The sequence below is a fragment of the Streptomyces roseus genome, from assembly GCF_001044425.1.
Lineage (GTDB): Bacteria > Actinomycetota > Actinomycetes > Streptomycetales > Streptomycetaceae > Streptomyces > Streptomyces roseus.
The window spans coordinates 1-55,598 of the sequence record NZ_LFML01000022.1; the positions used below are offsets into that span (position 1 = coordinate 1).

Annotated in this window: 53 protein-coding genes and 1 riboswitch (1 of these 54 running past the window's edge); of the genes, 30 read left to right on the top strand and 23 right to left on the bottom strand. The window is 73.1% G+C overall.

All coding sequences use genetic code 11. The features are described 5' to 3' along the window. The 3 genes from ACS04_RS06085 to ACS04_RS06095 form a co-directional block, all read right to left on the bottom strand. Positions 1-403: LytR/AlgR family response regulator transcription factor (locus ACS04_RS06085; protein ID WP_048475483.1), on the bottom strand; the 403-nt coding region annotated here is incomplete at its 3' end. 154 nt (positions 404-557) lie between these two features. After that, on the bottom strand, positions 558-1,502 hold the full coding sequence (locus tag ACS04_RS06090) for an SCO0930 family lipoprotein (RefSeq protein WP_048475539.1): 945 nt from the start codon (positions 1,500-1,502) through the stop codon (positions 558-560). A 124-nt stretch (positions 1,503-1,626) separates the two neighbouring features. Beyond that, positions 1,627-2,742 (bottom strand): GDSL-type esterase/lipase family protein, encoded by a 1,116-nt coding sequence (locus ACS04_RS06095; protein WP_245236297.1) that lies wholly within the window; start codon positions 2,740-2,742, stop codon positions 1,627-1,629. Positions 2,743-3,075: 333 nt separating this feature from the next. Between ACS04_RS06095 and ACS04_RS06100 the strand changes: the two genes are divergently transcribed. Then, entirely contained in the window at positions 3,076-4,548 is a 1,473-nt protein-coding gene (locus ACS04_RS06100) for an amino acid transporter (protein WP_048475484.1), read from the top strand. A 10-nt stretch (positions 4,549-4,558) separates the two neighbouring features. Then, a complete protein-coding gene (locus ACS04_RS06105) occupies positions 4,559-5,014 on the top strand; it encodes an Lrp/AsnC family transcriptional regulator (RefSeq protein WP_007262967.1) in 456 nt (151 codons plus the stop codon). 47 nt (positions 5,015-5,061) lie between these two features. On the opposite strand, the gene ACS04_RS06110 is transcribed toward ACS04_RS06105, so the two are convergent. Further along, entirely contained in the window at positions 5,062-5,364 is a 303-nt protein-coding gene (locus ACS04_RS06110; RefSeq protein WP_048475485.1) for a WhiB family transcriptional regulator, read from the bottom strand. Positions 5,365-5,468: 104 nt separating this feature from the next. Next, positions 5,469-6,185: a GNAT family N-acetyltransferase gene (locus ACS04_RS06115; protein WP_048475486.1), complete on the bottom strand. Its 717-nt coding sequence runs from the start codon at positions 6,183-6,185 to the stop codon at positions 5,469-5,471. A 445-nt stretch (positions 6,186-6,630) separates the two neighbouring features. On the opposite strand from ACS04_RS06115, the gene ACS04_RS06120 reads away from it, so the two are divergent. The 3 genes from ACS04_RS06120 to ACS04_RS06130 all read left to right on the top strand — a co-directional run bounded on the left by ACS04_RS06120 (position 6,631) and on the right by ACS04_RS06130 (position 9,764). Beyond that, positions 6,631-7,002, top strand: coding sequence for a hypothetical protein (locus tag ACS04_RS06120; RefSeq protein ID WP_053080712.1), 372 nt, complete (start codon positions 6,631-6,633; stop codon positions 7,000-7,002). A gap of 180 nt (positions 7,003-7,182) precedes the next feature. After that, a complete protein-coding gene (locus ACS04_RS06125; protein ID WP_048475487.1) occupies positions 7,183-7,983 on the top strand; it encodes a carbon-nitrogen hydrolase family protein in 801 nt (266 codons plus the stop codon). A gap of 83 nt (positions 7,984-8,066) precedes the next feature. Next, positions 8,067-9,764: a flavin monoamine oxidase family protein gene (locus ACS04_RS06130; protein ID WP_048475488.1), complete on the top strand. Its 1,698-nt coding sequence runs from the start codon at positions 8,067-8,069 to the stop codon at positions 9,762-9,764. Positions 9,765-9,832: 68 nt separating this feature from the next. Here the strand turns inward: ACS04_RS06130 and ACS04_RS06135 are convergent, their stop codons facing one another. The 3 genes from ACS04_RS06135 to ACS04_RS06145 all read right to left on the bottom strand — a co-directional run bounded on the left by ACS04_RS06135 (position 9,833) and on the right by ACS04_RS06145 (position 13,288). Further along, positions 9,833-10,474, bottom strand: coding sequence for a DUF5995 family protein (locus tag ACS04_RS06135; protein ID WP_048475489.1), 642 nt, complete (start codon positions 10,472-10,474; stop codon positions 9,833-9,835). 163 nt (positions 10,475-10,637) lie between these two features. Then, the gene (locus tag ACS04_RS06140; protein ID WP_048475490.1) at positions 10,638-12,008 is read right to left on the bottom strand and encodes a uracil-xanthine permease family protein; all 1,371 of its coding nucleotides are present in this window, start codon (positions 12,006-12,008) and stop codon (positions 10,638-10,640) included. Positions 12,009-12,073: 65 nt separating this feature from the next. Further along, positions 12,074-13,288 (bottom strand): MFS transporter, encoded by a 1,215-nt coding sequence (locus ACS04_RS06145; protein ID WP_048475491.1) that lies wholly within the window; start codon positions 13,286-13,288, stop codon positions 12,074-12,076. A 55-nt stretch (positions 13,289-13,343) separates the two neighbouring features. Here ACS04_RS06145 and ACS04_RS06150 point away from each other — a divergent pair, with 55 nt between their 5' ends. Beyond that, positions 13,344-14,501 carry an ROK family transcriptional regulator gene (locus tag ACS04_RS06150; RefSeq protein ID WP_048475492.1) on the top strand — a complete coding sequence of 386 codons (1,158 nt, stop codon included), beginning with the start codon at positions 13,344-13,346 and terminating at the stop codon, positions 14,499-14,501. Positions 14,502-14,553: 52 nt separating this feature from the next. On the opposite strand, the gene ACS04_RS06155 is transcribed toward ACS04_RS06150, so the two are convergent. The 3 genes from ACS04_RS06155 to ACS04_RS06160 all read right to left on the bottom strand — a co-directional run bounded on the left by ACS04_RS06155 (position 14,554) and on the right by ACS04_RS06160 (position 18,240). Further along, entirely contained in the window at positions 14,554-15,519 is a 966-nt protein-coding gene (locus tag ACS04_RS06155) for a magnesium transporter CorA family protein (protein WP_048475542.1), read from the bottom strand. Positions 15,520-15,536: 17 nt separating this feature from the next. After that, the gene (locus ACS04_RS38100) at positions 15,537-15,677 is read right to left on the bottom strand and encodes a hypothetical protein (RefSeq protein ID WP_158977192.1); all 141 of its coding nucleotides are present in this window, start codon (positions 15,675-15,677) and stop codon (positions 15,537-15,539) included. 199 nt (positions 15,678-15,876) lie between these two features. After that, positions 15,877-18,240, bottom strand: a complete 2,364-nt coding sequence (locus tag ACS04_RS06160) for a chitinase C-terminal domain-containing protein (RefSeq protein ID WP_048475493.1) — start codon at positions 18,238-18,240, stop codon at positions 15,877-15,879. Positions 18,241-18,518: 278 nt separating this feature from the next. Then, positions 18,519-18,648: riboswitch (FMN riboswitch) on the top strand. Between the two features lie 234 nt (positions 18,649-18,882). On the opposite strand from ACS04_RS06160, the gene ribD reads away from it, so the two are divergent. The 10 genes from ribD to ACS04_RS06210 all read left to right on the top strand — a co-directional run bounded on the left by ribD (position 18,883) and on the right by ACS04_RS06210 (position 27,781). After that, the gene (ribD, locus tag ACS04_RS06165) at positions 18,883-19,992 is read left to right on the top strand and encodes a bifunctional diaminohydroxyphosphoribosylaminopyrimidine deaminase/5-amino-6-(5-phosphoribosylamino)uracil reductase RibD (protein ID WP_048475543.1); all 1,110 of its coding nucleotides are present in this window, start codon (positions 18,883-18,885) and stop codon (positions 19,990-19,992) included. Next, entirely contained in the window at positions 19,993-20,616 is a 624-nt protein-coding gene (locus ACS04_RS06170) for a riboflavin synthase (RefSeq protein ID WP_048475494.1), read from the top strand. It abuts the gene before it with no gap. Continuing rightward, on the top strand, positions 20,613-21,266 hold the full coding sequence (locus ACS04_RS06175; protein ID WP_048475495.1) for a nicotinamide mononucleotide transporter family protein: 654 nt from the start codon (positions 20,613-20,615) through the stop codon (positions 21,264-21,266). The genes ACS04_RS06170 and ACS04_RS06175 overlap by 4 nt, the downstream gene beginning before the upstream one ends. Next, positions 21,263-22,561 (top strand): bifunctional 3,4-dihydroxy-2-butanone-4-phosphate synthase/GTP cyclohydrolase II, encoded by a 1,299-nt coding sequence (locus tag ACS04_RS06180; RefSeq protein WP_048475496.1) that lies wholly within the window; start codon positions 21,263-21,265, stop codon positions 22,559-22,561. The genes ACS04_RS06175 and ACS04_RS06180 overlap by 4 nt, the downstream gene beginning before the upstream one ends. Positions 22,562-22,651: 90 nt before the next feature. Continuing rightward, complete coding sequence (gene ribH, locus ACS04_RS06185) at positions 22,652-23,137, top strand: 6,7-dimethyl-8-ribityllumazine synthase (RefSeq protein WP_048475497.1); 486 nt, start codon at positions 22,652-22,654, stop codon at positions 23,135-23,137. A 35-nt stretch (positions 23,138-23,172) separates the two neighbouring features. Continuing rightward, on the top strand, positions 23,173-23,454 hold the full coding sequence (locus ACS04_RS06190) for a phosphoribosyl-ATP diphosphatase (RefSeq protein WP_048475498.1): 282 nt from the start codon (positions 23,173-23,175) through the stop codon (positions 23,452-23,454). 77 nt (positions 23,455-23,531) lie between these two features. Continuing rightward, positions 23,532-24,380, top strand: coding sequence for an ATP phosphoribosyltransferase (gene hisG, locus ACS04_RS06195; RefSeq protein ID WP_048475499.1), 849 nt, complete (start codon positions 23,532-23,534; stop codon positions 24,378-24,380). Between the two features lie 73 nt (positions 24,381-24,453). Beyond that, a complete protein-coding gene (locus ACS04_RS06200) occupies positions 24,454-24,918 on the top strand; it encodes a PH domain-containing protein (RefSeq protein WP_048475500.1) in 465 nt (154 codons plus the stop codon). Between the two features lie 314 nt (positions 24,919-25,232). Continuing rightward, a complete protein-coding gene (locus ACS04_RS06205) occupies positions 25,233-26,711 on the top strand; it encodes a hemolysin family protein (RefSeq protein WP_245236298.1) in 1,479 nt (492 codons plus the stop codon). Further along, positions 26,708-27,781 (top strand): hemolysin family protein, encoded by a 1,074-nt coding sequence (locus ACS04_RS06210; protein ID WP_048475501.1) that lies wholly within the window; start codon positions 26,708-26,710, stop codon positions 27,779-27,781. Before ACS04_RS06205 ends, ACS04_RS06210 begins: the two co-directional genes overlap by 4 nt. A 45-nt stretch (positions 27,782-27,826) precedes the next feature. Here the strand turns inward: ACS04_RS06210 and ACS04_RS06215 are convergent, their stop codons facing one another. Together ACS04_RS06215 and ACS04_RS06220 are read right to left on the bottom strand one after the other, a co-directional pair. Beyond that, entirely contained in the window at positions 27,827-29,767 is a 1,941-nt protein-coding gene (locus ACS04_RS06215; RefSeq protein ID WP_048475502.1) for an AAA family ATPase, read from the bottom strand. A gap of 378 nt (positions 29,768-30,145) precedes the next feature. Then, positions 30,146-30,799: a uridine kinase family protein gene (locus tag ACS04_RS06220; RefSeq protein WP_048475503.1), complete on the bottom strand. Its 654-nt coding sequence runs from the start codon at positions 30,797-30,799 to the stop codon at positions 30,146-30,148. A 134-nt stretch (positions 30,800-30,933) separates the two neighbouring features. On the opposite strand from ACS04_RS06220, the gene ACS04_RS06225 reads away from it, so the two are divergent. The 3 genes from ACS04_RS06225 to ACS04_RS37340 all read left to right on the top strand — a co-directional run bounded on the left by ACS04_RS06225 (position 30,934) and on the right by ACS04_RS37340 (position 33,182). Beyond that, positions 30,934-32,337 (top strand): peptidase C39 family protein, encoded by a 1,404-nt coding sequence (locus ACS04_RS06225; protein ID WP_048475504.1) that lies wholly within the window; start codon positions 30,934-30,936, stop codon positions 32,335-32,337. A 106-nt stretch (positions 32,338-32,443) separates the two neighbouring features. Next, positions 32,444-32,866, top strand: coding sequence for an SPW repeat protein (locus ACS04_RS06230; RefSeq protein WP_048475505.1), 423 nt, complete (start codon positions 32,444-32,446; stop codon positions 32,864-32,866). A 163-nt stretch (positions 32,867-33,029) separates the two neighbouring features. Beyond that, a complete protein-coding gene (locus ACS04_RS37340) occupies positions 33,030-33,182 on the top strand; it encodes an SCO1431 family membrane protein (RefSeq protein WP_107438546.1) in 153 nt (50 codons plus the stop codon). A 60-nt stretch (positions 33,183-33,242) separates the two neighbouring features. Here ACS04_RS37340 and ACS04_RS06235 read toward each other — a convergent pair whose 3' ends face one another. Continuing rightward, positions 33,243-34,181, bottom strand: coding sequence for a DUF6114 domain-containing protein (locus ACS04_RS06235; RefSeq protein WP_048475506.1), 939 nt, complete (start codon positions 34,179-34,181; stop codon positions 33,243-33,245). Continuing rightward, positions 34,172-34,822 carry a DUF6230 family protein gene (locus ACS04_RS06240; RefSeq protein ID WP_048475507.1) on the bottom strand — a complete coding sequence of 217 codons (651 nt, stop codon included), beginning with the start codon at positions 34,820-34,822 and terminating at the stop codon, positions 34,172-34,174. Before ACS04_RS06240 ends, ACS04_RS06235 begins: the two co-directional genes overlap by 10 nt. A gap of 99 nt (positions 34,823-34,921) precedes the next feature. On the opposite strand from ACS04_RS06240, the gene ACS04_RS06245 reads away from it, so the two are divergent. Both ACS04_RS06245 and ACS04_RS06250 read left to right on the top strand, forming a co-directional pair. Then, positions 34,922-35,656, top strand: a complete 735-nt coding sequence (locus tag ACS04_RS06245; protein WP_048475508.1) for a TetR/AcrR family transcriptional regulator — start codon at positions 34,922-34,924, stop codon at positions 35,654-35,656. A gap of 149 nt (positions 35,657-35,805) precedes the next feature. Then, entirely contained in the window at positions 35,806-36,978 is a 1,173-nt protein-coding gene (locus tag ACS04_RS06250) for an acyl-CoA dehydrogenase family protein (protein ID WP_048475509.1), read from the top strand. Between the two features lie 72 nt (positions 36,979-37,050). On the opposite strand, the gene ACS04_RS06255 is transcribed toward ACS04_RS06250, so the two are convergent. Continuing rightward, entirely contained in the window at positions 37,051-37,902 is an 852-nt protein-coding gene (locus ACS04_RS06255) for a phytanoyl-CoA dioxygenase family protein (RefSeq protein WP_048475510.1), read from the bottom strand. Positions 37,903-38,539: 637 nt separating this feature from the next. Here ACS04_RS06255 and ACS04_RS06260 point away from each other — a divergent pair. Continuing rightward, positions 38,540-39,673 carry an Rv3169 family protein gene (locus ACS04_RS06260; RefSeq protein ID WP_048475511.1) on the top strand — a complete coding sequence of 378 codons (1,134 nt, stop codon included), beginning with the start codon at positions 38,540-38,542 and terminating at the stop codon, positions 39,671-39,673. Between the two features lie 112 nt (positions 39,674-39,785). Next, on the top strand, positions 39,786-40,886 hold the full coding sequence (locus tag ACS04_RS06265; RefSeq protein WP_048475512.1) for a phosphotransferase family protein: 1,101 nt from the start codon (positions 39,786-39,788) through the stop codon (positions 40,884-40,886). A 27-nt stretch (positions 40,887-40,913) separates the two neighbouring features. Here the strand turns inward: ACS04_RS06265 and ACS04_RS06270 are convergent, their stop codons facing one another. Then, positions 40,914-41,360 carry a hypothetical protein gene (locus ACS04_RS06270; protein ID WP_048475513.1) on the bottom strand — a complete coding sequence of 149 codons (447 nt, stop codon included), beginning with the start codon at positions 41,358-41,360 and terminating at the stop codon, positions 40,914-40,916. 217 nt (positions 41,361-41,577) lie between these two features. On the opposite strand from ACS04_RS06270, the gene ACS04_RS06275 reads away from it, so the two are divergent. The 4 genes from ACS04_RS06275 (at position 41,578) to fxsA (ending at position 45,509) form a co-directional block, all read left to right on the top strand. Then, positions 41,578-42,018 carry an Lrp/AsnC family transcriptional regulator gene (locus ACS04_RS06275; RefSeq protein ID WP_030011705.1) on the top strand — a complete coding sequence of 147 codons (441 nt, stop codon included), beginning with the start codon at positions 41,578-41,580 and terminating at the stop codon, positions 42,016-42,018. Positions 42,019-42,085: 67 nt separating this feature from the next. Further along, complete coding sequence (locus tag ACS04_RS06280) at positions 42,086-43,720, top strand: amidohydrolase (RefSeq protein WP_048475514.1); 1,635 nt, start codon at positions 42,086-42,088, stop codon at positions 43,718-43,720. Positions 43,721-44,045: 325 nt separating this feature from the next. Next, positions 44,046-44,846, top strand: a complete 801-nt coding sequence (locus ACS04_RS06285) for a polyprenol monophosphomannose synthase (RefSeq protein WP_048475515.1) — start codon at positions 44,046-44,048, stop codon at positions 44,844-44,846. Positions 44,847-44,906: 60 nt separating this feature from the next. Further along, positions 44,907-45,509 (top strand): FxsA family membrane protein, encoded by a 603-nt coding sequence (gene fxsA, locus ACS04_RS06290; RefSeq protein ID WP_048475516.1) that lies wholly within the window; start codon positions 44,907-44,909, stop codon positions 45,507-45,509. A gap of 113 nt (positions 45,510-45,622) precedes the next feature. Here the strand turns inward: fxsA and ACS04_RS06295 are convergent, their stop codons facing one another. The 3 genes from ACS04_RS06295 to ACS04_RS06305 form a co-directional block, all read right to left on the bottom strand. Next, on the bottom strand, positions 45,623-45,997 hold the full coding sequence (locus ACS04_RS06295; RefSeq protein ID WP_007262928.1) for an RNA polymerase-binding protein RbpA: 375 nt from the start codon (positions 45,995-45,997) through the stop codon (positions 45,623-45,625). 334 nt (positions 45,998-46,331) lie between these two features. Continuing rightward, on the bottom strand, positions 46,332-47,711 hold the full coding sequence (locus tag ACS04_RS06300) for an MFS transporter (protein ID WP_048475517.1): 1,380 nt from the start codon (positions 47,709-47,711) through the stop codon (positions 46,332-46,334). 67 nt (positions 47,712-47,778) lie between these two features. After that, positions 47,779-48,549: a glycerophosphodiester phosphodiesterase family protein gene (locus ACS04_RS06305; RefSeq protein WP_048475518.1), complete on the bottom strand. Its 771-nt coding sequence runs from the start codon at positions 48,547-48,549 to the stop codon at positions 47,779-47,781. Between the two features lie 182 nt (positions 48,550-48,731). Between ACS04_RS06305 and ACS04_RS06310 the strand changes: the two genes are divergently transcribed. Continuing rightward, positions 48,732-50,234 (top strand): SCO1417 family PLP biosynthesis transcription factor, encoded by a 1,503-nt coding sequence (locus ACS04_RS06310; protein ID WP_048475519.1) that lies wholly within the window; start codon positions 48,732-48,734, stop codon positions 50,232-50,234. A gap of 13 nt (positions 50,235-50,247) precedes the next feature. On the opposite strand, the gene ACS04_RS06315 is transcribed toward ACS04_RS06310, so the two are convergent. Next, complete coding sequence (locus ACS04_RS06315; protein ID WP_048475520.1) at positions 50,248-51,939, bottom strand: P-loop NTPase family protein; 1,692 nt, start codon at positions 51,937-51,939, stop codon at positions 50,248-50,250. Between the two features lie 43 nt (positions 51,940-51,982). Then, positions 51,983-52,177, bottom strand: coding sequence for a hypothetical protein (locus ACS04_RS06320; protein WP_048475521.1), 195 nt, complete (start codon positions 52,175-52,177; stop codon positions 51,983-51,985). Between the two features lie 292 nt (positions 52,178-52,469). Between ACS04_RS06320 and ACS04_RS06325 the strand changes: the two genes are divergently transcribed. Both ACS04_RS06325 and ACS04_RS06330 read left to right on the top strand, forming a co-directional pair. Continuing rightward, a complete protein-coding gene (locus ACS04_RS06325; protein ID WP_048475522.1) occupies positions 52,470-52,892 on the top strand; it encodes an ankyrin repeat domain-containing protein in 423 nt (140 codons plus the stop codon). Between the two features lie 344 nt (positions 52,893-53,236). Then, the gene (locus ACS04_RS06330) at positions 53,237-54,634 is read left to right on the top strand and encodes a hypothetical protein (RefSeq protein ID WP_048475523.1); all 1,398 of its coding nucleotides are present in this window, start codon (positions 53,237-53,239) and stop codon (positions 54,632-54,634) included. 144 nt (positions 54,635-54,778) lie between these two features. Here the strand turns inward: ACS04_RS06330 and ACS04_RS06335 are convergent, their stop codons facing one another. Beyond that, on the bottom strand, positions 54,779-55,598 hold the 3' portion of the coding sequence (locus tag ACS04_RS06335) for a 5-oxoprolinase subunit C family protein (protein WP_048475524.1). It continues 62 nt past the right edge of the window; only the last 820 of its 882 coding nucleotides appear in the window; its start codon lies beyond the right edge, outside the window — the gene reads right to left on this strand; its stop codon occupies positions 54,779-54,781.

Sequence of the window (55,598 nt, forward strand, 5' to 3'; positions counted from 1 at the left end):
CTGCGGCGGAGCGGCCCAACTGGGCGCAGGCCCGCCGGACGGCCTCGGCCAGCCGCTCGGGGCGCACGGGCTTGAGGACGTAGTCCACCGCCTTGAGGTCGAAGGCCTGGACGGCGAACCCCTCGTGGGCGGTGACGAACACGATCAGCGGCGGCCGTGCGAACCCCGCCAGCAGCCGGGCGATGTCGAGGCCGGTCAGGCCCGCCATGTGGATGTCGAGGAAGACGACGTCGATGCCGTCGGGGCCCTCGGGGCCGGTCTCCAGGGCCCGGGTTATCCGCCGCAGGGCCTCCGTGGCGTCCGAGGCGCCCTCGGCGCTGAGCACCCGGGGGTCGCAGCGCAGCAGGTAGAGGAGCTCTTCGAGGAGCGGCTTCTCGTCGTCGACGGCCAGTACGCGCAGCATGCGGTGGAGTGTAGGGACGGTGGCGCCGGGGCGAAACGGTGCGCGGCCCGCCTGCCAGGGGGGAGAGGGGGAGGCAGGGGGCCGCGCGGTCCGGAAGTGGGGGGTGAGGGGGAGGAGGGAGGGGAAGGGCCCGGCGGGGAGGGACGGCAGTGGATCAGGAGGTGGTGATCAGCTTGCCGTCGGGGGAGACCGCGTACCAGGTGCCGCCGACGCCCTGGCCGTTGATGTCGCCGGCCTTCTTGTCACCCGTGAAGGTGTAGACGGGCCAGCAGTCGATGGCCTGCTGCTTCTTGCCGTCGGGGCGGTCCAGGACCGAGTAGCCCTTCTCCACGATGCCCTTGGCGTTGGCCTTGTCCACCGGGGGCACCACCGGCCACTTGGCCACGCAGTCGCCGGTGCAGTTGGAGGCCATGGGCCAGGCGGTGTCCTTCTTGAACCGGTACACCGTCATCCCGTTCCCGTCGACGATGTGCTCGCCCAGCTTGGGGTCCTTGGCCACGGTCAGCGCGCCCGTGGCCTGGCCCGCACCGGCCGGCGCGGCGGCCGCCTTCGCGGCCTTCTTGCCGTCGGGGGCGAGGGCGAACCAGGTGCCGCCGACGCCCTGCCCGTTGGTCTCGCCCGCCTTGGTGTCCTTGGCGTACCGGTAGACCGGCCAGCCGGCCACGGTCAGCTGCTTGCTGCCGTCAGTGCGCACGACCTCGCCCAGCAGCGCCGCGTCCATGCCCGCGGCGGCGGTGGCGTCACCGGCCGCGACCGCCGGCCAGGCCTTCGCGCAGTCCCCGTCGCAGTTGGACTTCGGCGGCTTGGCGGTGTCCTTGTCGAAGCGGTAGAGGGTGAGGCCGGCGCTGTCGGTGAGCAGGGCGCCGATCTGCTCGTTCTGGGAGACCGCCAGCTGTCCGGCGCCCTTGGCGTCCGCGGCGCCGCCGGCGCTGCCCGCCCCGTAGTCGGAGCCGTACTCGCCGGCACCGGCGGCGGGAGCCACGGACGCGGCCCCGGCCGGCTTCGCGTTGCCCGCCGTGTCGTCCCCGCCGCAGGCGGTCGCCGTCAGGGCGACGACGACTGCGACGGCGGCCAGGGTGGTTCCGCGCTTGATGCCCATCTTGATCTCTCCCACGTGTGGTGTCTCCGTGCCCGCCGCCCGTTTCCGGTGCGTCGGCAACCGTGCTCAGGACACGCCCTGTCGGGGTCGATCTGTTCAAGCGGATTCCTGTGGGCTGTTTCACTCACCCCGGACCGAACCCGGAGCGCCGCAGAGCCGTGACCACGGCAAGGCCCAACACCTGGTGTCCGGAGTCGTTGGGGTGCAGTCCGTCCGCCAGGTGCTCCGGGCCCAGGAGGTCGCGGCCCGGGAGCAGGGCGAGCCGGTCGTCCCCGGCGGCGATCCGGTCGCGGACCGCCCGCTCCATCGCGTCGCGCAGGGCGCCCAGGGTGGCCCCGAGCCGGTTCGGGGTCCGCTCGGCGTCGGGCCGCAGGACGGGGGAGACCAGCAGCAGCGGGGTCCGCGGATGCCCTTGGCGGACCAGGTCGAGGAAGGCGCGGGTGGTCTCGTACAGGAGCGGTACCGAAAAGGGCACGCGGGACCAGCAGTTGGTGCCGAACGCGAGGGTGATGACATCGGCGGGCAGGCCCGCGATCTGCTCGGCGGTGGCGAGCTCCCCCCGGGCGGCGCCCGCGTACCCGAGGTTGACCGTGTCCCAGCCCAGCGCCCGCCCGGCGACCGCGGGCCAGCCGTGGGCGGGCCGGGTCGACCACCAGCCCTCGGTGATCGAATCGCCGTGCACCACCCAGCGCGGGGCGGGCGGGGCGGGCGCCACCGTGCCGCCGATCCCGCGCAGGCCGAGGATCAGCGGGGACTGCGCCTCCGGCGGGTGGAGGGTGAAGGGTCCGGCCCCGCCGGGCAGTTCGATCCGTACGACGGCCTCGGCGGCCGGCTCCGTCCAGACCTCGCGGACCACACCGTGCCGGTCCCACAGGGCGAAGGCGTGCGCGAGGTCGCGCAGCGCGTCGGTGGGGCCGGGCACGGTCGCCCGGTAGCGGATCTCCACGGCCCGCGCCGCGTGGGCGGTGAACTCCAGACGCACCCCTATCGGGAGCGTGGCCCGCTCCCCGGTGTCCCAGGGCAGCCGCATGGAGTCCTCGGGGTCGGCCCGGACCGGGCGCCCCTCGTCCAGCCAGGCGACCCCGCGCAGGAACGGTCCGGGGTCCAGCCAGTGCGGGGCGCCGTCGCCGTCGGCGGCGACGGCGACGGCCTCCGCGGCGCCGATCGCGCTCGTGGTGCTCGTCGCGTCAGTCGCGTCAGTCGTGGCGTTCGTGGCGTCCATGGCCTTCGCCGCGTTCACGGTGGGCCTCCGATCGTCGGTCCGGGCGGCATGCTGCGGCACATCTGACGAGGTGTCAACGAAGGGGCCCCGGGGACCCTGCGCACTGATCGATCATCCGTGCGCAACGAAGGACCATCCAGGACAGATCCGCGCAACGATCGTGCGGCAATGTGCAAGGATGGTGCATTACGGGCGGTATCTCTCAGCTCGTAGGCTCACTCGCTGTACGTGGAGTGGCGCGGACCGCCTGCTCGGCGGTCCCCCATGCCCAGGCTCCTTTGTCTGTGTCCTGCCCCGGACCGCTGCGGTCGATGCCTCAGTCCCCATCCGCAGTGTCAAAGGAGTCCCCTCGTGCTCGAAACCGGCCAGGCGCCACCGCTCACCTCCGGGCCCCGCAAGCCCGTGAACCCCCTGCTGCGCCGCAAGCCCGTCGAGCAGATGGTCGCCGAGGGCGGCCAGGGCGAGGGCGGCAATCTGCGCCGCTCGCTCACCATGTGGCAGCTGACCATGATCAGCATCGGCGCCACCCTGGGCACCGGCATCTTCGTCGTCCTCGGCGAGGCGGCCCCCAAGGCCGGCCCGGCCGTCACGATCTCCTTCGTCATCGCGGGCCTGACCGCGCTGTTCTCGGCCCTCTCCTACGCGGAGCTGGCCGGCTCGGTGCCGGTCTCCGGCTCCTCGTACTCGTACTCGTACGTGACCATGGGCGAGTTCATCGCCTGGATCTGCGGCTGGTGCCTGGTCCTGGAGTACGCCGTTTCCGTCTCGGCCGTGGCCGTCGGCTGGGGCCAGTACCTGAACGAGCTGCTCGACGGGACCATAGGCGTCACGCTCCCCGAGAAGCTCTCCGCCGCCCCGCTGGGCGAGGGCGGCTGGATCAACCTGCCGTCCCTGGTCGTGGTCCTGCTCGCCATGGTCTTCCTGCTGCGCGGCGCCAAGGAGAGCGCGCGGATCAACACGATCATGGTCGTGGTGAAGATCGTCACGCTGGTGCTCTTCATCGGCATCGGCGTCATGGGCATCAAGTCCGGCAACTACGCCCCGCTGGCCCCGCTCGGCGTCACCGGCATCAGCGCCGCCGCCTCCACCCTCTTCTTCTCCTACATCGGCTTCGACGCCGCCTCCACCGCCGGTGAGGAAGCCAAGAACCCGAAGAAGGACCTGCCCCGCGCGATCATGCTGTCGCTGGGCATCGTCACCGTCCTGTACTGCCTCGTCGCCTTCGTCGCCGTCGGTGCCCTGCCGTGGAAGGACTTCGAGGGCACCGAGGCCGCGCTGGCCCAGATCATGACCAACGTCACCGGTGACAGCTTCTGGGGCGTCGTCCTCGCGGCCGGCGCCGTCGTCGCCATCGCGTCCGTCGTCTTCGCCGTCCTCTACGGACAGACCCGCATCCTCTTCGCGATGTCCCGCGACGGCCTCGTCCCCAAGATCTTCGCCAAGGTCGACGCCAAGACCGGCGCCCCCCGCGCCAACGTGGTCATCGTCTCCCTCTTCTGCGGCGCGCTCGCGGCGTTCATCCCCCTGGGTGAGCTGGCCAACGCGACCAGCATCGGCACGCTCTTCGCCTTCGCCCTCGTCAACATCGCGGTCGTGATCCTGCGCCGCACCAAGCCCGACATGCCGCGCACCTTCAAGGTGGCGCTGTTCCCGGTCACGCCGATCCTGGGCTTCCTCGCCTGCGGCTACATGATGTACAGCCTGCCGGTCGCCACGTGGGTCGCTTTCGGTGTCTGGATGGCCGTCGGCCTCGTGGTCTACTTCCTGTACGGCATCCGCCGCTCCCGACTGGCCACGGCAGAAGTGGCCACAGCAGAAAAGTGATCCACCCGCAGTGCGACTGAACGATCTCGACGAACGCATCGTGCACGCCCTCGCCGAGGACGCCCGCCGCTCCTACGCCGACATCGGCTCCGAGGTCGGACTCTCGGCCCCCGCCGTGAAGCGTCGCGTGGACCGGCTGCGGGCGGAGGGAGCCATCACCGGCTTCACCGTCCGCGTGGACCCCGCCGCCATGGGCTGGGAGACCGAGGGCTTCATCGAGATCTACTGCCGCCACAACACCTCGCCGGACGACATCCGGCGGGGTCTGGAGCGGTACCCCGAGGTGGTGTCCGCGTCGACCGTCACCGGCGACGCGGACGCCCTCGTCCAGGTCTTCGCCTCCGACATGCGGCATTTCGAGCGGGTGCTGGAACGCATCGCGGGCGAGCCGTTCGTGGAGCGCACCAAGTCGGTCCTGGTCCTCTCCCCCCTGCTGCGCCGCTTCACCTCGGGCGCCCCGGCCTGAGCCGTGTCTTCCGGCCCCGGGCCCGCCGTGATCCGAAGGACACGGCCCTAAGCGGACTTTCGCGCCGTGGCGGCGTGTGCCGGGCTCTGCAGGGCGCGGCGCTCCTCTTCCGTCAGCCCGCCCCACACGCCGAACGGCTCGCGGGTCCGCAGGGCGTGCTCCAGGCACGCGGTGCGCACCGGGCAGACCGCGCAGACCCGCTTCGCGGCCTCGTCGCGGTCGTCGCGCTCCTCGCCCCGCTCCCCGGCCGGGTGGTAGAAGCGGCCCGGTCCCAGATTCCGGCAGGCGGCCCGCAGCTGCCACTGCCAGTGGTGGCCGGCGGCGCCGGGCAGGCGTGAGACGTCGTTCATCGCAGGTCCTCTCGGTCCTTTCGTGTGCACGGGATTCCCCGCGTGTGACCGCTGCGCGCGCCGTGAAACGTGCGGGCCCCGTCCCCGGCCCGCGGACTCCGGCGTCAGGCCGTCGTGTCCGGGGTGCGTACGCCCATGAAGACCGGGCGGCGGCGCAGGGTGAAGCCCATCGATTCGTAGAGGGCGATGGCGCCCGTGTTGTCCGCCGCCGCGTGCAGGAACGGGCGGTCGCCCCGCTCCCGGATCCCGGCGGCCACCGCCCGGATCAGCCGGCTCGCGAGCCCCCTGCCCCGGTGGTCCGGGTGCGTGCAGACCGCGCTGATCTCCGACCAGCCGGGCGGGCGCATCCGTTCCCCCGCCATCGCGACGAGCCGGCCCTCGTGCCGGATCCCGAGGTAGGTGCCCAGCTCGACCGTCCGCCGGGCGAAGGGCCCCGGCTTCGTCAGGGCGACCAGCTCCAGCATCTCAGGCACCTCGGCGGGCCCCAGCAGGACCGCCTCCGCCGCGGCCTCGGCCCGTACCGCCCCGCCGTCCAGCTGCACGCCCGGTATCGCGTGCTCCGTCGTCCACCCCGGGGGCGGGGTCGGCAGGCCGGTGATCCACACCGTGGTGCCCGGGCCGGCCAGCGCCGCCAGATCCGCCCAGGACGCCGGGTCCTGCGGGTCCGCGAGCGCGGCGAACGGCGAGATCTCGGCGGCGTACCGGGCCGCCAGCCCCCGGGGCCCGGTTTCGGCGAGGGCGCTGCTCGGGCCGGTCAGCGCGGCCCAGACCGGGTTGTCGAGGACGTGCACGGGCGTGGCCGTATCGGTGTCGGGCGCCATGGGGTGGGGAACTCCTTCCCTCGGGGACGGCAGCACGAGCGCCGCACACCTTCTTGACGGCCCCGCGCACCGCCACGAGACTGCTGGTGACGACGGTCACGAAAGTCAGCGTCCGTCGCGGGCGGGTTTATGCCCCAGGAGTGGGACGGAGTCGGTGGACATGGCCAGGACGGTGGGCGCACGCGTGCGGATCCTCCGTCGCTGGTGGCTGACCCGGCGCCTGCACATCGATCTGCTGCGTGTGCGCAGCGCCTTCCGCGCGAGCGCCTGAACCCTCGTCCCGAACGCCGCGCACGGCCTCCCGGCGGTCCCGCCCGACCGCGGGCCCCGGGCGCTCCACGGCCGCCGCGCCGCGTACGCACCCCCGCACCGCCTCCGTGAACCCGGCCGCGCGCCGCGCCGCCGGGAGGTCCGCCACGCCCTCGCGCCGTCCTCAAGGAGAGTCATGCTGCCCTCGGTCCAGCCCCGAACCGGTCCCGCCCTCGTCCTGCGCGGCCGCATCGGCGCCGGCTTCTCGCCCGTACCGCACCGCTACCGCCTGTACCTGCGCACGGACTGTCCCAGCTCCCTGCGCGTGGCGGCCGCGCTCGCCCGGCTGGGCCTGGAGGACTCCGTCGCCACCACCCTGCTCTCCACGCCCGCCTCGTACGAGGCGCTGCGCCGGGCCTACGAGGCCGCCGGACACTACGACGGCGCGCTGACCGTCCCCGCCCTGTGCGACACCTGGAGCGGCCGCGTCATCGGCAATGACACGGACGATATCCTCGACGACCTGTGGCGGCTGCACGGCCACCCGTCCTTCCGCGCCGACACGTAGCCGCGGGCGGGCCGTGGGCGGGAGGGGATCCCGAAAGGCCTGGCGCAACGAATCGCCGCCGGCCCCGCAAAACGCGCAACGAATCGATGCGCCGAGCGCAACGGTCATGGCTTGTCGGCGTCGAACGGGTGAACGTACCTTCAATAGGACCCACTCCCCTCCTGCCACAGAGGTACGCCCATGCCCCCGCTGCGCACCGCCCTCCTCCAGAGCTCCGGACGGCTCGGCGACACCGCCGGGAACCTGAAGGCGCTCGACGAGGCCGCGCAGCGCGCCGCGCGCGCGGGTGCCGGGCTCCTCGTGACCTCGGAGATGTTCCTGACCGGCTACGCGCTGGAGGTGGAGGAGGTCGCCGCCCTCGCCGAGGCGGCCGACGGCACGTCGGCCCGCGCCATCGGCGACATCGCCCGCCGCCACGGCGTCGCCGTCCTGTACGGCTACCCCGAGCGCGACGGCGACGCCGTGTACAACGCGGCGCAGCTCGTCGGCGCCGACGGGGACCGGCTCGCGAACTACCGCAAGACCCACCTCTTCGGCTGCTTCGAGCAGGACGCCTTCACCCCCGGCGACACCCCCGTCGTCCAGGCGGACCTGAACGGCCTCCGCATCGGCATCATGATCTGCTACGACGTGGAGTTCCCCGAGAACGTCCGGGCGCACGCGCTCGCCGGCACCGACCTCCTCCTGGTGCCGACCGCGCAGATGCATCCGTTCCAGTTCGTGGCCGAACAGCTCGTCCCCGTACGGGCCTTCGAGAACCAGATGTACATCGCGTACGTCAACCGCACCGGTCCGGAAGGCGAGTTCGAGTTCGTCGGACTCAGCTGCCTGGCGAGCCCCGACGGGGTGACCCGCACCCGGGCCGGGCGCGGCGAGGAGCTGGTGATCGGCGAGGCCGATCCCGAGCTGCTGCGCGCGTCGCGCGAGACCAACCCCTACCTGCGCGACCGCCGCCCCGGGCTCTACGCCTCCCTCGTCTGAGCCGACCCGAGCCCGAGCCGAGCCCGGTCCACGCCCCCGCCGGCGCCCTCCCCCTGCCCCACCCCCGCAAGGAGCCGTACCCCATGACGTCCACGGTGCCCACCACCGCCGTCCCGCACAGCGACGGACAGCCGCCGATCACCATGTTCGGCCCGGACTTCCCGTACGCGTACGACGACTTCCTGGCCCACCCCGCGGGCCTGGGCCAGATCCCGGCGACCGAGTTCGGCACCGAGGTCGCGGTCATCGGCGGCGGGCTGTCCGGCATCATCTCCGCGTACGAGCTGATGAAGATGGGCCTCAAGCCCGTCGTCTACGAGGCGGACCAGATCGGCGGCCGGCTGCGCACCGTCGGCTTCGAGGGCGCCGGCACCGAGGGCCTGACGGCGGAGATGGGCGCCATGCGCTTCCCGCCCTCCTCCACCGCGCTCCAGCACTACATCGACCTCGTGGGCCTGGTCACCGAGCCCTTCCCGAACCCGCTCGCCGAGGCCACCCCCTCCACGGTCGTGGACCTCAAGGGCGAGACCCACTACGCCGAGACCATCGCCGACCTCCCGCAGGTCTACCGCGACGTGTCGGCCGCGTGGAACGCCTGCCTCGACGAGGGCGCCGACTTCTCCGACATGAACCAGGCGATGCGCGAGCGGGACGTCCCGCGCATCCGCGAGATCTGGGCCAAGCTCGTCGAGAAGCTCGACGACGAGACCTTCTACGGCTTCCTCTGCAAGTCCGAGGCCTTCCAGTCCTTCCGCAAGCGCGAGATCTTCGGCCAGGTCGGCTTCGGCACGGGCGGCTGGGACACCGACTTCCCGAACTCCATCCTGGAGATCCTGCGTGTCGTCTACACCGAGGCCGACGACCACCACCGCGGCATCGTGGGCGGCTCGCAGCAGCTGCCGCTGCGCCTGTGGGAGCGCGAGCCCGAGAAGATCGTCCACTGGGCGCAGGGCACCTCGCTGTCCTCCCTGCACGGGGGCGCGCCGCGCCCGGCGGTGACCCGCCTGCACCGCACGGCCGGCAACCGCATCACGGTGACCGACGCCGACGGCGACATCCGCACCTACCGTGCCGCGATCTTCACGGCGCAGTCCTGGATGCTGCTGTCGAAGATCGCCTGCGACGACACGCTGTTCCCGATCGACCACTGGACGGCGATCGAGCGCACCCACTACATGGAGTCGTCCAAGCTCTTCATTCCCGTCGACCGGCCGTTCTGGCTGGACAAGGACGAGGGGACGGGCCGCGACGTCATGTCGATGACCCTGACGGACCGCATGACCCGCGGAACGTACCTCCTGGACAACGGCCCGGACCGGCCGGCCACCATCTGTCTCTCGTACACCTGGTGCGACGACAGCCTGAAGTGGCTGCCGCTGTCCGCGAACGAGCGGATGGAGGTCATGCTGAAGTCCCTCGGCGAGATCTACCCCAAGGTCGACATCCGCCGTCACATCATCGGCAACCCGGTGACCGTGTCCTGGGAGAACGAGCCCTACTTCATGGGAGCGTTCAAGGCCAACCTGCCGGGCCACTACCGCTACCAGCGGCGCCTGTTCACCCACTTCATGCAGGACCGCCTCCCCGAGGACAAGCGCGGCATCTTCCTCGCGGGCGACGACATCTCCTGGACGGCGGGCTGGGCCGAAGGCGCGGTCCAGACGGCGCTGAACGCGGTCTGGGGCGTCATGCACCACCTCGGCGGCTCCACGGACTCCACCAACCCCGGCCCGGGCGACGTCTACGACGAGATAGCCCCGGTCGAACTCCCGGAGGACTGACCCGACCGGTCCCTCCGGCCCCCGACCACGGGCCGCCCCCGCGCCACGAGCGCGGCGGCGGCCCGTTCTCAGCTGCGCGGGGTCAGCAGGCAGCGGCCGACCAGGCCCACTCCCGCGTCCAGGGAATCCGTGAACTCCTCGGCCAGTTCGGGGGAGCGGCGCAGGGTCCACAGCAGGCGGGCCGCCGACCAGGCGGCGCCGCGGGCGCGCTCCAGGCTCCAGGAGCCGAGCAGGTGGGTCAGCGGGTCCGCGACCTCCAGCAGGTCCGGGCCCGGCATCAGGTCCTCCCGAATGTGCTCCTCCAGGGCGATCAGGGTGTCGCCGACCCGGTCGAAATCCGCCTCCAGGGCGTGCGGTTCGCAATCCAGGGCCCGGCACGTGGCCACCACCGCCAGTGCCAGGTCGTGCCCGATGTGCGCGTTGATCCCGGCCAGCGCGTGCTGGAGCGGCCGGACCCCGGGGTGGCGGCGGTACTGGAGCAGCGGTCGCCAGCACGCCGGCGCCCGGTCCGCCTCCACGGCCGTCAGGTACCGCTCCGCGAACCGCACGCTGAGCGCCTGCGCCCGCCGCGGCGCCGGGAACTCCCCGTGGGAGATGCGCGCGTGCAGTGTCTCCGTCACCGTCAGGTACACCCGGTTGAAGACGGCGACGCCGTCCCGCTCGGGGAGCCGCTCGTCCAGGGCGCGCATCCGCGCCAGTACCGCTTCCATGGGTGGCAGCGTGGCAGCCGGCGGTGCGGATCCGGGTGACTTGGCCGTGTGCTTCGCCGGTTCGGGCGAACCGGGTCCGGTCGCCGGCCCGGTCGGGGGCGGTCGTCGCGGTCCCCACCGGCCCCGCCCGCGCGACTCGCGCCGCCCCCGCGCCGCCCGCGCCCTACTCGTCGTACGCCGACGTGCCCGCGTCGAGCAGCGGCTCCTGCTGCTTGAGGTGCGCCGGTGCGAAGTACCGCAGCGCGTGGTACCCCGTGATCACCACGATGGTGCCGAGCGCGATGCCGCCCAGCTCGAAGGTGTCCGTGAGGTGCAGCTTCACCCCGCCGATGCCGATGATGATGCCCGCCGCGGCCGGCACCAGGTTCAGTGGATTGCGCAGGTCCACCCCGCCGTTGATCCAGATCTGCGCGCCGAGCAGGCCGATCATCCCGTACAGGATCACGGTGATCCCGCCCAGGACCCCGCCCGGGATCGCGGCGACCACCGCGCCGAACTTCGGGCACAGGCCGAAGAGGAGGGCGAAGCCCGCCGCCGCCCAGTAGGCGGCCGTCGAGTAGACGCGGGTGGCCGCCATCACGCCGATGTTCTCGGAGTACGTGGTGTTGGGCGGGCCGCCCACCGCCGTGGACAGCATCGACGCGGCGCCGTCGGCCGCGATCGCCGTGCCGAGCTCGTCGTCCAGCGGGTCGCCGGTCATCTCGCCGACCGCCTTGATGTGCCCGGCGTTCTCGGCGAGCAGGGCGATCACCACCGGCAGCGCGATCAGGATCGCCGACCACTGGAACTGCGGTGCGTGGAAGGACGGCAGCCCGATCCAGTCGGCCTTGCCGACGCCCGAGAGGTCGAGCCGCCAGTGATCGACGGCCTCCGCCCCGCCCACCGTCGAGTGGATCTTGCCGAAGACCAGGTCGGAGAGCCAGGAGAGGGCGTACCCGAAGACCAGCCCGAGGAAGATCGCGATCCGCGACCAGAAACCGCGCAGGCAGACCACGGCCATCCCCGTGAACAGCATGGTCAGCAGCGCCGTCCACTGGTCCTGCGGCCAGTACGTCGAGGCCGTCACCGGCGCCAGGTTGAAGCCGATCAGCATCACCACCGCGCCCGTCACCACCGGCGGCATCGCCGCGTGGATGATCCGCGCCCCGAAGCGCCGCACGGCGAGCCCCGCCAGGAACAGCGCCGCGCCGACCACGAACACCGCGCCCGTGACGACCGCGCTGTTCCCGCCGCCGGCCCGGATCGCGGCCGCGACGCCCACGAAGGAGAGGGAGCAGCCCAGGTAGGAAGGCACCCGCCCGCGCGTGGCCAGCAGGAAGATGGCCGTCGCCACACCCGACATCATGATCGCCAGGTTCGGGTCCAGGCCCATCAGGACCGGCGCGACGAAGCTGGCCCCGAACATCGCGACGACGTGCTGGGCGCCGAGCCCGGCGGTACGCGGCCACGACAGCCGCTCGTCCGGCCGGACCACCGCGCCGGGGGCGGGGGTCCGCCCGTCTCCGTGCAGGGTCCAGCGCACGCCGAGGCCCATGTTCTCCACCACTTCCGTCGAACCGATCGATCAAGCATCCGGGCCGCAGGGCAGCCGGCGCAATATTACGGCCGGATAGCAGCCGGTTCGTCCAGATCCACCGGTGCGGCCCCTGCCCCCACCGGCTTCGGCCGCAGTACGGCGGCCCCCACCACCAGCGCGAACGCCAGCAGGGTGACCAGCGCGAAGGACACCACGAGCGAGGTCGCGTCCGCCACCGCGCCGATCGCCGACGGCGCGATCAGCCCCGAGGTGTACGTGATCGTCGCGACGCCCGCGATGGCCTGGGCCGGTGCCGGTCCGCTGCGCGCGGCGGCCGCGAAGGCCAGCGGCACCACCACCGCGATGCCGAGCCCGATCAGGGCGAAGCCCGCGATCGCCACGGCCGGCTGCGCGGCCACCACCACGAGCACCCCGCCCGCGGTGGCCAGGACCCCGCCGGCCCGGACCGTGCGCACCGCCCCGAACCGGTCGACCACCCGGTCCCCGACGAGCCGGGCGAGCGCCATCGTGAGCGCGAACGCCGTGGTGCAGGCGGCCGCGAGGCCGGCGTCCGTGTCCAGTACGTCGCGCAGGTAGACGGCGGACCAGTCCATGCTCGCGCCCTCCGCGAAGACCGCGCAGAAACCGATCGCGCCGATCAGCAGCGCGGACTTCGGCGGCAGCGCGAAGTGCGGCGGTGCCTCGGCGCCCGGGGCGCTGCGCAGGTCCAGCACCCCCCGTACCGCGGCCAGCCCGGTCGCGGTCAGCGCGAGGGCGGCGATCAGGTGGTGCAGCCGGGCGTCGGCCCCGGCGTGGGCGGCCAGGGTGCCCGCCGCCGAGCCGATCAGCGCGCCCACGCTCCACATGCCGTGCAGGGAGGACATGATCGAGCGGCCGAGCCGGTTCTCGGTCTCCACGCCCAGCGCGTTCATGGCCACGTCCGCCATCCCGGCGCTCGCTCCGTAGACGAACAGGGCGAAGCACAAGGTGGCCAGGTTCGGGGCGAGGCTCGGCAGGATCAGGGACAGGGTCCACAGCACCAGCAGCCAGCGCAGTGCCGCGCGGGCCCCGAAGCGGTGGTTGATCCGGCCGGCCAGCGGCATCGCGACCGCCGCGCCCAGCGCGGGGAAGGCGAGGGCGAGGCCGAGGGTGCCCGAGCCGAGCCGGGCGTGCTCCTGGATCCAGGGGATGCGGGTGGCGAAGGAGCCGGTGACGGCGCCGTGGGTGCAGAAGACGGCCGCGATGGCGTAGCGGGCATGGCGCAGGCGCGCCGGGCTGAGGTCTGTTTCCCCTGTCATGGGATTAAACTATCAGGGACCCTGCCTGATAGTTAGTGTGGTGGTGCTACCTAAGATGGGCGCCGTGACTCCTGCCAAGGCCCTGACCGCCGCCGCCCCGTCGCCCGCGTCGCCGAGCACGGCACGGGCCATCAACGACCGGCTCGCCCTGCGACTCCTCCAGGAGGAGGGGCCCCTGACCGCCACTCAGCTCAAGGCGATGACCGGCCTCTCCCGCCCCTCGGTCGCCGACCTCGTGGAGCGGCTCTCCGGCGCCGGGCTGATCGAGGTGGTGGGGGAGTCGGGCGAGCAGCGGCGCGGACCCAATGCCCGGCTGTACGGGATCGTGGCCCGCCGCGCGTACCTGGCGGCCCTGGACGTACGGACGGACAGCGCGACGGCGGTGGTCACCGACCTGCTGGGCCGCCCGCTGGCCCAGGCCGGGCTCCCCGTGGACGCCGTGGACGAGGCGGTGGACCTGCTGGAGGCGGTGGGGCGGGAGGCCGGCGCCGACCGGCTGCACACGGTGGTGGTCGGCGCGCCGGGGCTGGTGGCCGAGGCAGGGGAACTGCGCAGCACCGCCGGACTGCCCGCCTGGCACCGGAACCTGGTGGCGGCCCTGCGGCGGCGGCTGCCGGCCGAGGTGGCGGTGGAGAACGAGACGAACCTGGCCGCGCTCGCCGAACAGCGGGTCGGCGCGGCCCGGGACCTGGACTCCTTCGTCCTGCTGTGGCTGGGCACGGGCGTGGGCGCGGCGGTGGTCCTGGACGGCCGGCTGCGCCGCGGTGCCTCCGGCGGGGCCGGGGAGATCGGCTTCCTGCCGGTGCCTGGCACGGGGCGGCTGCCCTCGGCCACGGACTGCGAGGGCGGGTTCCACGCGCTGGTGGGCCGGGACGCGGTGGCGGCGCTGGCGGCGGAGCACGGGTGGCCGGGGCCGGTGGAGGAGGCGGTGTCGGGCGCGGCGGGTGAGCCCTTCCTCGACTCCCTGGCGGAGCGGCTGGCGCTGGGCGCGGCGGCCGTCGCGGCGGTCCTGGACCCGGGCTGCCTGGTCCTCGCGGGGGGACTGGGCCATGCGGGCGGCGCCGCCCTCGCCTCGGCGGTGGCCCGCCGCCTGACGACGCTGACCCCGGTCCCGATGGAGGTCCGGGCCACCGCCCTCGGTGATTCGGCGGTCCTGACGGGAGCGAGGCTCGCCGCCCGCGAAGCCGCCCAGGCGGACCTCTTCGCACCCTGAGCCGGGCCGGTGCGGTCCGGCCCCGGCCCGCGCCGGCCCGGCCCCCGGCGCCCTACTCGTCGTCGACGCTCTCGTCGTGGAGGCGGCGCCAGATGCGGGTGCGGTGCAGCACGTAGAGCGCGCCCGCCAGGAAGAGCACCTGGAGGCCCACGGCGAGCACCCAGAAGATGGACCTGCTCTCCAGCTCGTCCGTCAGGTACGCGAAGTTCATGCCGAAGAACCCCGTCAGGAAGCTCAGCGGCAGGAAGATCGTGGACACGATCGCCAGCCGGTTGATCACCCCGTTCTGCTCCCCTGACACCAGCGAGGAGTAGGTGCCGAAGCCCCGCCGGGCCGCCTCCTGGAGCGCCTCGATGTCCGTCAGCACCAGCCTCGACAGGCGCTGGTACTCAGAGGCGATCCGCTGGCGCTCCTGCGGGAAGTTGCGGTTCAGCACCCGGCGCGTGATGACCTCCTCCGCCGCCTGGTGGAAGGGCAGGAGCGTGTGGTGCAGCAGGGCCGAGGTACGGCGCAGCCGCGCCAGGCTGTACAGCTGCTCGGGCTCGCGCTGCCGGAACATCCCGTCCTCCAGGTCCTCCACTTCCAGCAGGGCCTGAACGGCGGAGCGCCGGTAGGTCTCCAGCGCCTCGCCCAGCAGCAGGAACAGCGTCGCCACGGCGTCGGGGGGCCGCTCGTGCGGGATCCGGGCGATCAGGTTCTCCACCACCTCGGCCGGCCCCCGGTGCACCGTGAGCAGGTACCGCTCGGTGGCCACGACGTGCAGACGGACGACCTGGCCCGCCTCGAACGCGGGGACGACGAACGCGGCGGCGTCACCGAGGAACTCGGCGCGGACCGTCTCCTCCTCCCGGCCGAGCCACGACAGGTCCTCGGCCTCCAGGCCGAGCAGGTGGGCGATCGCCGGCTCCCCGGACGGCGCCTCCTCGGGGAGCTGGACGTCCACGAAGAGGAAACCGGATTCCGCGAGGCGCTCACGGGCCTCGTCCACGGGGGCGCGCCGCACGGAGCCCTCCGGCATGGACACCACCGAAACGATCATCCCCCGGCCGCCGGTGCCCGGCCCGCCGCGCCCGGGCGGGTGACGACCCCGACCGGCCCGCCGAGGTTTCCGGTGCCCGCGGTGGCCGCGGTGCCTGCGGTGCCCGCGGTGCCTCCGGTGACGAGAATCGTGCTCATGGTGTCCGTTCCTCCCCTGAAGGGCTGCGTCCACCGGCTGCGCCCGGACAGCCCCAGGGAATGTGACAGCTGCCGCTGAGGGAATTCCAGCTTCTCCGGATCGGCCGCGCTCCGCACCCCGCGGCCGCACGTGCGAGGACCCGGTGGCCGCCGGGCCACCGGGTCCTCACGTTCGTTCACCTGCGGCACTCAGGCGGTGTCAGCAGGCGCCCTGGTCCTTCCAGACGCCCCAGTCACCGGTGGTGCCGGGCTCCTCGTTCTGCGTCCACCACTGGGCCTTCCAGTTGTGGCCCTTGTGCGAGACGACCTGGCCGCCCGTGTACACGCTGCCCGCGACGTACGCCGGGTTCGTGCAGGTCCCGCCCGGCGGGGTGGTCGGCGGGGTGGTGGGCGGCGTGGTCGGCGGGGTCGTGGGCGGGGTGGTCGGCGGGATCGTCGGGCCCCCCGGCTCGACGAGCGCCGTACCGCGCGCCAGGTCACCGGCGAGGGCGTACGTGGTGCCGGAGATGTTCACCGTCCAGTTGGAGGGCGTGGAGACCGGCAGGTAGTAGTTGAACGCCAGGTCCACCGAGGCACCGGGAGCCAGGGTCTGCCACGCCGGCAGCTTCAGCGAGACCCGCTGGAAGTCGCCCTTCAGCCCGCCGACGTTGCTGCCGGTGTGGCCGCTGGTGATCACCTTGGTGCCGAAACCGGACTGGTCGGAGGCGTTGTCCGGGGCCGAGGTCCCGTAGTCGAACTGGAACTCGGTGCCGCCGGGCAGCGTGGTCTTCGTGTTGTTGGTGATCTTCAGCTTCGGGGTGATCGGGTAGTTGGAGTCGCCCAGCTTGAACTCGCCGAACTCGGTCTTGATGTCCACGGCCCGGGTGGGCAGGGCGGTCGCGCCCGCCTTCTTCGCACCGTACGGCGCGGCCGACTTGAACTTCTCGTACATCAGCGAGGTGAGCGTGTCGCCCATCTCGTACTGGCCCTTGGCGGCGTTGTACCCGTAGTCGCCCGCCAGCTCCCAGACCATCGTGCCGCCGATGCCCTTGGCCGCCACGTAGTCGGCCTTGGCGGCGACGGACTGCTCGTCCTCCGTCGACAGGAAGACCTTCTTCTGCGCGTTCCACAGCCACGGCGCCACCAGCGCGGAGTCGTACTTGCGGGCGTAGGTGCCGGTCAGCGTGGTGTTCGCCGGGAATCCGTACTTCGTGACGTAGTCGCCGACGACGCCCTTCTCCAGGTTCTTGGCGTGCCACATCGGGTTGGATCCCGCCGGGGACTCGACCCCGTTGGCGTCCAGGTCGTGCCACAGGTTGTCGATGCCGACCGCGCCGTCACCGCACTTGGTCAGCCCCGCCCCGGCGGGGCAGGTGGTCGCCGGCGCCTTGCCCCACAGGCCGTCCGTGCCGCCCTGCACGTTCTTGAAGCCGCGGGTGTAGTACGGCAGGCCCATGTTGATGCGGCCGGCCGGCATGGAGCCGCGGAAGTAGTGGTAGGCCCAGTCGGAGTTCAGGTAGCCGATGCCGCCGTACTGGGAGGTGGAGTAGACGCCGGCGGCGGCCAGTTCGCCGTCCTTGCCGTCGTCGAAGAGCGAGGCGTTCGGGCCGACGTACTCGTTCCAGGCGCCGTGCAGGTCGTAGGACATGATGTTGACGTAGTCCAGGTACTTCTGCATCTGGAACGTCTCCATGCCCCGCAGCAGGTAGCCGGAGGAGGGGGCGGCGACGGAGAGCAGGTAGTGCTTGCCGTCGGCGGCGCCCGCGCGGTCGAGCTTCTCGCGCAGCGACTTCATCAGGACGGCGTAGCCCTGGACCAGGCCGGCCCGGCGGGCGTTGGAGAGCTGCCAGTCCAGCGGGTTGCCGGCGTCCTTCATCGTGGTCGGGTACTCGTAGTCGATGTCGACGCCGTTGAACCCGTACTTGCGGATGAACGCGACGGAGGAGTCCGCGAAGGTGTCGATCCCGGCCTGGTTGACCGAGCCGTCGGCGTTGGTGGCCATCGAGTAGAAGCCGCCGGACGCGACGCGGTTGCCGTCGTCGCCGAAGTAGCCGCCGGTCTCGGCCCAGCCGCCGACCGAGATCAGCGTCTTGACGTTCGGGTACTGCTTCTTGAATTTGTTCAGCAGGTTGAAGTGGCCCTTGTACGGGAGGGCCGGGTCCATCTCGGCGCCCGCCACCCCCGGCCAGGTCATCCCGGTGGCGGCGTTGTTCGCGTTGTCGGCGCCGACCGAGATCTTGTTGTCGGAGCCCACGTGGGCGAAGGCGTAGTTCAGGTGGGTGACCTTGGACCACGGGACGTTGTTGGCGAGGTAGGCGGGAGTGCCGTCCTTGCCCGTCCGCCAGCCGGTGAAGTATCCGATGACGCGGCGCTGGTGGTCGGCGCCCATCTTCTCGCGGCCCTCGGAGTCGTAGACCGAGCAGTACGGGACGTCGACTCCGGCCGTCTTGTACAGCCCGTCGGGGCGACAGCTCTCGTTGTCGGCGGCGTGGGAAACGCCCGCCGAGAGCCCACCGACCAGCAGTCCGGCGATCGCCGCGCCGGATGCCAGCAGCATCGCTCTCGTACGTGTGGGGGACGGCATGGTGCCTCCTGGGGAGGGGAGGATGGCGGGCACAAAAGGACACAACAGGCGGAGAATTGGTGCGTGTCGGCCCGCGACGTGCGCACATCTGACGGGCTGTCTCCCGGGGAAGATGAAGGGAACGTTAAGAGGACTAGACCAACCCGTCAATAGGTCTGGACCAATCACGGCGCAACCTGACGGACTCCGGCGCGAGCGCCCCCTTGTGACCCAGGCCACAGCGCCTCGCTCGCATGGCCGACGATCGACCGTGGCAAACTGGCAGCAGTACCAGTAAGCAGCGCACTCCGGGGTCGGTGTAATTCCGAACCGGCGGTATAGTCCGCGACCCGTCCGCAGCCAGCGGCCGGTTGACCAGGTGAAATTCCTGGACCGACGGTGAAAGTCCGGATGGGAGGCAGTGCGCGGCGGGCCAGTCACCGGTACGCCGCCGTCGGCGGTTCACTCGGCGCATCCCCGCGGATGCGTCCGGACGGACCGAATTTCGGCCTCGGCGTCCCCGCGTGTGCTGTACCGCTTCATCTGTCGTATCCCGACAGGCCCCGGAGTCCGTGCCCGATGAGGCAGGAGGACCCGGTGGCGAACCACGCCGCGCACGCACCGCACGCCGCCTTCGGTGAGGCCGCGACCCCCGTCGACGCCATGGCCGCCGCCGACGCGCGGGCCATGCGCCGCGCCATCGCGCTCGCCGCCCGCGGCCTCGGCTCCACCAGCCCGAACCCGGTCGTCGGCTGCGTCATCACCGACGCCGCGGGCACCGTCGTCGGTGAGGGCTGGCACCAGCGGGCCGGCGGCCCGCACGCTGAGGTCCACGCCCTGCGCGCCGCCGGGGAGGCGGCCCGCGGCGCCACCGCGTACGTCACCCTCGAACCCTGCAACCACACCGGTCGCACGGGCCCCTGCGCCCAGGCGCTCGTCGAGGCCGGCGTCACCCGCGTGGTCTACGCCGTCCCCGACCCGAACCCGCAGGCCAGCGGCGGCGCCGACACCCTGCGCGCCGCCGGGATCAAGGCCGAGGGCCCCTTCCTGGAGGCCGAGGCCGCCGCCGGCAACGCCGCCTGGCTCACCTCCGTGCGCCTGGGCCGCCCGCACGTGACCTGGAAGTACGCCGCCACCCTCGACGGCCGCAGCGCCGCCGAGGACGGCAGCAGCCGCTGGATCACCGGCCCGGAGTCCCGCGCCGACGTCCACCGGCTGCGCGCCGAGTCCGACGCCGTCCTGGTCGGCGGCGGCACCCTGCGCGCCGACGACCCGCACCTGGCCGTCCGCGGCGTCGAAGGTGCCACCCAGCCCCTGCGCGTCGCCCTCGACACCCGCGCCGCGATCCTGCCGACCGCCCGCATCCTCGACGACGCCGCGCCCACCCTGCTCGTCGTCGCAGAGGACGCCGACACCCGGCACCTGCCCGGCGCCGATCTGCTGCGGCTGCCCCTGCACGACGGCCGCATCGCCGTCCACGACCTGCTCGCACGGCTGCACGCCCGCGGCGTGCGCTCCGTCTTCCTGGAAGGCGGCCCCACCCTGGCGGGGGCCTTCCTCGAAGCCGGAGCCGTCGACCGCGTCATCGGCTACCTCGCCCCGGCCCTCCTCGGCTCCGGCCCCGCCGCCCTCGCCGACGCCGGCATCACGAACATCGCCCGCGCGGTACGCCTCGACATCACCGAGGCCGTCCGCGTCGGCGCCGATCTGCGCATCACCGCCGTACCCGTGTCCGAAGCCGTCCCCACCCCCACCGCCCCCAAGGAGCACTGAGTGTTCACCGGAATCGTCGAAGAACTGGGCGAGGTCACCGCCGTCGAGGAGCTCTCCGAGGCCTCCCGCTTCCGCCTGCGCGGACCCGTCGTCACCGACGGCGCCAAGCACGGCGACTCCATCGCCGTCAACGGCGTCTGCCTGACCGTCGTGGAGACCGGCGACGGCGAGTTCACCGCCGACGTCATGCAGGAGACCCTCGACCGCTCCAGCCTCGGCGCCCTCCACGCGGGCTCCCGGGTCAACCTGGAGCGCCCGATGGCCCTCGGCGGACGGCTCGGCGGGCACCTGGTCCAGGGGCACGTGGACGGAACCGGCGAGATCCTGTCCAGGACGCCCTCCGAGCACTGGGAGATCGTCAAGGTCTCGCTCCCGCCGAAACTGGCCCGCTACGTCGTGGAAAAGGGCTCCATCACGGTGGACGGCGTCAGCCTCACCGTGGTCGAGGCCGCCGCGGACTGGTTCACCATCAGCCTCATCCCCACCACCCTCGCGCTGACCACGCTCGGCCTGAAGAAGCCCGGCGACCCGGTCAACCTCGAAGTCGACGTCCTCGCCAAGTACGTCGAGCGCCTGCTCGCCGCCGGAGTGGACCCGCTGACCGCCAAGGAGGACCAGCCGTGACCGCCCTGACCTGGCTCAACGCGGAGGCCTTCACGGTCTTCGGCCAGAAGGTCATCTGGTCCGACATGATCGGCAACCTGATGGGCCTGGCGGCCCTCGCCCTCGGCTGGCGCCGCTCCATATGGACCTGGCCCGCCCAGCTCCTGTCCGGCCTGATCCTCATCGCCGCGTACGCCTCCGCCCACCTCGCCGGCGGCGTCGGCAAGCAGCTCCTCGTCATCGGCGTGGCGGCCTGGGGCTGGAACGCCTGGCAGCGCGGCCGCCGCCAGGCCCAGGACGGCACCCTGGCGGTGCGCACCGCCACCTGGACGGAGCGCGGACTGCTCCTGGGCGGGGCGGCCCTCGGAACCCTCGCCGTCGGCGGCCTGTTCACGCTCTTCCCGAACCTGTCGTGGAGCCCGTGGGCCGACGCCTACATCTTCGTCGGCACGATCGTCGCGATGGTCGCCCAGGCCCGCGGCCTCGTCGAGTTCTGGTTCGCCTGGCTCCTCGTCGACCTGGTCGGCGTCCCGCTCGCCTTCACCAACGGACTGGCCTTCTCGGGTCTCGTCTACGTCGTCTACTTCGCGCTCGTCCTGTGGGGCGCCCACGACTGGTACCAGCGTTCGCGCACCACCCCCGCCCCGGCCCTCGAAGGAGCAACGGCATGACCACCCTCAAGCCCGTGCCCGACATCGACGCCGTCCTCGACGCCGTTTTCCGGCTCGACCCGGTCGAACAGGCCATCCGCGACATCGCGGCCGGCCGGCCGGTCGTCGTCGTCGACGACGAGGACCGCGAGAACGAGGGCGACCTCGTCATCGCCGCCGAGAAGGCCACCCCCGAGATCGTCGCGTTCATGATGAGCGAGTGCCGCGGCCTGATCTGCGCCCCCATGGAGGGCCCCGAGCTGGAGCGGCTCGAACTGCCCCAGATGGTCCAGCACAACACCGAGTCGATGCAGACCGCCTTCACGGTCTCCGTCGACGCGAGCGCCGCCCACGGCGTCACCACCGGCATCTCGGCCGCCGACCGCTCCACCACCCTGCGGATGCTCGCCGACGGGGTCTCGGGCCCCTCGGACTTCGTACGCCCGGGCCACGTCTTCCCGCTGCGCGCCAAGCCCGGCGGGGTCCTGGTGCGCAACGGCCACACCGAGGCCGCCGTCGACCTCGCCCGCCTGGCGGGCCTGCGCCCCGTCGGCGCGATCGTGGAGATCGCCGGCGAGGACGGCGTCATGCTGCGCCTGCCCGAGCTGATCCCCTTCGCCCGCAAGCACGGACTGACGATCATCTCCATCGAGGACCTGATCGCCTACCGCCGCTCGGCCGAGCCGACCGTCCGCCGCGAGGCCACGGTCACCCTGCCGACCGCCCACGGGGACTTCACGGCCCACGGCTTCCGCTCCACCGTCGACGGCGTCGAGCACGTGGCCCTCGTCCACGGCGAGATCGGCGACGGCCAGGACGTGGTGGTCAGAATGCACTCCGAGTGCCTGACCGGCGACATCTTCCACTCCCTGCGCTGCGACTGCGGCCCCCAGCTCCACGCGTCCATGGCCCGCATCAAGGAGGAGGGCCGCGGAGTCGTCGTCTACCTGCGCGGTCACGAGGGCCGCGGCATCGGGCTGGTCTCCAAGCTGCGCGCGTACGAGCTCCAGGAGCGCGGCCGCGACACCCTCGACGCCAACCTGGAGCTCGGCCTGCCGGCCGACGCCCGCGACTACGCCGCCGGCGCGCAGATCCTCGCCGACCTCGGCGTCAGGAGCGTGCGGCTGCTCACCAACAACCCCGACAAGTCCGCCGCCCTCGAACGGTACGGCATCGCGGTCAACGACCGGGTGGCCATGCCGACGGAGGCGGGCGAGCACAATCTGCGGTACCTGCGCACCAAGCGGGACCGGATGGGCCACGACCTGCCCTGGCTCGAGCAGACCGTGACCCCCTCCGCCTGCGGCAACCAGTGACCGACCGGTAAGCACCACCAGCACCACCACCACCGACGCACACCACACACCACACACACCCCACACCCCGAAGAACCGAGGAGCACAGCTGTGAGCGGCAAGGGCGCACCCGAACTGAGTGTCAGGAACTGCGGAGACCTCCGTGTCGCCGTCATCGCGGCCCAGTGGCACGAGAAGGTCATGGACGGGCTCGTCGACGGCGCGCTGCGCGCCCTGCACGAACTGGGAATCGACGAGCCCACCCTGCTGCGCGTCCCGGGCAGCTTCGAGCTCCCGGTGGTGGCGAAGGTACTGGCCGGTCGCGGCTACGATGCCATCGTCGCCCTCGGAGTCGTCATCCGCGGCGGCACCCCGCACTTCGAATACGTCTGCCAGGGCGTCACCCAAGGCCTGGTGCAGGTGTCGATCGACACCGGAGTCCCCGTCGGCTTCGGCGTACTGACCTGCGACAACGACGAGCAGGCGCTGGACCGCGCCGGGCTCGAGGGGTCGAACGAGGACAAGGGACACGAAGCGGTCATCGCCGCCGTCTCCACCGCTGCGACCCTGCGGTCCGTCAGCGAACCCTGGCGCTGAGTGGCGGCGGGGGACCCCGTATTCTGAGGACCATCATGGCGAACACACCCTCCAAGAGCTTCGAAGAGCTCTTCAGCGAGCTCCAGCTCAAGGCCGCCAACGGCGACCCCAGCACCTCCCGGACCGCCGAGCTCGTCGGCAAGGGCGTCCATGCGATCGGCAAGAAGATCGTCGAGGAGGCCGCCGAGGTCTGGATGGCCGCCGAGCACGAGGGCAAGGAAGCCGCCGCCGAGGAGATCTCCCAGCTGCTGTACCACGTCCAGGTGATGATGGTCGCGCGCGGGATCTCCCTCGACGACGTCTACGCGCACCTCTAGGCCGGAGCTCCTCACCCCGGGCCCCCGCCCGCTCCCCAGCCCACACCTTTCGCACTCCACGCACTGAAGGAAGCCCCATGCTGCGCATCGCCGTCCCCAACAAGGGTTCACTCTCCGGAGCGGCGTCGGCGATGCTCCATGAGGCCGGCTACCGCCAGCGCAAGGAGTCCAAGGAGCTCGTGGTCCTCGACCCCGAGAACGGCGTGGAGTTCTTCTACCTCCGCCCCAAGGACATCGCCATCTACGTGGCCTCGGGCAAGCTGGACATCGGCATCACCGGCCGTGACCTGCTGCTGGACTCCGGCGCCAGCGCGGAGGAGATCCTCCCGCTGAACTTCGGCCGCTCCACCTTCCGCTACGCCACCAAGCCCGGCACCGCGAAGGGCCCCGAGGACTTCACCGGGATGACGATCGCGACCTCGTACGAGGGAATCGTCGCCAAGCACCTCGCCGAGCAGGGCATCGACGCCTCCGTCGTGCACCTGGACGGCGCGGTCGAGACCGCCATCCAGCTCGGCGTCGCCCAGGTCATCGCGGACGTCGTCGAGACCGGCACCAGCCTGCGCAACGCCGGCCTGGAGGTCATCGGCGAGCCGATCCTCACCTCCGAGGCCGTGGTCATCCGCGGCAACGGCGCCGACGCCGAGAACCCGCAGGCCCAGCAGTTCCTGCGGCGCCTCCAGGGCGTCCTGGTGGCCCGCAGCTACGTGATGATGGACTACGACTGCCGGGCCGAGCACCTGGAGCGGGCCGTCGCCCTCACCCCGGGCCTGGAGTCGCCGACCATCTCCCCGCTGCACAACGAGGGCTGGGTCGCCGTCCGCGCGATGGTCCCGGCCAAGGAAGCGCAGCGGATCATGGACGACCTGTACGAGCTCGGCGCGCGCGCGATCCTCACCACCTCGATCCACGCCTGCCGCCTCTGACCCGGCCCGGCCGTCCACACGGCCGGCCGCCCCCGTGATCCGTACACCCCCTCCCGAAGGCATCTCCCGCACCATGGCCGAGTCCGCCGCCCAGCCCGCACCGCCCGCCCTGCCGGTCACCTTCCGGCCGACCCGCACCCGGGCGGTCCTGCTGGGCGTCGGGCTCGCCATGTTCGCCACCATCACGGCGATCGCCCTGCTGCTGGAGAACCTCGGCCCGGGGGAGCGGCTCAGCTTCATCCTCACCGCCGTCCTCCTGTCGTCCGTACTCGTCCTGCTCAGCCGCCCCAAGGTGGTCGCGGACGAGGCGGGCGTCACCGTCGTGAACCTGACCAGCACCCGCCGCCTGGAGTGGGCGCAGATCCTGCGCGTGAACCTCCGCCCGGGCGACCCGTGGGTGTTCCTGGACCTCAGCGACGGTACGAGCCTGCCCGCCCTCGGCATCCAGCCGGGCGTGGCCAGGCAGCAGGCCATCGGCGACGCCCGCGCGCTGCGCGCGCTCGCCGAAGCCCGGGGAACCGGGCCCGACACCCCTTAGGAGCCGGTCCGCACGGACGTCCCCCCGCGGACTCCGGACGGCGGAAGCTCGAACACCCGGCGAACAGCCGGGGAACCGGCCCGGAACGGGCCTTGAGCGGCTCTCGTGCGAAGCACCGGAGCCACGGTCGGCCGCTGCGTCCCATTGCGGCGGCGATCTCAGTGACTACCCTGGTGGCGGGCGCAGCCATGCGCCCCCCACCGGCCCCGGGACCCCGAGGCCCGCGGGCACCTGCGACTTGAGGAGTGACTCCCTCCAGCAATGGACGGATCGTCCGGTAGTACCCGCGCCGCCCTCCCCACGGAGGCGGCGGCATGACCATCCCGCTACTTCTGCTCGTGGCGGCATTCGCCCTGATCCTCGCCAACGGCTTCTTCGTGGCGGCCGAATTCGGCCTCGTCACCGTGGAACGGCCCGAGGCCGAACGCGCCGCAGCCGAGGGCGACCGCCGTGCCCGCACGGTGGTCGAGGCCCTGCGGGAGCTGTCCTTCCAGCTCTCCGGCACCCAGCTCGGCATCACCATCACCTCCCTCGTGGTCGGCATGCTCGCCGAGCCGGCCCTCGCCGGGCTGCTGACGGGGCCGCTCGCGGCCACCGGCCTGCCGGCGGGAGCCGTCTCCGGCATCGCCGTCTTCATCGGCATGCTGCTCGCCTCCGCCGTCCAGATGGTCGTCGGCGAGCTCGTCCCGAAGAACTGGGCCGTCTCCCGGCCGCTGCAGGTGGCCCGGTTCGTGGCCGGCCCGCAGCAGGTCTTCTCCCGAGCCTTCCGGCCGGTCATCGCGGCCCTCAACGCCGTCGCCAACCGGCTCGTCCGGATGCTCGGCGTGGAGCCGGCCGACGAGATGGCCTCCGCCCGCACCCCCGGCGAACTGGTCTCCCTGGTCCGTCATTCGGCCCAGGCCGGCGCCCTCGAACAGGACACCGCCGACCTCTTCGTACGGACCCTCTCGCTGGGCGAGCTCACGGCCCAGCACGTCATGACCCCCCGGGTGAAGGTCAGCGCCCTCCAGCACACGGCCACCGCGGCCGACGTGCTGAACCTGACCCGCGCCACCGGGCTGTCCCGCTTCCCGGTCTACCGGGAGCGCATCGACGAGGTCACCGGGGTCGTCCACCTCAAGGACGCCCTCGCCGTGCCCGAGTCCGAGCGCACCCGCACCACCGTGAGCCGGATCTGCGTCGCCCCGCTGCTGGTGCCCGGCTCCCTGCCGGTGCAGCCGCTGCTGGAGCGGCTGCGCAGCGAGCAGCCGATGGCCGTCGTCGTCGACGAGTACGGCGGCACGGCCGGGGTGGTCACCCTGGAGGACATCGTCGAGGAGCTCGTCGGAGAGGTCCGCGACGAGCACGACCTCGCCGAGGACGAGAGCCCCGAGCTGGCCGCCGTGCCCGCCGAGGACGGCCGGCCCTCCTGGGAGGCCGACGGCAGCTGCCGGGTGCAGACCCTGCGCCGGATAGGCCTGGAAGTGCCCGAAGGCCCGTACGAGACCGTCGCCGGCCTCGTCGCCGACCTGCTGGGCCGGATTCCGGCCCCCGGGGACCGGGCCGAGTTGCCCGGCTGGAAGCTCTCCGTACGCCAGGTCGGCCGCAACCGCGCCGAACGCGTCCGGCTGGTCCGGCAGGGCACCGTCCCCGCCGCCGCGCACGGGACCGGCCCCGAGGCCGCCCGCGCGACCGTCCGGATCGATGCGGGCGGGCGCGTGTCCGGGCCCGGCCGGCAGGTCTCCCCGGACGCGAGGACGCCGCAGCCGAACCAGTCGGCCCCGTCGGCACAGCTGGAAGGCGCCGGCCGATGAACGCCCTCCAACTGCTCTTCGCCCTGCTCCTGGTCCTGGCCAATGGTTTCTTCGTCGGTGCCGAGTTCGCGCTCGTCTCCGTACGGCGCAGCCAGATCGAGCCGCTCGCCAAGGAGTCCAAGCGGGCCCGCCAGGTGCTGTACGGCCTGGAGAACCTGCCGCGGATGATGGCGGCGGCCCAGTTCGGCATCACCATCTGCTCCCTGACCCTCGGCGCGGTCGCCGAGCCGACGGTGGCCCGCCTGCTGGAGCCGCTCTTCCACGCGGCGCACGTCCCGCAGGGCATGATCCACCCGCTGGGCTACGCGGTGGCGCTCGCCGCCGTCGTCTTCCTGCACCTGGTCATCGGCGAGATGGTGCCGAAGAACCTGGCCATGGCGGCGCCCGAGAAGACCGCCCTCTGGTTCAGCCCGGGCCTGGTGGCCTTCGCCCGGCTGTGCGGGCCCGTGACCAGCGCGCTGGGCTCCTGCGCGCACCTGGTGCTCCGCCTGTTCAAGGTGGAGCCCAAGGACGAGGTCGAGGCCGTCTACACCAGCGCGCAGCTCGGCCGGCTCGTCGAGGACTCCCGGCAGGCCGGGCTCCTGGAGCCGGGGGAGCAGGAGCGCCTGGAGGACGCCCTGGAGCTGGGCAGCCGCCCGGTCACCGACGTCCTGCTCGCCCGGGACCGGCTCGTCACGGTCGGCCCCTCGGCCACCCCGCGCCAGATCGAGCAGCTGACGGTCCGCACCGGTTACTCCCGCTTCCCGGTCCGCTCCGAGAACGGCGCCTTCATGGGCTACCTGCACGTGAAGGACGTCCTGGACCTGGAGGACCGGGAGCGGGCCGTTCCCCAGCGGGTCTGGCGGCGGATGACCACCTTGTCCGCCACCCTCCCGCTGGACGACGCGCTCAGCGTCATGCGCCGGGACGCCACCCATCTGGCCCAGGTCGCCGACCCGGCCGGACGGGTGCTGGGCCTGGTCGCCCTGGAGGACGTCCTGGAGATGCTGGTCGGCGAGGTACGCGATCCCGCGCACCGCGTCCCGGCCCGCCGTCCGGGACCCCGCCAGACCAGCCGCGCCGGAGCGTGAGCCGCCGCCGCCCCGCGAAACCCCCGCGGGGCGGCGGCGCCGGCGCTACATCGGGGGCGGCTCCGGCCGGTCGCGGTCCTGCGGGCCCCGGCCCGACAGGACCTCCCCGTAGGCCTGCATCAGGTCCGGCAGCCGCAGCGTCGCCAGGTCGTCGCGGGAGGGCTCGCCGGGGAAGCCCGCCAGCCGCAGGTCGCGGTACGCGCAGCTCTTCTCGTACAGCGTGCGCAGGAAGCGGCCGTTGCCCAGCTCGTCGATCCAGCCCTGCTCGACCACGTGCCCGCTGATGCTGCGCAGCTCGTCCAGGGCCTCCTCGTCCCAGCAGTCCCCGTTGGCATCCGCCAGCACCCCGCCGATGGCGGTCAGTTCCGGCGGCCGGTAGCTGGGGAAGTCGACCCGGGTCGTGAACCGCGAGGACAGCCCCGGGTTGGCGGCCAGCAGCCGGTCCATCCCCGCCGGGTAGCCGGCCAGGATGACCACCAGGTGGTCCCGGTTGTCCTCGGCGCGCTTCAGCAGTACTTGGAGGGCCTCGTCCCCGTACGCGTCGCCCTTGCTGTACCCGGTGTTGGAGAGGCTGTACGCCTCGTCCACGAAGAGCACCCCGCCGATCGCGGAATCGATGAGCTCGTTCGCCTTCACGGCCGTCTGCCCGAGGAACTCGCCCACCAGGTCCGCCCGCTGGGCCTCCACCAGGTGGTCCCCGCCCAGCAGCCCGAGTGCGTAGAAGACCCGGCCCAGGATCCGCGCCACCGTGGTCTTGCCGGTGCCCGAGGGCCCGGAGAAGACGAAGTGCCGCTTCGGAGGCTGCACCGGAAGCCCCTGCCCGGCCCGGAGCCTGGCCATGTGCAGCTGTGCGGAGAGCGCCTTCACCTGCCGTTTCACCGGCTCCAGGCCCACCATCCGCTCCAGCTCCGCGAGCGCCGCGGCGAGCAGTTCCGGATCGGCAGGCCCCGCCGGCAGTCCGCCGGGGGCCGTCTGCGGCGGGACCGCCACCTTGCGGCGCACGCCCTCCACCCGGCCCGTGCCCGGCGCCCCGAACCGCGGATCCGGATCCGGCGCCATCAGCGGATCCGGCTCCGCCTGTCCGTCCGCCGCGATGTCCTGGACGGGGCCGCCGCCGAGGGCCACCGCCGCGAAGTCCCCGCCGACGGGGGACAGATCGTGGCCGACGTACCCCTCGTAGCCGGAAGCGGCGTATCCGGCGTACCCGTCGGCCCCGTCGACGTAGTCGCTGTCCTCGATCGCCGTCAGCCGGGCGGCGGTGTCCATGAAAGCCGGGTCCACCCGGTGCACCGCCCGGTACAGCGGCAGGGCCGCCGCGCTGCGCCCGGTGCCCTCGTGCGCCCGCGCCAGCCAGTACCGCAGCTCCTTGCGCTGCGGCTGCTCGCTGCGACAGCGCATCAGCGCCGCCGAGAGCATCGGTTCGGCCTGCCCGTACATCTCCAGGCGGACCCGGGCCATCCCGCCGAACAGGCCCGCCTCGATCCCGAGCAGCGGATCGTCCACCAGCGGCTCGGTGTGCCGCACCAGCTGCTCCCAGTCCTTGACCAGGTAGGCGCGGCAGGCGTGCAGGAACCGCACCTGCGCGTCGGCGTCCACCGGCGGCAGGGCGGCCAGCGCCTGGTCCAGCTCGGGGACGTGCCGGCCGTCCAGCCAGTGCGAGGCGTGGGCCAGCAGCAGGTCCCGCCGGCTCTCCAGCACCGGCTGGACCCACCAGCCGAGCCAGTACCAGGAGTTCAGCGTCCGCCGGTGGCGGGCCCGCTGCTCGCCGAAGCGGTCGCGGTAGGCGTACATGCGCAATAAGGCGTTCGTGGTGTCCACCCGGAGCGCGTGCAGGCCCAGCCACGCGTCGGCCATCGAGGGATCCAGTCGTACGGCCGCCCGGAACTCCTCCTCGGCCTGCGGATAGGCGCCCATGGTGCAGGCGTCCACCCCGCGCAGCCAGGCGAGTTCGGCCGGGGCGTGCGTGCCCGGCGTGCCGAAATCCATCACATCCCCCACAAGCCTGCCCCCGTGGTGCACGGCAACCCCCGCGGTGCGCCCGCGAGTTGTCCACCGCGCCGATGAAATCAGGGGTGCATCGTACCTGCGGCCAGGCACCATACGTAGGGTGCGGCGGGCACCGGTCGCAGGCGCACCAGGGGCGCGCGAGGTGACTCAGGGTGAAGGTTTCGGGGTGGTCGGGCCCGCGCGGCGCCGGTGGGGAAACGGCCCGGGGCAGAACGAAGCCCCCGATCACGGGGGAACAATCGGGGGCTTCGCGTCCGCTGCGGCCTGGAAAGACCGCGCATTGAGAACGTAAGGCCGGTGCGGGGGCCAGGTCAAGCACGTCGGTACGGGCCCGCGCGGGCGGATGCGCCGAGCGGCTCAGGCCCGGGGGAATTCGTCACCTTGAGTGAGCGAAGAGGCCCTTCCGGCTGTCGCATCCGTCCCGGAAGTCCACTCGTATCCCGTACCGCTCTGGCGTACCAAAGTGTCGGCGAAGGGGCGCGAAGGATCATCCGCGAAGTGCGCGAGCTCCGCGCGCTCCCATCCGTCCCAGAAGTCGGAAAGTTCACGCCCGTCCCGATTTCGCCCGCGCCCCCAGGACTGCACCCGCGGGGTCTCCATCCACAGCAGTCGCGCCAGATGCGGGCGCAGCGCCCGACGCCCGGCCCCGACCCCTTCGATCAGCAGAAGCGGAACCGGCTCCAGCACCCGCTCGGGGCCGAAGTGCCGCTCCACCCAGTCGTACGGGGTCCAGCGGGCCGCCCGGCCGGCGGCGAGCGGTTCCAGCACCTGCGCGCGCAGCCGCCGCACCCACGAGAAGAGCTCCTCGTGAGTGGCGATGTCGTCCAGGTGCAGCACCGGAGCCCCGCCCAGCGCCTCGGCGAGCAGCCCGGCGAACGTGCTCTTGCCCGACCCGGCGTGCCCGTCGACGGCGATCAGCCGGACCGGACCCAGCGAGGGCGGCAGGGCGGAGAGCTCGCGCGCGAGCGACCCGAGCGACGGGGGTGACGGGGGTGACGGCTGAGGCTCCACCCGGCCAGAGTAGGGCCCTGGCCTGCGAAGGTCCCACGTCACCCCGACGCGGGGTCGTGGCTTCGCCCCCGGGCGGACGGGAACTGGAAGGGTGGGGGACCGACCCGCCGCACCGACCCTTGGGGGCCACGCCGATGACCGCACCCACGCCACGCCGGGCCCTGCTGGCCCTCGCCCTCGCCGCGACCGCCGCCGCGGCGGTCCCCGGTGGCCGCGCCTCGGCGGCCGCCACCCGCGGGGAGGACGGCCCGCGGGGTGAGGCGGAGCGCGCCGGGGACGCGCCGGGCGAAGCCGCGGCCAGGGCGGTCGACAACCGGTTCTGGTACTCGTACGCGCACTGGCTGGCCGGCACGCACCACGGCACCGCCGCCCTCGCCGGCTCCCGCCCCGGCCTGGTGATCGACATCCCGGCCGGCCGCACCGAGTACACCGACCCGCACACCGCGAAGAAGGCGACCTGGGAGTACGCGGTCTGGACCTCCCCGGTGTACCGCTCCTCCGTACCCGGGACCGAGGCCGTCGCCTCCTGGAACGCCCACACCCCGGCGGGCACCTGGATCCAGATCGAACTGCGCGCCACGTACGGCAGCGGGGCCGTCGGCCCCTGGTACGTGATGGGCCGCTGGGCCTCCGGCGACGGGGACGTGCGCCGCACCTCCGTGGACGGCCAGAGCGACGGCAGCACCACCGTGTGGACCGACACGCTCGCCGTCGACGCGCCCGCGAAGGCCAACGGCGTACGGATCGCCGACTGGCAGCTGCGCCTGACCCTCCACCGCAAGCCCGGCGCCGCCCTGACCCCGACGGTGTGGTTGGCCGGGGCCATGGTCTCCGACGTCCCGGACCGGTTCACCGTCCCCGCCTGCGCCCCCGTGGGCAAGGCCCGCGAACTGAAGGTCCCCCGCTACTCGCAGGAGCTCCACAAGGGCCACTACCCCCAGTACGACAACGGCGGCGAGGCCTGGTGCAGCCCCACCTCCTCCCAGATGACCATCGAGTACTGGGGCCGCAAGCCGGCCGCCGGGGACCTGGCCTGGGTGGATGCCCGCTACCCCGATCCGCAGGTCTGCCACGCCGCCCGGTCCACCTACGACAGCGCGTACAAGGGCTGCGGCAACTGGTCCTTCAACGCCGCGTACGCCGCCACGTACACCGATCTCGCCGGGGTGGTGACCCGGCTCCATTCCCTCGCGGACGTGGAGACCCTGATCGGCTCCGGCATCCCGGTGATCACCTCGCTGTCCTTCCGCGCTGAGGAGCTCACCGGAGCCGGCTACGGGACGGCGGGCCACCTGATGACCGTCGTCGGCTTCACCGCCGCCGGGGACGTGGTCGCCAACGACCCGAACTCGCCCGACGACACGGCCGTCCGCCGCGTGTACAGGCGCCGGGAGTGGGAGAACGCCTGGCTGCGGACGAAGCGTACGAATGCCGCGGGGAAGGTTGCGTCCGGCTCCGGAGGCGTCTGCTACCTGTACGCCCCGGCCCGGCCGAGCGCCGTCCAGATCGCGGCCCTGCGGGCCGTGGGAGTGCTGTGACCGGCATGCAGCGGACATGCGGCACACACCCGTTGACCGCGGGCGCAGATAAGCGGAACATAAAGCCATAAAGGGCACATAAGGCTTCTACAGGAGGCGGCCCGCCATGACCACCCACAGCATCGAACACCACCCCGACCTCGCCGAGATGCGCTCCCGGTTCGAGCGGGTCACCAGCACCCCCGCCGCGCAGGCCGTGGAGGCGCTGGCCCTCATCACCGGCCTGTACCTGGCGGCCTCGCCCTGGATCGCCGGGTTCAGCGGACTCGGCTCTCTGGCGGTCAACAACCTGATCGCCGGCGTGGCGTACTGCCTGTGCATGAGCGGACTCGGCTCCGCGTACGAGCGCACCCATGCGATGGCCTGGACGGCGGTCGCCATCGGAGCCTGGACGATCGTGGCTCCCTGGGTCATCGCCGGTGACGTCAGCACCACCCGCAGTGTGCTCAGCAACGTCATCACCGGCGCCGTCGCGCTGCTGCTCGCACTCGCCATGGCGGGCATGGCGGGCCGCAACCGCACCGCCTGACCCGCACGCCCCGTACGACGCGTACAGCCCGTACGACCCGTACGCGCCGGGCCCCGACCGCGAGCCGGCCGGGGCCCGGTGGCATGCCGGGGGCACGTGATACGCGCCACGAGTGACGGCCGTCTCTACCGCGAAAGCCGCGAACGCTGTCACATTGGACGGCATGACCGCACACAGCGCCTCCCTCACCGCCCGCGCCCGCAGCCTCGTCGGCACCGGTGGCCCCAAGGACCACTCCACGTGGCTTGAGCACGTGCTCGGCTGGACGCTGGTGGTCGTCGTCGCCATGTTCGTCACGCAGGTCGGCTGGCTCTGACCCGCGGGCCCGCGCGCGACGGACCCGTAGGGGTGTGCGGGGCCTCCGGGCGCGGCGCGCCTACGAGGCCTCCAGCCGCAGGCCGTCCGTGACGATCACGTCCGAGGTGACCAGCGCCTGCTCCGCGCTGACCCGCGTCATGAAGACGAACGGCGGGATCACCGGGGGAGCGGGCAGCCCTTCCGGGCTGAAGGTGACGCACAGCAGCCCCTCGATGCAGCCGCTGAACTTCGTCAGGTACAAGGTCACGTTGCCCCGCAGCTCCAGGGAGCCGGCGGCCAGCCCGTACTCCTCGCGGCCGTCGCGGGTGCGCAGCCGGTAGTCGGTCAGCGAGGCCGCCCGCATCTTCAGCACCAGCACCTTCAGCGGCCCGTCGGCCGTCGCGACCTCGCCGACCCCCGCGAAGGCGAAGCCCTGCGGGGCGAAGAGCGAAGTGGTGACCGTCGGGGGAGTCCGGGGTGCCGTCGGCGGCCCCTGCGGGGCGGCCGCCGCCCTCGCGGGCGGGGCCCCCGTCGCCAGTACGGCCGCCAGCAGCACCGGCAGTACGGCGGCGAGCGCCCGCGGGCCGGTCCCGCCCGGCCGGTGCCCGTACGGGTCCTCCCCGTCGGCGGCCGCGTCCGGGAGCGGCGTCCACCCGAAGGCCAGCGCGCTCCCGGTGATCCCGAGCAGCATGCCGACCAGGAACCCGCCCAGGTTGGTCGCCAGGAACGACAGCACCGACAGCAGCAGCGCGTGGACGGAGACGTACGTCCGTGCCTGCGGCAGGAACCACAGGAACAGGCCCGCCACGACCAGTGCGGCGCCGATCCCGATCGCCGCGATCCCGCCGAGCCCCAGACTCACCAGCACGGTCAGCGGGGAGAGCGGGACCAGCAGCAGCTCCGCCCCGCCGAGGACGACCAGGAGTCCGCCCCAGAACGGCCGGGTCCGGCGCCAGGCGCGCAGCCGGCGCCGCTGCCGGGAGAAGGCGAGCGGCGGCCGGGGGCGGCTCAGAAGCACTTCTCGCCGTCCAGGCCCACGCTCAGGCGCATGCCCTTCAGGCGGAAGTTCCCGCCGGTCGCGGACCAGGCGTGCGATCTCACCCCGACCACCTCGATGTCCCCGGCCTGGAGCCCGAACTTCCCCGGCTCCCCCCTGACCCCGTCCACCCGGTCGAGGGTGGAGGCGTCCCGGCCGATCTGCGCCGTGCCGAAGGTCGCGTCCCCGTCGAGGTCCTCGCCGTCGATGACGAGGTTGCTGGCCGTGACCTCCCCGGCCGCGCCGCCCGCCGTCAGCTTGAAGACCACCGTGCCCAGCGGGGTCTGCACCTCGGCGGCCTGGCAGATGTCGGCGAGCGTGGCCTCGCCTATGCCGAGCAGCGCGACCGGATGCCCCTTGCCGTCGACGGAGCGGTCCGTCTGCACGTACGAGGCGAGGCCCTTGCTGCTCAGCTTCGACGAGGAGACCTGGAAGGCGGTCCCGGAGACGGCGAACGACGCGGCGAGCGCGCCCTGCGCCATGACCACGGCCATCGCACCGACGGCGAGGACCGCCGGCACCGCCACGGCGGCCGACTTCCGCCAGCGCACCCGGCCTTCGCGCCTGCCGACCGGGTCCGAGGGCGGTTCGCCGGCCCTGTCCGTGTCGCTGTTAGTGCTCATGGAAGTGCCTCCCGTACGTCGTCCGTGCGCAGGGGAAGTGCTCGAGACAGGTCTGCCATACTGCGGGCATCCTGTGGCAGTTCGAGGCTAGGGCCGAATTTGAATATTAGTCAACAGCGTCGCGCGAGCGGGCGTTCGCAGGTTCGCAGGGCCGAACTCATAGCGATCGGGCGCAAGTTGTTCGCCGACACCTCGTACGACGCGCTCTCCATGGACGACATCGCCAAGCAGGCCGGCGTCGCCAAGGGGCTGATCTACTACTACTTCAAGAGCAAGCGCGGCTACTACCTCGCCATCGTCGGGGACTCGGTGGCCGAGCTCGTCGCCCGCGCCGCCGGGGAGCCGGACCTGCCCAAGGTCGAGCGGGTGCGCCGCACCATCGACGGCTACCTCCACTACGCCGAGCACCACCAGGCCGCCTACCGCACGATCGTCACCGGGGGAGTGGGCTCCGACGCCGAGGTGCTCGCGATCCGCGACGCGGTACGCGAGGAGCTGGTGGCCACCATCGCCGAGGGCGCGTACGGGAGCCGGGTCATCCCGCCGCTCGCCCGGCTCGCGCTCGTGGGCTGGCTCTCCGGGGTCGAGGGGACCACGCTGGAGTGGATCGGCGCTCTGGCCGCTGAGGCCCAGGTGGAATCGGGGACGGACGCGGATGCGGAATGCGGCGCGCGGCAGCCCGGCCGGGAGCGCCTCGGGGCCCTTCTCGTCCGCCAGCTGCGCGCGACCCTGACGGTGATCGGGGAGTTCGTCCCGGAGTGTCCCCCGCCGCCCCTTCCCGAAGAGGCGTTCGAGACCGCGGGTGATCTTGCCGCGGTGACGGGACGACCCTGATCGGGCATACTCAAGCCGCCCGCAGCCACTGATCTGCCGCTTCCGTGATCCGGGAGGGCAGTATCGGCTGTGTGAAGCACCGAGACCCGGCGGCCCGTCCCACACCTCACGTGCCGCCGCCGTGCCCGATGAGGGAGGAGAGCGCCGCCATGACTGACCGCGCCCCGCAGCCGGTGGACCGTCAGCTGCCCACCGAGGAGTCCCGGGATCTGCTCGCACTCGTACGAGAGATCGCCCAGCGGGAGATCCGCCCCGTGGCCGCCGACGAGGAGGACGCCGGGAAGTTCCCGCGCGCGATCTTCACCCTGCTGTCCGAAGCAGGCCTGCTCGGTCTTCCGTACGCCGGGGAGCACGGCGGCGGCGAGCAGCCGTACGAGGTCTACCTCCAGGTCCTGGAGGAGCTCGCGGCGGCCCGCCTGACCGTGGGGCTCGGCGTCAGCGTGCACTCCCTGGCCTGCCACGGCCTGGCCGGATACGGCACCGAGGAGCAGCAGAAGGCCCATCTGCCCGCCATGCTCGGCGGCGGCCTGCTCGGCGCCTACTGCCTCTCCGAGCCCGCCTCCGGCTCCGACGCGGCCTCGCTGACCACCAAGGCGGTGCGCGAGGGCGACGACTGGATCATCACCGGCACCAAGGCCTGGATCACCCACGGCGGGGTCGCGGACTTCTACACCGTCCTCGCACGCACCGGCGGCGAGGGCCCCAAGGGCATCACCGCCTTCCTGGTCCCCGGGGACGCACAGGGCCTGACGGCCGCCGTCCCCGAGAAGAAGATGGGCATGAAGGGCTCGCCCACCGCCCAGCTGCACTTCGACGGGGTCCGCGTCCCGGACACCCGCCGCATCGGCGAGGAGGGCCAGGGCTTCACCATCGCGCTGGCGGCCCTGGACGCCGGCCGCCTGGGCATCGCCGCCTGCGCCATCGGCGTCGCGCAGGCCGCGCTGGACGAGGCCCTCACGTACGCCCTGGACCGCAAGCAGTTCGGGCACCCCATCGCCGACTTCCAGGGCCTGCGCTTCATGCTGGCCGACATGGCGACCAAGATCGAGGCGGGCCGGGCCCTGTACCTGGCGGCGGCGCGGCTGCGCGACGCGGGCAAGCCGTTCTCCCGCCAGGCGGCGATGGCGAAGCTGTTCTGCACGGACGCGGCGATGGCCGTCACCACCGACGCCGTCCAGATCCTCGGCGGCTACGGCTACACGGCAGACTTCCCGGTGGAGCGCCTGATGCGCGAGGCGAAGGTGCTCCAGATCGTGGAGGGCACCAACCAGATCCAGCGCATGGTCATCGCCCGCCACCTGGCGGGTCCCGAGTCGCACTGACGTCGGCACCGCGCGGGGCCGGGCCAGGCCCCGCGCGGTGCCGGGCCAGGGGCGGCCCGGCGGCCTCCCGCCCTACCCGTCCCCGACCCGCAGCGGCTTCGCGTCGTGGTTGACGAAGAGGTCCCGGCGGGCGGCGGGGTGATCGGCCGGCGGGGCGTTGGACACCGCGTTGTAGCTGATCAGGGCGAGGGTGCGGGTGTGCGGGGAGCGGTTCGGGCCCGAGCTGTGCACCAGATTCCCGTGGAAGAACACGACCGTGCCGGCCGGGCCGGTGGCCTCGTGGACCCCCCGGGTGCGGGCGAGCTCCTCGGTCGAGGGGTCGGGAAGCGCGTAGGCGCTGCGGCTCGACGTGATCCGGGCCCAGCCGCCCCCGCCCGCCCCGCCGCCGGTGATCCCCTCGGTCCCGTCGTACCCCTCGGTCCCGTCGCACCCCTCGCTTCCCGAGGGCGCCGCGTCGGCCGGCCGGTCGGTGTGCGTGCCCGGGATCATGCGCAGCGGCCCGTTCTCCTCGGTGACGTCGTCGAGGAAGACGGTGGCGGTGAGCGCCGCCGGGCGCCGCATCCCCTCGGCGGCCCGCCAGAAGTCGAAGTCCCGGTGCCACTGCCGGCGGTCGCCGCGCCGGGCCGCCTTCGGATTGACCTTCCACTGGTACACGTACATGTCCTCGCCGAGGAGCAGCCGGGCCGGCTCGGTCACCGGTGACGCCTCGGCCGGCGCCTGCCAGGGACCGCCTCTGCGGTGGAGTCCGTGGACGGCGCGCACGGTCGTGCCGTCCTCCTCGAAGAACCGCTGCGGTCCCTCCTCGGCGAGGACGGCGGGCAGCTCCCCGGTCAGGGGTCCCCAGATCTCGGGCGGGGTCATCGGGGGCACGACGGCAAAGCCGTCGCGCCAGAAATCGGCCAGGAGCCGCTTCGGGTCCGTCATGCGCCCAGGGTGCGGCCCGGCGCCGGTCCCGGCGAGGCGGCACGGGGAGCGCACCGGGAGTGCGCCGGGTCATGTCCGACCGCTCCCAGGAGCCGCTTCCCCCCGCCCGCCCTGCGGACCACCTACTGGCCGCCGCCGCAGAGCGGGCCGGTGGGCCAGATCGGGGAGGTGGCGACCCGGGACCACTCCGGATCGCGGCGGCCCGGCAGGGTGCGTCCGTCGGCGGCCCAACGGGTCAGCAGCGCGTGGTAGATCGGTGGGTCCGGCTGCCGCTGCGGAACCGATTCTTCCTGGCGCGGAACCGATTCTTCGTAGCCGGGCGGCGCCGGACGCCGCCGCCTTCCCGCTCTTGTCCCAGGGGTTTCGAGGGTGGTCATACCGGGCCAACGCCCCACGCGAGGAACGGGTAACCGCCGCCGCCCTCCGGGTATCCGTTCGAGATGTCCCCGCCGCCGTGCGCCGGGGCGCTCGTAAGGGGCCGTGGCGCGGTCGGCCGTCCAGACGCCGCCCCGGCGAGCCGCGGCGCCCACGTGGCCAGACGTGCCGGGGTGTCAGGGAGTGACAGAACCCTGGCCCCGAGCCCAGTATCTGACGTACCGTCATATCCGCCCGAGCCCGCCGCCCCTGGAGGTTTGCCATGCCCGCGGACCGACCCGTGCCCCTCGACGAATACCCCGTCCACCAGGCGCCCTTGTCGATGAAGCACCTGGTCACCGGTGACCGGAACGCCTACGACCGCTGCATCTTCCACGTCTTCGACCACGCAGGCCGCGCCGTCCTCATCCTCGGCCTCGGCGTCTACCCCAACGCCGGGGTCATCGACGCCTATGCCACCCTGCGCACCGGCGACGAACTCCTCGCCGTCCGCGCCTCAGACGCTCTCACCGACGACCGCATGAACCTCTCCGTCGGCCCGCTGCGGATCACCGTCGACGAACCCCTGAAGCGGATCACCCTGCGCTGCGATCCCGACCCCGCCGACCCCGAGGGGCTCTCGTACGACCTCACGTGGACCGCCGAGTTCCCCGCCGTCTGGGAGCCGCACCACGTCCAGCGGCGCGGCGACCGGCTCATCCTCGAAGGCCGCCGTTTCGTCCAGGCGGGCCACGTCACCGGCACCCTCCGCGCCAAGGGGGAGGAGTACGCCCTCACCCCCGGCGAGTGGACCGGCACCCGCGACCGCAGCTGGGGCGTGCGCCCCATCACCGGGGAGGACGGCGGCCGCGCCGCCGAGGACCACCGGCCCGAGGGCTTCCACTGGCTCTGGATACCCGTCCGCTTCGAGGACCGCTTCCTCATGGTCATCGCCCAGGAGGACGCCGACGGCCACCGCACCCTCAGCGAGGCCGTCCAGGTCTTCCCCGAGGACAGCGGCCGCCACGACGTGCAGCTCGGCTGGCCCCAGACCGAGATCCGCTACCGCCCCGGCACCCGCCACCCCGAGAGCGCCGTCGTCCACCTCGCCGACCCCGCCCGCAAACCACTCGAACTCGGCGTCGAGATCCTGAACTCCTCGCCCCTCGCCGTCGGCGCCGGCTACCCGCCCGCCTCCGACTGGCAGCACGGCAGCTGGCAGGGGCGCGGCTGGACCGACCGCCGCGTCTACGACCTCTCCGACCCCACCGCCCACCCCATGGCCGCCTTCGGCGTCACCGACCACTCCGCACGCTTCACCCTCGACGGGCGCACCGGCTTCGGCATCTTCGAACACGGCAGCTTCGGCCGCCACGACCCCAGCGGCTTCACCGACTACGGCTCGGTCGCCCCGTAACAGCCCCCGCACCGGGCTCCGTTACAGCTCCCGTACCAGACCCCGTCACAGCCCCGTACCGGCCCCCGCGACGCCCCGCGACCGCACGAGCCAAGAGAAGGAAGGGGAAGTCATGGCAGCACCGGCACCCCGCCCGCGCACCTCCACCCGCGAACCCGAGGAACTCGGCCGGCGCCTCGCCGCCTGGCTCGACACCGAACTCCCCGGCGCCGAGGTCACGGGCGTCCGCGTCCCCGCGTCCAACGGCATGTCCAGCGAGACCCTGCTCTTCGGCATAGAGCACCCCGACACCCCCGTCCGCGGCTGCGCCCTGCGCCTCGCCGCCGACCCGGCCGCCTACACGGTGTTCCCCACGTACGACATGCCCCGCCAGCACCGCGTGATGAGCCTGGTCCGCGCCCACACCGACCTGCCCGTCCCCCGCGTGCTCTGGCTGGAGCGGGACCCCGCGCCGCTCGGCGCGCCCTTCTTCGTCATGGCCCGCGCCGAGGGCCGGGTCCCGCCCGACGTCATGCCCTACACGTACGAGGGGAACTGGCTGCACTCCGCGAGCGACTCCGAACGCGCCGAGCTCCAGGAGGCGAGCATCTCCCTGCTGGCCCGGCTGCACGACCAGTTCCCCGCCGAGAAAGCCGAGTTCCTCCTGCCCGAGGGCTCCGGCAGCCCGCTGCGCCGCCACGTCGACGCCCAACGCGCCTACTACGCCTGGGTGGTCGAGGGGCTCGTACCCTCCCCGCTGCTGGAGCGGGCCTTCGCACGTCTGGAGGAGCTGTGGCCCGCGGACGAGGGGCCGTCCGTCCTCAACTGGGGGGACGCCCGCATCGGCAACGTCGTCTACCGCGCCGACGGATTCGAGCCCGTGGCCGTCCTGGACTGGGAGATGGCGGCGTACGCCCCGCGCGAGGTCGACCTCGGCTGGACCGTCTACCTCCACCGCTTCTTCCAGGACCTGACGGTCGGCTTCGGCCAGAGCGGCCTGCCCGACTTCCTGCGCCGCGCCGACATCGAGCGCCGGTACGCCGAACTCACCGGTCACACCCCGCGGGACATGGAGTTCCACACCCTGTACGCCGCTCTGCGGCACGGGATCGTGATGCTGCGCATCGCCTACCGGCAGGCCCACTTCGGGGAGGTCGAGCTCCCCGCGGATCCGGATGGCCTGATCCTGCACCACGCGAGCCTCCGGGCGATGGTGCAGGGCACGTACTGGTAAGAGGTCCGGCGGCAGCGCCCCGGACCGTCAGGCGGCCTGCGCGTGCTGCTGTCGCATCTGCGGCAGCAGCGCCGGCGCCGGCATCCGCACGGGACGCGAACCGGGACCGCCGACGTGCGAGAAGGGCTGCGTCCGCCAGTCCAGACCCTGCGGCAGGTCCAGCAGCACGACCTCCAGCTCCTGGGGCTCCACCGGGCCCGCGCCGACCGTCGGCAGCGCGTCGGAGGCGGGACGGCCCGTGCCCGCGCACACCGTGAGCCCGAACGGGTTCCACGGGGTCAGGCAGAGCGCGTGCTCCGGCAGGAACTCCTCGTCCGCGACGAGGGCGATCGACTGGCCGCAGTCCGGGCAGATCGCGTGGTGGATCTCGAAGCCGTCGAACCCGTCGGCGTCTTCGAGGTACTCACCGTCCTCGGCGTCGACGAATTCCAGGGGCTCCGGTTCGGTGCGACCGGCGCGCTTGGTGTTCAGCATGGATGTACTCCCCCTTGGGTGGGCCGGGCGGGCAGTTTCCACGGCCTCGGCCACAGCAAGCACTTCCCTCCGCGCGGCACGAGTAACCACAACATCCCGCCGTACGCCTGCATACCCCTGTGGCCTTGGTCACATGCCTGCCGCAGGTGCCCCTTGTGGGCGGACAGCACTGTGCCTGGAGCGCCCTTGGGCCTTAGGTTGAGCGGCTATGAGCGCAATGGAGGAGCTGGACCGCCAGATCGTGGATCTGCTCGTGCGGGACGGGCGGATGAGCTACACGGACCTGGGCAAGGCCACGGGACTGTCCACGTCGGCGGTCCACCAGCGAGTACGCCGTCTGGAGCAGCGCGGAGTGATCCGCGGGTACGCGGCCGTCGTCGACCCCGAAGCCGTGGGGCTGCCCCTGACGGCCTTCATCTCCGTGAAGCCCTTCGACCCGAGCGCGCCGGACGACATCGCCGACCGGCTGGCCGGCGTACCGGAGATCGAGGCCTGCCACAGCGTCGCGGGCGACGAGAACTACATCCTCAAGGTGCGCGTCGCCACCCCGCTGGAGCTGGAGGACCTCCTGGGCCGCCTGCGCGCCCTGGCCCACGTCTCCACCCGCACCACGGTGGTCCTGTCCACCCCGTACGAGGCCCGCCCGCCCCGCGTGTGACACGCGGGGCGCCGCACCCCCGGGGGGCGCGGTCGAGGCGGGGCGGCGGACCCGCGAAACTGAGGGCATGACAGACCGCACCGCCAGCTCCGCCGATGCCGCCGGAGCCCCCGCATCCGAACGGACCGTCCTCCTGCGCGGCGGCGAGGTGCACAGCCCCGCCGACCCCTTCGCCACCGCGATGGTCGTCGAGCGGGGGCACATCGCCTGGGTCGGCTCCGAAGGCGCCGCAGACGCCTTCGCGCAGGGCGTCGACGAGGTCGTCGACCTCGGCGGCGCGCTCGTCACCCCCGCCTTCACCGACGCGCACGTCCACACCACCTCCGCCGGCCTCGCCCTCACCGGGCTCGACCTCACCGGCGCCGCCTCCCTCGCCGAGGCCCTCGGGCTGGTGCGCGCGTACGCCGCCCGCCGCCCCGCAGACCGGGTGCTCCTCGGCCACGGCTGGGACGCCTCCCGCTGGCCCGAGCGCCGCGCACCCCGCCGCGAGGAGCTCGACGAGGCCGCCGCGGGCCGCCCGCTCTACCTCAGCCGCATCGACGTGCACTCCGCCGTCGTCACCACCGCCCTGCTCGACCTCGTCCCGGCCGTCTCCGTGCGCGGCGACGAGCCGCTGACCCGCGAGGACCACCACGCCGTCCGCAGGGCCGCCCTGGCCGCGGTGACCCCCGCCCAGCGCGCCGAGGCCCAGCGGGCGGCCCTCGACCGGGCCGCCTCCCTCGGCATCGGCTCCGTCCACGAGTGCGGCGGTCCCGACATCTCCTCCCCCGAGGACTTCGCGGACCTCCTGAACCTCGCCCGCGAGCGGCCCGGACCCCGCGTCTTCGGCTACTGGGCGGACACGGACCTCGAACAGGCCACGGCACTCGGCGCCATCGGCGCCGCCGGGGACCTCTTCGTGGACGGCGCCCTCGGCTCCCACACCGCCTGCCTGCACGCCCCCTACGCCGACGCCGGCCACACCGGCACCGGCTACCTCGACGCGGCCGAGGTCGCCGCGCACGTCGCCGCGTGCACCGAGGCGGGGCTCCAGGCCGGGTTCCACGCCATCGGCGACGCCGCCCTCACCGCCGTCGTCGAGGGGGTGCGCGCCGCCGCCCAGAAGGTCGGCCTCGCCCGCGTCCGCGCCGCCCGGCACCGCGTCGAGCACGCCGAGATGATGACCCCGGCCACCATCGCCGCCTTCGCGGACCTCGGCCTCACCGCCTCCGTGCAGCCCGCCTTCGACGCGGCCTGGGGCGGCGAGGACGGCATGTACGCCGACCGGCTGGGCGCGGAGCGCGCCCGTACGCTCAACCCCTTCGCCGCCCTGCTCAAGGCCGGGGTGCCGCTCGCCTTCGGCTCCGACGCCCCGGTGACCCCCTTCGACCCCTGGGGCACCGTCCGAGCGGCCGCCTTCCACCGCACCCCCGAGCACCGGATCTCCGTACGGGCCGCCTTCACGGCCCACACCCGGGGCGGCTGGCGGGCCCTGGGCCGCGACGGCGCGGGGGTGCTCGTCCCGGGCGCCCCGGCCGACTACGCGCTGTGGGAGACCGCCGAACTGGTGGTCCAGGCCCCCGACGACCGGGTCGCCCGCTGGTCCACGGACCCCCGTTCGGGGACGCCCGGGCTGCCCGACCTGACCCCGGGCCGCGATCTGCCCGTGTGCCTCGCGACCGTGGTCGGCGGGCGGGAGGTATTCGTACGGCCACAGGGGTGATCCGGTCGGCCTCGGTTCGGTACCGGCGCTTCGACCCGGATAGGTTCGGCCGGGTCCACCACCGGACGTCCGGACCGGGCGGATCCGTCTGCTCAGCGCGCCCGCGCCTCGGGGGCGAGGGAAGGTTTCGCCGGGACGGTGGTCCCCCCTGCTCCGCAGGATCTCGGGGGAGGGTGGCCCCGGCCGGGGCCCGCGGTCCAGTAGACAACGGTCACGGCGACCCGCAGCCAGCGGGAGCGGGACCGGCCCGAAGGACCGCGGGCCCCGGCCACTGTTCTAAAGTCATCCTCTGAGACGGACGTACAAGAAGACGAAGGCGGACCCAGTGAGCGACGGCGGACAGCGAGGGCAGGGACCGCTCGGCACGGCTTTGGTGATCATCCCGACCTTCAACGAGGCGGAGAACATCGGCCCGATCGTCGGCCGCGTGCGCGCGGCGGTGCCCGAGGCGCACGTCCTGGTCGCCGACGACAACAGCCCCGACGGCACGGGCAAGCTGGCCGACGAGCTGGCGGCCGGCGACGACCACGTGCACGTCCTGCACCGCAAGGGCAAGGAGGGGCTCGGCGCCGCCTACCTCGCGGGCTTCGCCTGGGGCCTGGAGCGCGATTACGGCGTGCTCGTCGAGATGGACGCCGACGGCTCCCACCAGCCGGAGGAACTGCCCAGGCTGCTCACCGCGCTGGCCGGCGCCGACCTCGTCCTCGGCTCGCGCTGGGTGCCGGGCGGCCGGGTGGTCAACTGGCCCAAGAGCCGAGAGTTCCTCTCGCGCGGCGGCTCGGTGTACTCCCGGCTGATGCTGGACGTCCCGATCCGCGACGTGACGGGCGGCTACCGGGCCTTCCGCCGCGAGACCCTGGAAGGGCTGGGCCTGGAGGAGGTCGCCTCCGCGGGCTACTGCTTCCAGGTCGACCTGGCCCGCAGGGCCGTGCGCCAGGGGTTCCGCGTCGTCGAGGTGCCCATCACCTTCGTCGAGCGGGAGTTCGGCGACAGCAAGATGAGCAAGGACATCGTCGTGGAGGCCCTGTGGCGGGTCACCCAGTGGGGGCTCAAGGGCCACGCGGCGAAGCTGACCGGCCACGACAAGCCCAAGAGCGCGGGCGGCGGCCCCGCCCGCACCCCCTAAGGGATGTCCGGTACCTCCGGCTGAGGCAGCTTTTATGCCGCCCCAGGCACACTGGGTGGTATGACGACCGGCGTTCCCCTTTCGACGACCCCCCGACGGCGCTCGCGCGTCCGCACCTTCCTTCCGCCGGCGGTCGCCGCCTGGCTGATCCTGGAGATCTGGCTGCTGAGCCTGGTCGCCGGCGCGGCCGGCGGTCTGACCGTCGCGGCGCTCCTCGCGGGCGGGATCGTGCTCGGCGTCATGGTCATCAAGCGGGCGGGGCGGCGGGCCTTCAGGAACCTGACGAACACCTTCCAGCAGGCACAGCAGGGGCAGCAGCCCACCTCCCGGGGAGCGAAGGCGCAGTCGGGCGGCGGCAGTGGCAACGGCCTCACGATGCTGGCCGGGCTGCTCCTGATCCTCCCGGGCCTGCTCTCCGACGCGGTCGGCCTGCTCCTCCTGATCCCGCCCGTCCGGGCGTGGACCAGCCGGCGCCTGACCGGCTCCTTGGAGCGCCAGATGGCCGTGGCCCCGGCAGGCACTTTCGGTGACGCCTTCCAGCAGGCCCGGATCCACTACCCCGACGGTAAGGTCGTCCAGGGCGAGGTCATCCGGGAGGACGGGCCCCAGCAGCCGCAGCAGCCGGGCCGCGACGCCGGGTACCGGCCGCCGCTGGCGCCCTGAGGGCCGCCGGCGCCCCGCATCCCCGTAGGGACGGAACACGACGGAACAAGCCGAGGGCCCCCGCCACAGTTCGTGGCGGGGGCCCTCGGCTTGTGCTTCGGGACGTCCGGCTGTCAGGCGGACTTGCGGCTGTCCCGCGGATGCACGGCAATGTTCATGGCGCCGGAACGCAGGACCGCCAGCCTCTCGGCCAGCACTTCCTCCAGTTCCTCGCGGGTGCGCCGCTCCATGAGCATGTCCCAGTGCGTTCGCGCGGGCTTGCCCTTCTTCTCTTCGGGCCCGTCCCCGTCAACCAGGAGAGCCATGGCGCCGCACGCCTTGCACTCCCACTCCGGCGGAATCTCTGCCTCAACCGAGAACGGCATCTCAAATCGATGTCCGTTCTGGCATGCGTACTCCACCGCCTGGCGCGGGGCCAGATCGATGCCGCGGTCCGTCTCGTAGCTGGTAACCACGAGCCGCGTACCGCGGAGAGCTCGCTCACTCATGAATCGTGCCTCCCGGGCTTGTCGCCCACAGGACAGGTGTCGCTGTCGTCGTCATCCGGTCAACGTCCGGTCGGCGGTATAGATTCCCGCTCCGGGTGATGCGTCGCCCGTCGTGCCGCCCCTTGTTGTACCCACCAGTGCCCGTTTTGTCACATCTGGCAGCAGATGTCACCCAACGTCTTCAGTTCTTCAGCGCGCAGTAACGGTCCGGCTGGCAGGCCAAAGGCGTACACTACCGGCCCTTCGCTTCAACGTCGAAATCCGTTCGGAATTCGTATGAAGATCCGGGTCCCGCCCGCCGTCCGACCTCCTCCGGAGCGCCTCGCGGATCCGCTCAGATCCGCTCGGGAACAGGATTCCCCGCCGCCTCCACCGCGCGCCGCACCGGCACTCGCGCCAGCAGCACGAAACCCAGTGCGAAGAAGACCACCAACGAGATGATCGCCTGCCGGTAGCTGCCCGTGACCTGGTACGTCAGGCCGAACACCAGCGGTCCGACCCAGCTCACCCCGCGATCGCTCATCTCGTACGCCGAGAAGTACTCGGCCTCCTTGCCCACCGGCACCAGGTGCGAGAAGAGCGAACGCGACAGGGCCTGGCTGCCGCCGAGCACCAGCCCGATCATCGACGCGAGGGCGAAGAACCACACCGGCGCGCCCGCCGGCAGGAAGAACCCGGCGGCCAGCGTGACGGTCCAGGCCACCAGGGATCCGAGGATGGTCTTCTTCGCGCCGTACGACACGGCCAGCCGGCCCATCGCCATCGCGCCCGCCACCGCGAGGATCTGCACCAGCAGCACCGCCGTGATCAGCGTCGAGTCCTCCAGCTTCAGCTCCTGCTTGCCGTACACGGACGCCTGCGAGATCACGGTCTGGATCCCGTCGTTGTACACCAGGTACGCCAGCAGGAACGACAGCGTCAGCGGGTGGCGCCGCATGTCCTTCAGCGTGGCGACGAGCTGCTTCCACCCCGACCCGGCGGGCGCGTGGCCGACGCCCGCCCGGACCACGGCCCGGTCCCGCAGCCTGCGCAGCGGGATGATCGTGAACGCGCCCCACCACAGGCCCGCCGAGGCCAGGCAGATGCGCACCGCCGCGTCCTTGGAGACCCCGAAGGAATCGTGCGACTGGAACAGGACCAGGTTCAGGATCAGGACGAACGCGCCCCCCGTGTAGCCGAACGCCCAGCCGCGCGAGGAGACCGCGTCGCGCTCCTGCGGCTCCGCGATCTGCGGCAGGTAGGAGTTGTAGAGCACCATCGACACCGACATCGCGGCGTTCGCCAGGATCAGCAGGACGCCGCCCAGCAGGTAGCGGTCGCCGCCCAGGAAGAACATCGCGGTGGTCGCCGCGGCGCCGGTGTACGCGGCCGCCGCGAGCAGCGGCTTCTTGCGGCCCGTACGGTCCGCCGCCGCTCCCACCAGCGGCATCGCCAGTACCGCGACGATCACCGAGACCGAGACGGCGTACGCGAAGAACGAGCCGGACCGGACCGGTATGCCCAGGGGGTGGACGAACCCCCGGGCGTCCTGGGCGGCCTCGGCCATCGCCGTGAGGTACGGGCCGATGAACACCGTCAGCACGGTCGACGAGTACACCGAGCAGGCGAAGTCGTAGAAGTACCAGCCGTGCTGCTCGCGCTTGCGGGCCGCCGCCGCGACGGCTCTGCCGTCCTCCGCGCCCGGTTCCGCTTCTTCTGTGGTCTGCGCACTCATGAGTGCCCCCTCGCTGGTCCCCGTACCGCCGCGGCCGCCCCGCCGGACGCGGCGGCCGTACGGGCGGTCAGGCCCAGGCCCCGCGCCGGTCCAGCACCGTGCGCAAGATGTCGATCCGGTCGGTCATGATGCCATCGACTCCCAGGTCGAGCAGCGCCTCCATGCGTTCCGGTTCGTTCACGGTCCACACGTGCACGTGGAGTCCGCGCTCGTGCGCGGTGCGTACGAACCGGCTGTCGACCACGCGGATGCCCGCCTGGGTCTCCGGAACCTGCGCCGCCACCGCCCCGACCCGCAAGGCCGCCGGGATCGCGTACGAGCGCAGCCGCAGGCCGACCACCCCGCGGACCCCGTACGAGGTCGCCAGCCGGGGGCCGGCGATCTTCTGGGCGCGGGCCACCCGGCTCTCCGAGAACGAGCCCACGCACACGCGGTCCCAGACGCCCGCCCGCGCGACCAGGTTGACCAGCGGGTGCAGGGCCGACTCGGACTTGATGTCGATGTTCCAGCGGGCCTCGGGGAACTCCTCCAGGAGCTCCTCGAACAGAGGCAGCGGCTCGGTGCCCGCCACCCGCGCTTCGCGGACCTTGCTCCAGGTCAGCTCCGCGATCCGGCCCTGCCCGTCGGTGACCCGGTCGAGGGTGGAGTCGTGGAAGGCGACCAGCTTCCCGTCGGCGGTCGCGTGCACATCGGTCTCGAAGTACCGGTAGCCCGCGTCGGCTGCCCGCCGGAAGGCGGCGGCGGTGTTCTCCAGTCCGTCCGCGGCACCTCCCCGGTGCGCGAAGGGGATCGGAGCAGGGTGGTCCAGATACGGATGGCGAAGGCGTACGTGCGTCACCCGTCGCAGTATGCACCGTGCGCCCCGTCCGCAGGCGGCCGCCGGACGGCCGCACGGTGAACGCGCCGGCGCCCCCTGGTCCGGGTGGATCCCGGCATGACAGTCTGGGGTGCGCAAGCGTGCCAATACCGGCCCCACCCGGGGTCTGGCGGGGCCAATTCTACGAAGGTGGACCGGACAGCATGGCGCAGTGGACCTCGGCGGTTGGCGCCGCACAGCTCGCCCGTCTCATCACCTCGCAGCAGGAGCGGCCCGGTGTGGCCGGGGCGCGCAAGCTCCCGGCGTACCGGACCCTCGCCGACGGCATCCGGCTGCTCGTCCTCGAAGGCCGCGTCCCCGTCGCCGCCCGGCTGCCCGCCGAGCGCGAGCTGGCCGGCTCCCTCTCCCTCTCCCGCACCACCGTCGCCGCCGCCTACGAGGCCCTGCGCGGGGAGGGCTTCCTGGAGTCCCGCCGCGGCGCCGGCAGCTGGACCTCCGTACCGGCCGGGAACCCGCTGCCCGCCAGGGGGCTGGAGCCGCTGCCGCCCGAGTCCCTCGGGTCGATGATCGACCTCGGCTGCGCCGCGCTCCCGGCGCCCGAGCCCTGGCTCACCAAGGCCGTGCAGGGCGCGCTGGAGGAGCTCCCGCCGTACGCGCACACCCACGGGGACTACCCCGCCGGGCTCCCCGCGCTGCGGCGGATGCTCGCCGACCGCTACACCGAGCGCGGCATCCCCACGATGCCCGAGCAGATCATGGTCACGACGGGTGCGATGGGCGCCATCGACGCCATCTGCAGCCTCTTCGCCGGGCGCGGGGAGCGGATCGCCGTCGAGTCCCCCTCCTACGCCAACATCCTCCAGCTCATGCGGGCCGCCGGGGTGCGGCTCGTACCCGTCGCGATGGCCGACGGGCTGTCCGGCTGGGACATGACGGTGTGGCGCCAGGTGCTGCGCGACGCCGCGCCGCGCCTCGCGTACGTCGTCGCCGACTTCCACAACCCCACCGGGGCGCTGGCCTCGGACGAGCAGCGCCGCGCCATGGTGGAGGCGGCCCGGTCGGCCGGGACGGTCCTCGTCGTCGACGAGACGATGGCCGAGCTCCAGCTGGACCCGGCGCTGGAGATGCCGCGCCCGGTCTGCTCCTTCGACCCGGCGGGGTCCTCCGTGATCACCGTCGGTTCCGCCAGCAAGGCCTTCTGGGCCGGCATGCGGATCGGCTGGGTCCGTGCGGCGCCGGACGTGATCCGCAGCCTGGTCGCGGCCCGCGCCTACGCCGACCTCGGCACGCCGGTGCTGGAGCAGCTCGCGGTGAACTGGCTGATGCGGACCGGCGGCTGGGCGCAGGCCGTGCAGATCCGCCGCGACCAGGCCCGGGAGAACAGGGACGCGCTGGTCGCCGCGGTGCGCCGGGAACTGCCGGACTGGGAGTTCGAGGTGCCGCGGGGCGGGCTGACCCTGTGGGCGCGGGCGGGCGGCCTGTCCGGCTCCCGGCTGGCCGAGGTGGGGGAGCGGGTCGGCGTACGGGTCCCCTCGGGGCCGCGGTTCGGCGTGGACGGGGCCTTCGAGGGCTACGTCCGGCTGCCGTTCACCGTCGGCGGGCCGGTGGCCGAGGAGGCGGCGGCCCGTCTCGCGGCGGCCGCCCGGCTGGTCGGCACGGGCGCGGCCGGGAACACGGCGGAGCCCCCGCGCACGTTCGTGGCGTAGCGGGGCGGGCGGCTCAGGGGCCCACCGGCCAGGGGCCGCGGGCCGGCGGGGTCTCGGCCGGGACCTCCTCGGCGTCGTCGAACGCCTCCAGCTCGTCCAGCTCGGGGTCGAGCGACAGGCCCTGCGCCCGGGCCGGCGGCTGGACGATGTGCAGCGGCTTCGCCAGCGCCACCCGGCCCGGCCCGCCCGGGGACGGCACCTGCCGCCCGGGCAGCAGCTCCAGCACCGCCTGGCGGTGCCCCGGGTGCGCGGCGTCGTCGTACGGGTCCGGAGTGGCGGGCACCTGCACCCGGTGCACGGGACCCGAGCCGAGCCGCGCGTACCCGCGCCCCGGCGGCACCTGCGCGGTCGGGGTGGTGTGCGGCGGCAGCCCCAGCACGTCGGTGATCTGCTGCGCGGCGGCCGGACCGAGCACGATCCGGGCCCGGGTGTGCTGCCAGACGGCGTCGTTCAGCAGCTCCAGATGGTCGAACTGCTCGGCCACCACGACCGTGACGTGCGCGGCGCGCCCGTGCCGCAGCGGCACCTGGAGCTGGGCGAGCGGGTCCGGGCTCCCCTCGGCCGTCGCGAGGTGGGCGAGCACGCTGGGCCGGTCCAGCAGGATCCACAGCGGCCGCCGGGTGTCCTCCGGCGCCGGCAGTCCGGCCTCGCGGGCCCGGTGCGCCGCGATCAGCCGCCGCTCGGTCTCGCGCGCGGCCCACTCCAGGGTGGCCAGCGCTCCCGCCGGACCGCACTCCACGGCCAGCACGCCCGTACGGCCCGTCAGGCAGGAGAACTCCCCGCTGCCGCCGCCCTCGACGATGAGCACCTCGCCCCCGTGGTGCAGGGCCTGGAGGGCGATCGAGCGCAGCAGGGAGGAGGCTCCGCTGCCGGGCCGGCCGACGGCCAGCAGGTGCGGTTCGGTGGAGCGGGGGCCGGTGCGCCAGATCACCGGCGGCGCGTCGCGCGGCTCGCCGTCCTCCAGCACGGGCAGGGTGCGCTGCACGGCGGTGGCGTCGGTGAAGCCGAGCACCGTCTCCCCGGGCGAGGTGACGAACGGCTGCGCCGCGATGGCCGTGGGCAGCGGCGGGAGCACCGTCAGGTCGAGCTGGTTGGCCTCCTCGTCCCATTCGAAGAGGTACTCCCGGCCGCGCCCGGACTTGGCGTGGAGCACGGTCTCGATCCTGGCCCGCGAGGCGGCCTCGCCATCGGTGAAGTAGGCGGGGTAGCGGATGCGGAGCCGGGTGACGCGGCCGGCCTCGTCGAAGGCGTGGCCGCTGAAGGCCTTGTCCCACTCCCCGCCGTGGGCGAAGAGCGGGTTCGGGTCCTCGGGGATGGAGAAGTACGGCACGAGCGCCTCGTACAGGGCGCCGAGCCGTTCGGTCTCGGCCTCGCTCGGCCCGGTCTTGACCGGGGTCCGGTCGCGGCCGTGCCAGGCCGCCGCCGCCATCAGGGTGACGAGGGCGATCAGGGGCCCGTAGGGGACGAGGGCGACCACGAGGACGCAGGCGGCCCCCAGGAACAGCGCGGGACCACGCTTGTCCTTGGCCGTCTGCGTCCACTTGCGCCGCCCGGCCGAGGCCAGGACGCGCAGGCCGCGCCCGATGACGAGGAGCGGATGGAGGACGTCCGTGGCGCTGTCGGCGGCCGTGCGCGCGAGGTCGCGGCCCCGTGCCAGCGGCGTGGTGCCGTTGCTGAGGATGCGGGGGAGTGGGCGCCGGGCCACGGTCGTCTCCTGGAGTCGGGGTTGCTGAACGGTGGGGCCGGGGTCAGAGCTTGATCCCGCCGAGCAGGCTCGCGAGGCTCGCCGTGCTCGCCGTGATGCTGGGGGCGATGGCGGAGCCCGCCAGGAAGAAGCCGAACAGCGAGCAGACGAACGCGTGGGACAGCTTCATCCCGTCCTTCTTGAAGAAGAGGAAGGCGATGATGCCGAGCAGGACGACGCCTGAGATGGACAGGATCATGAGAGGTTCTCCTGGTGGGTGGGGACGGTCACCATCAGTTGTTCCAGGCTCACAGGAAGTATCAATGCGATAAAAGGTGCATACGGGTGAATCCCGGCTTTTTTCACTTGACCGGCGCAGCCCGGGTGGCGCGTCCGCCGCGGAGGGGATCCTTGCCTCGGCCGGGCCCCCGTATGTGCAGGTCCGGGCGCTACTCTGGCGATTCACCCGTACGGTCGCCGTGCCGTACGCCCCCCTGCCCGCCCGGCCCGGGGGATCTCACGTCAACAGCGAGTGGAAGGCGGTACGACAGATGAGCGAGCACGAGCCCACCCAGGGCGGCTCCCAGGGCGCTCCCGACGAGGACGTCATCGAGCTGGCCACCAAGATCTTCGACCTCGCCCGGCAGGGTGAGACCGAGACGCTCACCGCGTACCTGGACGCCGGAGTCCCGGCGAACCTCACCAACGACCGGGGCGACACCCTCGTGATGCTCGCCGCCTACCACGGCCACGCCGCCACCGTCACGGCCCTGCTGGCCCGCGGCGCGGAGGCCGATCGCGCCAACGACCGCGGCCAGACCCCGCTCGCCGGCGCCGTCTTCAAGGGCGAGGGGGCCGTCATCCGCGCGCTGCTCGCCGGCGGGGCCGACCCGACCGCCGGGACCCCCTCCGCCGTGGACACCGCCCGCATGTTCGCCAAGGCGGACCTGCTGGAACTGTTCGGAGCCGAGTAGTCCGTTTTTGCCCGTGACCTGGCAGGGTCTGACCGGTCCGCCACCTCACGGAATGGTCACGGCAGCCATAAATGTGGTCGCGGCGCACAAACCGGCTGGGTCATCATGGCGACGGATTAGATTCCCGGACACGGCGGACGGGCAGGAGGGGGCAGGGCACGCCGGGTGTCCGGGCCCATCCCCTGCGCAAACCCGGCCGACGTGGTCGCGGAGCCCCGACGAGAGTGAGAAGGCAATGGTCTACATCGAGCGGAACATGACGGCGGACGTCCTCACATGCTGTTACGCGGCCCTGTGAATCCCGATTCCCGGTTGCGTCCCCAGCTTGATTTGAGGCCATTCCCATGTTCGAACCAGTCATAGCGCCAAGCGGCACCCTGCTCGGGCTCCTCCAGCGGGGCCGGGGCGACGGCACGCTGCACGCCCTCGCGGCGCCCCGGGCGGAGGCCCTCGCGGCCCTGAACCAGTGCGTGGTCAGCGACCCGCGCCAGGACTGGCAGGTCGAGAACCGCTCGCTCTATTACGCACGCCTGTACCTGGATCTCGACGGCCCCCTCGGCGCCATCGAGAGCCACCTCTTCGGCGCCGACGACCTCGTCGACGACTCGGACCACCGGACGGGCCTCGCCCTGTCGGTCCTCGGCCACCTGGCCTCCTACGGCCGCGACGACGCGCTGATGCTGCTGCGCCGCTACGCCGCCTCCGGCGCCAACTGGGCCTGGGCCCTCGACGAGCTCGCCCTGCGCGACGACGACGAGGGGCTGCGCGGCCTCGCCGCGCCCGTGCTCGCCAGGTTCCCGGCCGGCGCCGAGGGCGAGGCGCGGCTGGCCGCCGCCGTCCGCGACGCCTACGAGCCCCGCCCCTGGTGTCTGTGGGAAGAGTCACCCGAGTACGGGGAGCGCCTGCGCGCGGCCCGTCAGCAGGGCTCCTTCGACCGCTGGCAGCGCCAGCTCACCCCGAACGGGCCCCGGCCCGGCTGGGGGGTCCAGGCCGTCTTCGACTGGGCCGCCGAGGGCTTGCGCCGCGGCACCCCGCTGCACGTACCCGCCGCACGCTGCCTGGCCGCCGTCGCCGCGCCCGAGGACCGCTGCGCGATCCTCGCGGCCGCCGCCGGTGCGGGCGGCGAGGCGGCCCGGGCCACCGCCCTGCACCACCTGGTCCTCGCCGAGCCGGAGAACCCGGCCGTGCTGGACCTCATCGAAGCCGCCGGTGACGAGCCGGCCGTCGCCGCCTACGAGCGCATGTGCGGCCCCGCCGCCATCGACCGGGCCCGGCAGTGGATCCACCGCCCCGACGCGCTGGGCGCGGCCGCCGGCGCCCTCCTGGCCGCCCGGGGCGGCCCCGAGGACACCGCACTCGTCCTGGGCGCCCTGCGCTCGACCGTCCGCGGCTGCGGCCCCGACGCCCAGCGGCTGTTCGCCCTGGTCGACGGCGCCGGCCGGCTGTCCATCGGCTGCGCGGCGCCGGTGCTGCGCCACATCTACCGCGAGACGTCCTCCTCCCACCTGCGCGGGCGCGCGGCGCGCGCCCTGGCCAGCACGGACCCCTCCTTCGCCGCCGGCTTCGCCGTCGAATGCCTCTGGGACTGCGAGGAGACCACCCGCGAGGTGGCCGCCCGCCACGCGGAGACGGCCGACGCCCGGGTCGCGCCGCGCCTGCGCCGCCTGGCGTCCGACCCCGCCGAGGAAGAGGACGTCCAGTCCGCGGTACGCAGCCGGATCGCTCCGGAATCGGCCGTGTAGACCCCGGTCGCACACGCTCCCGGCCCGGCCCCCGACGAACGGGGGTCCGGGCCGAGGTGTGTCACGGCCGCCCGGGCGGCGCGACGGCCGCGGGCCCCGCCGCGCGGCGCGTCCCGGGACGGGGGCGCGGCGCCCGCGGACGCTTCAGCGGGCCCGCACGAACCTCACCGGCACCCCCGGCCGCGCCTGCGCCGCCGCGTCGAGCGCCGGACCCGGGGGGACCACCCCCACCACCGGGTAGCCGCCCGTCACCGGGTGGTCGGCGAGGAAGACCACCGGGAGGCCGTCCGGGGGGACCTGGACGGCGCCCAGGACCATCCCCTCGCTCGGGAGTTCGCCACCGCGGCCGCGGACCAGCCGGGGCCCGGCCTCGGTGCGCAGCCCGACGCGGTTCGAGGCCGGCGAGACCCGGAACTCCGCGCGCCACAGCGCCGCCAGCGAAGCCGGCTCGAACCAGTCGGCCCGCGGCCCCGGCCGCAACGGCAGCACCAACCCGGCCCGCGCCCCCGGCGGAGCCGGCGCCCGCGGCACGTCCGCCCCGCGGACCGGATCCGCACCGGCCGGGCCCACCGGCAGGACCACCCCGGCCACCAGGACGGCCGGCCCCAGCCCCGACAGCAGGTCCGTCGAACGGCTGCCCAGGACCGGCGGCACGGCGAACCCTCCCCGCACCGCGACGTAGCTGCGCACCCCCGACTCGGCCCGGCCCACCTCCAGCTCCGCACCGGCCGGCAGCCACACCGGGGCTCCCCATGCCGCCGGCCGACCCGACACCCGTACGGCACAGGGCGCGCCCGTGACCGCCACCGTCACGGGGACCCGGGCCCGCAGGCCCACCCCGTCCAGGGTGGTCTCCAGGGCGGCCGCCCCCGCGGGGTTGCCGAGCAGCCGGTTGGCCAGGCCGAGCGCCCCCGCGTCCAGCGCGCCCGACCTCGGCACGCCCAGGTGGGCGTACCCGGGCCGG

Bases quoted from the DNA above. Each gene is read 5' to 3' on its own strand.
- ACS04_RS06090 (WP_048475539.1), bottom strand. From the start codon at position 1,502: ATGGGCATCAAGCGCGGAACCACCCTGGCCGCCGTCGCAGTCGTCGTC.
- ACS04_RS06110 (WP_048475485.1), bottom strand. From the start codon at position 5,364: ATGAACGACGTCTCACGCCTGCCCGGCGCCGCCGGCCACCACTGGCAG.
- ACS04_RS06115 (WP_048475486.1), bottom strand. From the start codon at position 6,185: ATGGCGCCCGACACCGATACGGCCACGCCCGTGCACGTCCTCGACAAC.
- ACS04_RS06120 (WP_053080712.1), top strand. From the start codon at position 6,631: ATGCTGCCCTCGGTCCAGCCCCGAACCGGTCCCGCCCTCGTCCTGCGC.
- ACS04_RS06125 (WP_048475487.1), top strand. From the start codon at position 7,183: ATGCCCCCGCTGCGCACCGCCCTCCTCCAGAGCTCCGGACGGCTCGGC.
- ACS04_RS06130 (WP_048475488.1), top strand. From the start codon at position 8,067: ATGACGTCCACGGTGCCCACCACCGCCGTCCCGCACAGCGACGGACAG.
- ACS04_RS06135 (WP_048475489.1), bottom strand. From the start codon at position 10,474: ATGGAAGCGGTACTGGCGCGGATGCGCGCCCTGGACGAGCGGCTCCCC.
- ACS04_RS06140 (WP_048475490.1), bottom strand. From the start codon at position 12,008: ATGGGCCTCGGCGTGCGCTGGACCCTGCACGGAGACGGGCGGACCCCC.
- ACS04_RS06145 (WP_048475491.1), bottom strand. From the start codon at position 13,288: ATGACAGGGGAAACAGACCTCAGCCCGGCGCGCCTGCGCCATGCCCGC.
- ACS04_RS06150 (WP_048475492.1), top strand. From the start codon at position 13,344: ATGGGCGCCGTGACTCCTGCCAAGGCCCTGACCGCCGCCGCCCCGTCG.
- ACS04_RS06155 (WP_048475542.1), bottom strand. From the start codon at position 15,519: ATGCCGGAGGGCTCCGTGCGGCGCGCCCCCGTGGACGAGGCCCGTGAG.
- ACS04_RS38100 (WP_158977192.1), bottom strand. From the start codon at position 15,677: ATGAGCACGATTCTCGTCACCGGAGGCACCGCGGGCACCGCAGGCACC.
- ACS04_RS06160 (WP_048475493.1), bottom strand. From the start codon at position 18,240: ATGCCGTCCCCCACACGTACGAGAGCGATGCTGCTGGCATCCGGCGCG.
- ribD (WP_048475543.1), top strand. From the start codon at position 18,883: ATGGCCGCCGCCGACGCGCGGGCCATGCGCCGCGCCATCGCGCTCGCC.
- ACS04_RS06180 (WP_048475496.1), top strand. From the start codon at position 21,263: ATGACCACCCTCAAGCCCGTGCCCGACATCGACGCCGTCCTCGACGCC.
- ACS04_RS06190 (WP_048475498.1), top strand. From the start codon at position 23,173: ATGGCGAACACACCCTCCAAGAGCTTCGAAGAGCTCTTCAGCGAGCTC.
- hisG (WP_048475499.1), top strand. From the start codon at position 23,532: ATGCTGCGCATCGCCGTCCCCAACAAGGGTTCACTCTCCGGAGCGGCG.
- ACS04_RS06200 (WP_048475500.1), top strand. From the start codon at position 24,454: ATGGCCGAGTCCGCCGCCCAGCCCGCACCGCCCGCCCTGCCGGTCACC.
- ACS04_RS06205 (WP_245236298.1), top strand. From the start codon at position 25,233: ATGACCATCCCGCTACTTCTGCTCGTGGCGGCATTCGCCCTGATCCTC.
- ACS04_RS06210 (WP_048475501.1), top strand. From the start codon at position 26,708: ATGAACGCCCTCCAACTGCTCTTCGCCCTGCTCCTGGTCCTGGCCAAT.
- ACS04_RS06215 (WP_048475502.1), bottom strand. From the start codon at position 29,767: ATGGATTTCGGCACGCCGGGCACGCACGCCCCGGCCGAACTCGCCTGG.
- ACS04_RS06225 (WP_048475504.1), top strand. From the start codon at position 30,934: ATGACCGCACCCACGCCACGCCGGGCCCTGCTGGCCCTCGCCCTCGCC.
- ACS04_RS06230 (WP_048475505.1), top strand. From the start codon at position 32,444: ATGACCACCCACAGCATCGAACACCACCCCGACCTCGCCGAGATGCGC.
- ACS04_RS37340 (WP_107438546.1), top strand. From the start codon at position 33,030: ATGACCGCACACAGCGCCTCCCTCACCGCCCGCGCCCGCAGCCTCGTC.
- ACS04_RS06240 (WP_048475507.1), bottom strand. From the start codon at position 34,822: ATGAGCACTAACAGCGACACGGACAGGGCCGGCGAACCGCCCTCGGAC.
- ACS04_RS06250 (WP_048475509.1), top strand. From the start codon at position 35,806: ATGACTGACCGCGCCCCGCAGCCGGTGGACCGTCAGCTGCCCACCGAG.
- ACS04_RS06255 (WP_048475510.1), bottom strand. From the start codon at position 37,902: ATGACGGACCCGAAGCGGCTCCTGGCCGATTTCTGGCGCGACGGCTTT.
- ACS04_RS06260 (WP_048475511.1), top strand. From the start codon at position 38,540: ATGCCCGCGGACCGACCCGTGCCCCTCGACGAATACCCCGTCCACCAG.
- ACS04_RS06265 (WP_048475512.1), top strand. From the start codon at position 39,786: ATGGCAGCACCGGCACCCCGCCCGCGCACCTCCACCCGCGAACCCGAG.
- ACS04_RS06270 (WP_048475513.1), bottom strand. From the start codon at position 41,360: ATGCTGAACACCAAGCGCGCCGGTCGCACCGAACCGGAGCCCCTGGAA.
- ACS04_RS06275 (WP_030011705.1), top strand. From the start codon at position 41,578: ATGGAGGAGCTGGACCGCCAGATCGTGGATCTGCTCGTGCGGGACGGG.
- ACS04_RS06280 (WP_048475514.1), top strand. From the start codon at position 42,086: ATGACAGACCGCACCGCCAGCTCCGCCGATGCCGCCGGAGCCCCCGCA.
- fxsA (WP_048475516.1), top strand. From the start codon at position 44,907: ATGACGACCGGCGTTCCCCTTTCGACGACCCCCCGACGGCGCTCGCGC.
- ACS04_RS06295 (WP_007262928.1), bottom strand. From the start codon at position 45,997: ATGAGTGAGCGAGCTCTCCGCGGTACGCGGCTCGTGGTTACCAGCTAC.
- ACS04_RS06300 (WP_048475517.1), bottom strand. From the start codon at position 47,711: ATGAGTGCGCAGACCACAGAAGAAGCGGAACCGGGCGCGGAGGACGGC.
- ACS04_RS06310 (WP_048475519.1), top strand. From the start codon at position 48,732: ATGGCGCAGTGGACCTCGGCGGTTGGCGCCGCACAGCTCGCCCGTCTC.
- ACS04_RS06320 (WP_048475521.1), bottom strand. From the start codon at position 52,177: ATGATCCTGTCCATCTCAGGCGTCGTCCTGCTCGGCATCATCGCCTTC.
- ACS04_RS06325 (WP_048475522.1), top strand. From the start codon at position 52,470: ATGAGCGAGCACGAGCCCACCCAGGGCGGCTCCCAGGGCGCTCCCGAC.
- ACS04_RS06330 (WP_048475523.1), top strand. From the start codon at position 53,237: ATGTTCGAACCAGTCATAGCGCCAAGCGGCACCCTGCTCGGGCTCCTC.